This is a genomic window from Pseudomonas sp. SDO5522_S412 (genome assembly GCF_054071215.1).
On the sequence record NZ_JBSVWQ010000011.1, the window covers coordinates 1 to 55,596 of the forward strand.

54 protein-coding genes and 1 pseudogene (1 of these 55 only partly in view) are annotated in these 55,596 nt (G+C 61.5%); 26 read left to right on the top strand and 29 right to left on the bottom strand.

Translation table 11 applies throughout. The annotated features are described in order from the left end of the window. The first annotated feature begins 340 nt into the window (after positions 1-340). The 6 genes from fmdA to ACW9I6_RS04675 are packed head-to-tail and all read left to right on the top strand — an operon-like array spanning position 341 to position 5,930. A complete protein-coding gene (gene fmdA, locus ACW9I6_RS04650) occupies positions 341-1,570 on the top strand; it encodes a formamidase (protein WP_003218608.1) in 1,230 nt (409 codons plus the stop codon). Positions 1,571-1,572: 2 nt separating this feature from the next. Then, positions 1,573-1,920 carry an FmdB family zinc ribbon protein gene (locus ACW9I6_RS04655; RefSeq protein WP_008432727.1) on the top strand — a complete coding sequence of 116 codons (348 nt, stop codon included), beginning with the start codon at positions 1,573-1,575 and terminating at the stop codon, positions 1,918-1,920. A 15-nt stretch (positions 1,921-1,935) separates the two neighbouring features. Continuing rightward, positions 1,936-2,979 (top strand): aliphatic amidase, encoded by a 1,044-nt coding sequence (locus tag ACW9I6_RS04660; protein ID WP_003218599.1) that lies wholly within the window; start codon positions 1,936-1,938, stop codon positions 2,977-2,979. A 3-nt stretch (positions 2,980-2,982) separates the two neighbouring features. Next, positions 2,983-3,939, top strand: coding sequence for an AAA family ATPase (locus ACW9I6_RS04665; RefSeq protein WP_457338944.1), 957 nt, complete (start codon positions 2,983-2,985; stop codon positions 3,937-3,939). Positions 3,940-3,989: 50 nt separating this feature from the next. Beyond that, entirely contained in the window at positions 3,990-4,553 is a 564-nt protein-coding gene (locus ACW9I6_RS04670; protein ID WP_457338945.1) for a DUF2239 family protein, read from the top strand. Between the two features lie 21 nt (positions 4,554-4,574). Beyond that, the gene (locus ACW9I6_RS04675) at positions 4,575-5,930 is read left to right on the top strand and encodes an MATE family efflux transporter (protein WP_003218590.1); all 1,356 of its coding nucleotides are present in this window, start codon (positions 4,575-4,577) and stop codon (positions 5,928-5,930) included. 124 nt (positions 5,931-6,054) lie between these two features. On the opposite strand, the gene ACW9I6_RS04680 is transcribed toward ACW9I6_RS04675, so the two are convergent. From ACW9I6_RS04680 to ACW9I6_RS04690, 3 genes are all read right to left on the bottom strand, one after another. Further along, positions 6,055-6,516: a DUF4440 domain-containing protein gene (locus ACW9I6_RS04680; protein WP_008432732.1), complete on the bottom strand. Its 462-nt coding sequence runs from the start codon at positions 6,514-6,516 to the stop codon at positions 6,055-6,057. 72 nt (positions 6,517-6,588) lie between these two features. Then, positions 6,589-7,560 (bottom strand): GlxA family transcriptional regulator, encoded by a 972-nt coding sequence (locus tag ACW9I6_RS04685; RefSeq protein WP_008432734.1) that lies wholly within the window; start codon positions 7,558-7,560, stop codon positions 6,589-6,591. Positions 7,561-7,725: 165 nt separating this feature from the next. After that, a complete protein-coding gene (locus ACW9I6_RS04690; RefSeq protein WP_177050828.1) occupies positions 7,726-8,505 on the bottom strand; it encodes an AraC family transcriptional regulator in 780 nt (259 codons plus the stop codon). Positions 8,506-8,620: 115 nt separating this feature from the next. Here ACW9I6_RS04690 and ACW9I6_RS04695 point away from each other — a divergent pair, with 115 nt between their 5' ends. Then, complete coding sequence (locus tag ACW9I6_RS04695; protein ID WP_457338946.1) at positions 8,621-9,505, top strand: EamA family transporter; 885 nt, start codon at positions 8,621-8,623, stop codon at positions 9,503-9,505. Here ACW9I6_RS04695 and ACW9I6_RS04700 read toward each other — a convergent pair. Continuing rightward, positions 9,483-10,040, bottom strand: a complete 558-nt coding sequence (locus ACW9I6_RS04700) for a GNAT family N-acetyltransferase (protein ID WP_177041748.1) — start codon at positions 10,038-10,040, stop codon at positions 9,483-9,485. The two genes, ACW9I6_RS04695 and ACW9I6_RS04700, sit on opposite strands and share 23 nt — an antisense overlap. 147 nt (positions 10,041-10,187) lie before the next feature. Here ACW9I6_RS04700 and ACW9I6_RS04705 point away from each other — a divergent pair, with 147 nt between their 5' ends. The 6 genes from ACW9I6_RS04705 (at position 10,188) to ACW9I6_RS04730 (ending at position 16,932) form a co-directional block, all read left to right on the top strand. Next, positions 10,188-10,688, top strand: coding sequence for a sigma-70 family RNA polymerase sigma factor (locus ACW9I6_RS04705; RefSeq protein ID WP_087693078.1), 501 nt, complete (start codon positions 10,188-10,190; stop codon positions 10,686-10,688). A 32-nt stretch (positions 10,689-10,720) separates the two neighbouring features. Then, positions 10,721-11,695, top strand: coding sequence for a FecR family protein (locus ACW9I6_RS04710; RefSeq protein ID WP_457338953.1), 975 nt, complete (start codon positions 10,721-10,723; stop codon positions 11,693-11,695). Positions 11,696-11,791: 96 nt separating this feature from the next. Continuing rightward, complete coding sequence (locus tag ACW9I6_RS04715; protein ID WP_177009178.1) at positions 11,792-14,197, top strand: TonB-dependent siderophore receptor; 2,406 nt, start codon at positions 11,792-11,794, stop codon at positions 14,195-14,197. Positions 14,198-14,419: 222 nt separating this feature from the next. Beyond that, positions 14,420-15,391, top strand: a complete 972-nt coding sequence (locus tag ACW9I6_RS04720; protein WP_219405858.1) for a type III secretion protein — start codon at positions 14,420-14,422, stop codon at positions 15,389-15,391. A gap of 84 nt (positions 15,392-15,475) precedes the next feature. After that, a complete protein-coding gene (locus ACW9I6_RS04725) occupies positions 15,476-15,820 on the top strand; it encodes a hypothetical protein (protein WP_023658960.1) in 345 nt (114 codons plus the stop codon). Between the two features lie 497 nt (positions 15,821-16,317). Then, a complete protein-coding gene (locus ACW9I6_RS04730) occupies positions 16,318-16,932 on the top strand; it encodes a hypothetical protein (protein WP_008432744.1) in 615 nt (204 codons plus the stop codon). A gap of 46 nt (positions 16,933-16,978) precedes the next feature. Here the strand turns inward: ACW9I6_RS04730 and ACW9I6_RS04735 are convergent, their stop codons facing one another. Both ACW9I6_RS04735 and ACW9I6_RS04740 read right to left on the bottom strand, forming a co-directional pair. Next, positions 16,979-18,130 carry an MFS transporter gene (locus ACW9I6_RS04735; protein WP_087693074.1) on the bottom strand — a complete coding sequence of 384 codons (1,152 nt, stop codon included), beginning with the start codon at positions 18,128-18,130 and terminating at the stop codon, positions 16,979-16,981. A 278-nt stretch (positions 18,131-18,408) separates the two neighbouring features. Beyond that, positions 18,409-18,654 carry a hypothetical protein gene (locus ACW9I6_RS04740; RefSeq protein WP_102369456.1) on the bottom strand — a complete coding sequence of 82 codons (246 nt, stop codon included), beginning with the start codon at positions 18,652-18,654 and terminating at the stop codon, positions 18,409-18,411. A gap of 92 nt (positions 18,655-18,746) precedes the next feature. Here ACW9I6_RS04740 and ACW9I6_RS04745 point away from each other — a divergent pair, with 92 nt between their 5' ends. Next, positions 18,747-19,568 (top strand): AraC family transcriptional regulator, encoded by an 822-nt coding sequence (locus tag ACW9I6_RS04745; RefSeq protein ID WP_457338947.1) that lies wholly within the window; start codon positions 18,747-18,749, stop codon positions 19,566-19,568. Here ACW9I6_RS04745 and ACW9I6_RS04750 read toward each other — a convergent pair. The 7 genes from ACW9I6_RS04750 to ACW9I6_RS04780 are packed head-to-tail and all read right to left on the bottom strand — an operon-like array spanning position 19,510 to position 25,706. After that, positions 19,510-20,730 carry a sugar MFS transporter gene (locus ACW9I6_RS04750; protein ID WP_003219513.1) on the bottom strand — a complete coding sequence of 407 codons (1,221 nt, stop codon included), beginning with the start codon at positions 20,728-20,730 and terminating at the stop codon, positions 19,510-19,512. The genes ACW9I6_RS04745 and ACW9I6_RS04750 overlap by 59 nt on opposite strands. A gap of 51 nt (positions 20,731-20,781) precedes the next feature. Further along, positions 20,782-21,129 (bottom strand): L-rhamnose mutarotase, encoded by a 348-nt coding sequence (locus tag ACW9I6_RS04755; protein ID WP_177041749.1) that lies wholly within the window; start codon positions 21,127-21,129, stop codon positions 20,782-20,784. Beyond that, a complete protein-coding gene (locus ACW9I6_RS04760) occupies positions 21,126-21,899 on the bottom strand; it encodes an L-fucose dehydrogenase (protein ID WP_003219518.1) in 774 nt (257 codons plus the stop codon). The genes ACW9I6_RS04755 and ACW9I6_RS04760 overlap by 4 nt, the downstream gene beginning before the upstream one ends. Further along, positions 21,896-22,756 carry an amidohydrolase family protein gene (locus ACW9I6_RS04765; RefSeq protein ID WP_023658957.1) on the bottom strand — a complete coding sequence of 287 codons (861 nt, stop codon included), beginning with the start codon at positions 22,754-22,756 and terminating at the stop codon, positions 21,896-21,898. Before ACW9I6_RS04765 ends, ACW9I6_RS04760 begins: the two co-directional genes overlap by 4 nt. 37 nt (positions 22,757-22,793) lie before the next feature. After that, positions 22,794-24,071: an L-fuconate dehydratase gene (locus tag ACW9I6_RS04770; RefSeq protein ID WP_008432761.1), complete on the bottom strand. Its 1,278-nt coding sequence runs from the start codon at positions 24,069-24,071 to the stop codon at positions 22,794-22,796. A 20-nt stretch (positions 24,072-24,091) separates the two neighbouring features. Then, positions 24,092-24,937: a fumarylacetoacetate hydrolase family protein gene (locus ACW9I6_RS04775; protein ID WP_457338948.1), complete on the bottom strand. Its 846-nt coding sequence runs from the start codon at positions 24,935-24,937 to the stop codon at positions 24,092-24,094. Between the two features lie 28 nt (positions 24,938-24,965). Then, entirely contained in the window at positions 24,966-25,706 is a 741-nt protein-coding gene (locus ACW9I6_RS04780) for an SDR family oxidoreductase (protein ID WP_003219525.1), read from the bottom strand. 234 nt (positions 25,707-25,940) lie between these two features. Here ACW9I6_RS04780 and ACW9I6_RS04785 point away from each other — a divergent pair, with 234 nt between their 5' ends. The 5 genes from ACW9I6_RS04785 (at position 25,941) to ACW9I6_RS04805 (ending at position 33,693) form a co-directional block, all read left to right on the top strand. Next, positions 25,941-26,702 carry a FadR/GntR family transcriptional regulator gene (locus tag ACW9I6_RS04785; RefSeq protein WP_008432767.1) on the top strand — a complete coding sequence of 254 codons (762 nt, stop codon included), beginning with the start codon at positions 25,941-25,943 and terminating at the stop codon, positions 26,700-26,702. After that, positions 26,699-27,688, top strand: coding sequence for a diaminopimelate epimerase (locus ACW9I6_RS04790; RefSeq protein ID WP_008432769.1), 990 nt, complete (start codon positions 26,699-26,701; stop codon positions 27,686-27,688). Before ACW9I6_RS04785 ends, ACW9I6_RS04790 begins: the two co-directional genes overlap by 4 nt. A gap of 311 nt (positions 27,689-27,999) precedes the next feature. Continuing rightward, positions 28,000-30,042, top strand: coding sequence for a type VI secretion system Vgr family protein (locus ACW9I6_RS04795; RefSeq protein WP_457338949.1), 2,043 nt, complete (start codon positions 28,000-28,002; stop codon positions 30,040-30,042). Continuing rightward, entirely contained in the window at positions 30,042-30,884 is an 843-nt protein-coding gene (locus ACW9I6_RS04800) for a DUF4123 domain-containing protein (RefSeq protein ID WP_457338950.1), read from the top strand. Before ACW9I6_RS04795 ends, ACW9I6_RS04800 begins: the two co-directional genes overlap by 1 nt. A 658-nt stretch (positions 30,885-31,542) precedes the next feature. Beyond that, positions 31,543-33,693, top strand: a complete 2,151-nt coding sequence (locus ACW9I6_RS04805) for a lipase family protein (RefSeq protein ID WP_457338951.1) — start codon at positions 31,543-31,545, stop codon at positions 33,691-33,693. A 2-nt stretch (positions 33,694-33,695) separates the two neighbouring features. Here ACW9I6_RS04805 and codA read toward each other — a convergent pair whose 3' ends face one another. The 7 genes from codA to ACW9I6_RS04840 all read right to left on the bottom strand — a co-directional run bounded on the left by codA (position 33,696) and on the right by ACW9I6_RS04840 (position 40,435). Next, complete coding sequence (gene codA, locus ACW9I6_RS04810) at positions 33,696-34,931, bottom strand: cytosine deaminase (RefSeq protein ID WP_003219538.1); 1,236 nt, start codon at positions 34,929-34,931, stop codon at positions 33,696-33,698. A 27-nt stretch (positions 34,932-34,958) separates the two neighbouring features. Further along, positions 34,959-36,176, bottom strand: a complete 1,218-nt coding sequence (locus ACW9I6_RS04815; protein WP_177050810.1) for a PucR family transcriptional regulator — start codon at positions 36,174-36,176, stop codon at positions 34,959-34,961. Next, positions 36,173-37,441 (bottom strand): cytosine permease, encoded by a 1,269-nt coding sequence (gene codB, locus ACW9I6_RS04820; RefSeq protein WP_003219542.1) that lies wholly within the window; start codon positions 37,439-37,441, stop codon positions 36,173-36,175. The genes ACW9I6_RS04815 and codB overlap by 4 nt, the downstream gene beginning before the upstream one ends. 201 nt (positions 37,442-37,642) lie before the next feature. After that, entirely contained in the window at positions 37,643-38,266 is a 624-nt protein-coding gene (locus ACW9I6_RS04825) for an NUDIX hydrolase (protein WP_008432778.1), read from the bottom strand. 10 nt (positions 38,267-38,276) lie between these two features. After that, on the bottom strand, positions 38,277-38,729 hold the full coding sequence (locus ACW9I6_RS04830) for a GNAT family N-acetyltransferase (protein WP_008432780.1): 453 nt from the start codon (positions 38,727-38,729) through the stop codon (positions 38,277-38,279). Positions 38,730-38,818: 89 nt separating this feature from the next. Continuing rightward, complete coding sequence (gene queD / locus ACW9I6_RS04835; RefSeq protein WP_003190259.1) at positions 38,819-39,175, bottom strand: 6-carboxytetrahydropterin synthase QueD; 357 nt, start codon at positions 39,173-39,175, stop codon at positions 38,819-38,821. Positions 39,176-39,355: 180 nt separating this feature from the next. After that, a complete protein-coding gene (locus ACW9I6_RS04840; protein WP_003219547.1) occupies positions 39,356-40,435 on the bottom strand; it encodes a patatin-like phospholipase domain-containing protein in 1,080 nt (359 codons plus the stop codon). A gap of 159 nt (positions 40,436-40,594) precedes the next feature. On the opposite strand from ACW9I6_RS04840, the gene ACW9I6_RS04845 reads away from it, so the two are divergent. From ACW9I6_RS04845 to ACW9I6_RS04860, 4 genes are read left to right on the top strand one after another with little or no spacing between them, the layout of a single operon-like run. Then, the gene (locus tag ACW9I6_RS04845; RefSeq protein WP_003219548.1) at positions 40,595-40,903 is read left to right on the top strand and encodes a PepSY domain-containing protein; all 309 of its coding nucleotides are present in this window, start codon (positions 40,595-40,597) and stop codon (positions 40,901-40,903) included. Continuing rightward, positions 40,903-41,226, top strand: a complete 324-nt coding sequence (locus ACW9I6_RS04850; protein WP_102369441.1) for a PepSY domain-containing protein — start codon at positions 40,903-40,905, stop codon at positions 41,224-41,226. The genes ACW9I6_RS04845 and ACW9I6_RS04850 overlap by 1 nt, the downstream gene beginning before the upstream one ends. Next, positions 41,226-41,894: a response regulator transcription factor gene (locus tag ACW9I6_RS04855; RefSeq protein ID WP_003219550.1), complete on the top strand. Its 669-nt coding sequence runs from the start codon at positions 41,226-41,228 to the stop codon at positions 41,892-41,894. The genes ACW9I6_RS04850 and ACW9I6_RS04855 overlap by 1 nt, the downstream gene beginning before the upstream one ends. After that, the gene (locus ACW9I6_RS04860) at positions 41,891-43,207 is read left to right on the top strand and encodes a sensor histidine kinase (RefSeq protein WP_008432791.1); all 1,317 of its coding nucleotides are present in this window, start codon (positions 41,891-41,893) and stop codon (positions 43,205-43,207) included. The genes ACW9I6_RS04855 and ACW9I6_RS04860 overlap by 4 nt, the downstream gene beginning before the upstream one ends. 89 nt (positions 43,208-43,296) lie before the next feature. On the opposite strand, the gene ACW9I6_RS04865 is transcribed toward ACW9I6_RS04860, so the two are convergent. Next, positions 43,297-45,444, bottom strand: a complete 2,148-nt coding sequence (locus tag ACW9I6_RS04865; RefSeq protein WP_134326935.1) for a methyl-accepting chemotaxis protein — start codon at positions 45,442-45,444, stop codon at positions 43,297-43,299. A gap of 394 nt (positions 45,445-45,838) precedes the next feature. Between ACW9I6_RS04865 and ACW9I6_RS04870 the strand changes: the two genes are divergently transcribed. From ACW9I6_RS04870 to ACW9I6_RS04880, 3 genes and pseudogenes are all read left to right on the top strand, one after another. Next, on the top strand, positions 45,839-47,158 hold the full coding sequence (locus tag ACW9I6_RS04870; RefSeq protein ID WP_161635727.1) for a Na+/H+ antiporter family protein: 1,320 nt from the start codon (positions 45,839-45,841) through the stop codon (positions 47,156-47,158). A gap of 70 nt (positions 47,159-47,228) precedes the next feature. Next, positions 47,229-48,050 (top strand): annotated as a pseudogene (locus ACW9I6_RS04875) (cache domain-containing protein); the annotation flags it as partial. Positions 48,051-48,152: 102 nt separating this feature from the next. Continuing rightward, positions 48,153-48,908, top strand: a complete 756-nt coding sequence (locus tag ACW9I6_RS04880) for a methyl-accepting chemotaxis protein (RefSeq protein WP_371132964.1) — start codon at positions 48,153-48,155, stop codon at positions 48,906-48,908. A 59-nt stretch (positions 48,909-48,967) separates the two neighbouring features. Here ACW9I6_RS04880 and ACW9I6_RS04885 read toward each other — a convergent pair whose 3' ends face one another. The 8 genes from ACW9I6_RS04885 to nuoI all read right to left on the bottom strand — a co-directional run. Further along, complete coding sequence (locus tag ACW9I6_RS04885) at positions 48,968-49,282, bottom strand: helix-turn-helix domain-containing protein (RefSeq protein ID WP_003219555.1); 315 nt, start codon at positions 49,280-49,282, stop codon at positions 48,968-48,970. Then, entirely contained in the window at positions 49,272-49,622 is a 351-nt protein-coding gene (locus ACW9I6_RS04890; protein ID WP_032899042.1) for a toxin, read from the bottom strand. The genes ACW9I6_RS04885 and ACW9I6_RS04890 overlap by 11 nt, the downstream gene beginning before the upstream one ends. Before the next feature lie 238 nt (positions 49,623-49,860). Continuing rightward, a complete protein-coding gene (gene nuoN / locus ACW9I6_RS04895; RefSeq protein ID WP_003219557.1) occupies positions 49,861-51,324 on the bottom strand; it encodes an NADH-quinone oxidoreductase subunit NuoN in 1,464 nt (487 codons plus the stop codon). A gap of 7 nt (positions 51,325-51,331) precedes the next feature. Further along, positions 51,332-52,864 (bottom strand): NADH-quinone oxidoreductase subunit M, encoded by a 1,533-nt coding sequence (nuoM, locus tag ACW9I6_RS04900; RefSeq protein ID WP_003219558.1) that lies wholly within the window; start codon positions 52,862-52,864, stop codon positions 51,332-51,334. Positions 52,865-52,913: 49 nt separating this feature from the next. Continuing rightward, positions 52,914-54,767 carry an NADH-quinone oxidoreductase subunit L gene (gene nuoL / locus ACW9I6_RS04905; RefSeq protein WP_003219559.1) on the bottom strand — a complete coding sequence of 618 codons (1,854 nt, stop codon included), beginning with the start codon at positions 54,765-54,767 and terminating at the stop codon, positions 52,914-52,916. After that, positions 54,764-55,072, bottom strand: coding sequence for an NADH-quinone oxidoreductase subunit NuoK (gene nuoK, locus ACW9I6_RS04910; RefSeq protein WP_003219560.1), 309 nt, complete (start codon positions 55,070-55,072; stop codon positions 54,764-54,766). Before nuoK ends, nuoL begins: the two co-directional genes overlap by 4 nt. Positions 55,073-55,074: 2 nt before the next feature. Beyond that, complete coding sequence (gene nuoJ / locus ACW9I6_RS04915) at positions 55,075-55,578, bottom strand: NADH-quinone oxidoreductase subunit J (protein ID WP_003219561.1); 504 nt, start codon at positions 55,576-55,578, stop codon at positions 55,075-55,077. A gap of 9 nt (positions 55,579-55,587) precedes the next feature. After that, a protein-coding gene (gene nuoI, locus ACW9I6_RS04920) for an NADH-quinone oxidoreductase subunit NuoI (RefSeq protein WP_003174725.1) crosses the window boundary here: on the bottom strand, positions 55,588-55,596 show its 3' end. The gene runs 540 nt beyond the window's last position; 9 of the gene's 549 nt are visible here — the last part of the coding sequence; the start codon falls outside the window, past its right edge — the gene reads right to left on this strand; it ends in the stop codon at positions 55,588-55,590.

Consider the following 55,596-nt stretch of genomic DNA (forward strand, 5'->3'; position numbering starts at 1 on the left):
TGGCCGAACGCAGGCTTTGGAGCGTGGGTAACCCGGCAGGACGCCGGGTTAGCCGTCCTGGGCCAAGGATGGCCCATGACGGCGGCCCACGGTCCAAAGCCGGAGTGAGGGCACACCGAGCCTAAGCGAGGTGCCGAGTGGTGGGGCAAGAGCGTTTTGCTTACTTTTGCGCTTTTCAAAAGTGAGCCGCTGTAAGAGCGGAACCGATATCAGCCATCACCCAAAAAACGGATATGCCCCCCAACCCCAAAGACGCATACGTCATCCAACGTATTCCCCGCCCAACCCCATCCCCGTGAGACTGCTCCCGACAGCCAACCCACCCTCCGGGAGCACCTCGATGACCGACACCCTGATCAAAGTCGACCTCAACCAACCCGTCACCGAAAACGAACAGATCCACAACCGTTGGCACCCGGACATCCCGATGGCTTGCTGGGTCAAACCCGGCGATGACTTCATCCTCGAAACCTACGACTGGACCGCCGGCGCCATCAAGAACAACGACGACGCCAGCGACGTGCGCGACGTCGACCTCTCCACCGTGCATTACCTCTCCGGTCCGGTGGGCGTACACGGCGCCGAACCTGGCGACTTGCTGGTGGTCGACCTGCTCGACATCGGCGCCAAGGCCGACTCCCAGTGGGGCTTCAACGGCTTCTTCTCGCGCCAGAACGGCGGCGGCTTTCTCACCGATCACTTCCCCAGCGCGCAAAAAGCCATCTGGGATTTCAAGGGCATGTTCACCAGCTCCCGGCACATCCCGGGCGTCAATTTTGCGGGCCTGATCCACCCCGGCCTGATCGGCTGCCTGCCCGACCCGGTGATGCTCGCCGACTGGAATCGTCGCGAGCAGGAGCTGATCGACACCAACCCGACCCGCGTCCCACCCCTGGCCAACGCCCCGCTGGCCGCCACCGCGCACATGGGCAAACTCAAGGGCTCGGCCCGTGATGATGCCGCCGCCACCGGTGCCCGCACCGTGCCGCCCCGTGAGCATGGCGGCAACTGCGATATCAAGGATTTGTCCCGCGGCTCGAAGATCTATTTCCCGGTGTACGTCAACGGCGCCGGCCTGTCGGTGGGCGACTTGCACTTCAGCCAGGGCGACGGCGAAATCACCTTTTGCGGCGCCATCGAAATGGCCGGCTGGGTGCACATGAAGGTCGAGCTGATCAAGGGCGGCATGGCCAAATACGGGATCAAGAACCCGGTGTTCAAGCCAAGCCCGATCACCCCGAACTACAAGAACTACCTGATCTTCGAAGGCATCTCCGTCGACGAACAGGGCCAGCAGCATTACCTGGACGTCAATGTCGCTTACCGCCAGGCCTGCCTGAATGCGATCAACTACCTGACCAAGTTCGGCTACTCACCGGCCCAGGGTTATGCGTTGCTCGGCTCGGCGCCGGTGCAGGGGCATATCAGCGGCGTGGTGGACATCCCCAACGCCTGCGCGACGTTGTGGCTGCCGACTGAAATCTTCGAGTTCGACATCAACCCCAATGCCAGCGGCCCGACCCAATTCCTCGACGGCAGCATCGACCTGCCCATCGCTCCGGACCTGTAGCCATGCCGACCTACGAATATGCCTGTGAGTCCTGCGGCACCTTCACGATGCTGCGGCCCATGGCCCAGCGTCACGAACCCAGCCAATGCCCGTATTGCGACGGCCCGGGCGGGCAGTTGCTGCTGTCGGCGCCGGCGCTGACCACGCTGTCGGCCAATCAGCGCAAGGCCATAGCCGGTAACGAGCGCAGCGCCCATGCGCCGCAAACCGTCGGCGAATATCAGGCAGCGCGCAAGCACCCGGCGGGCTGCAGTTGCTGTGGCACCAGCAAGCCGGTGGTGCCGAGCAAGGCCAACCCGCTGGGGCTCAAGACCAGGACCGGGCCACGGCCCTGGATGATCAGTCACTGACCGAGGAGATTTGCAATGCGCCATGGCGACATTTCCAGCAGCCCGGATACGGTCGGCGTTGCTGTCGTGAACTACAAGATGCCGCGCCTGCACAGCAAGGCCGAGGTCATCGATAACGCGAAGAAGATTGCCGAGATTATTGTCGGCATGAAGCAGGGTTTGCCCGGCATGGACCTGGTGGTGTTCCCCGAATACAGCACCATGGGGATCATGTACGACCACGACGAGATGATGGCGACCGCTGCGAGTATTCCCGGCGAGGAGACGGCGATTTTCTCCGCGGCCTGTCGCCAGGCCAATACCTGGGGCGTGTTTTCCCTGACCGGTGAACGCCACGAGGAGCACCCGCACAAGGCGCCGTACAACACGCTGGTGCTGATCAATAACCTCGGCGAGATCGTCCAGCGTTACCGCAAATGCATTCCGTGGTGCCCGATCGAGGGCTGGTACCCGGGCGATCGCACCTACGTGTGCGACGGGCCCAAGGGCATGAAGGTCAGCCTGATCATCTGCGACGACGGCAACTACCCGGAGATCTGGCGTGACTGTGCGATGAAAGGCGCCGAGCTGATCGTGCGCTGCCAGGGCTATATGTACCCGGCCAAGGAGCAGCAGGTGCAGATGTCCAAGAGCATGGCCTGGGCCAATAACTGCTACGTGGCGGTGGCGAATGCGGCGGGGTTCGACGGGGTGTATTCGTACTTCGGGCACTCGGCGATCATCGGCTTCGATGGCCGTACCCTGGGCGAGTGCGGCGAGGAAGAGATGGGCATTCAGTACGCCCAGCTGTCGGTGTCGCAGATCCGCGATGCGCGGGCCAACGACCAGTCGCAGAACCATCTGTTCAAGTTGCTGCACCGTGGCTACACCGGCATGCATGCCTCGGGCGATGGGGACAAGGGCGTGGCGGATTGCCCATTCGAGTTCTATCGCACCTGGGTGCTGGACGCGCAAAAGGCCCAAGAGAATGTCGAGGCCTTCACCCGCAGCACCGTCGGTGTCGCCGAATGCCCGGTGGGGCAGTTGCCCCACGGCGGTAAAGAAAAAACGGCGGGTTGAGGCATGCGGTTTACTTTTGAACCGGCCCAGGTCATGGCCTTGCTGCGCAGCCGTATCGTTGGCCAGGACGCAGCCCTGGCCCAAATGGAAGGGTTGCTCAAGGTGGTCAAGGCCGATATCGGTGAGCGTGAGCGGCCGTTGAGCGTCAACCTGTTCATGGGGCCTACCGGGGTCGGCAAGACGGAAATCGTCCGGCTGCTGGCCCAGGCGTTGCACGGGCGTGCCGACGGGTTCTGCCGTATCGACATGCACACCCTGGCCCAGGAGCATTATGCCGCCGCACTCACCGGTGCACCGCCGGGTTATGTCGGCAGCAAGGAGGGCATCAGCCTGTTCAACAGCGAACTGATCCAGGGTAGCTACAGCCGCCCTGGTATCGTGCTGTTCGACGAGTTGGAGAAAGCCAGCCAGGAGGTGGTGCGCAGCCTGCTGGGCATCCTTGAAAACGGCCAGCTGACGCTGGCGGGCGGCACTCGTACGCTGGACTTTCGCAACAGCCTGATCTTCATGACCAGCAATATCGGCGCCCAGCAGGCGCGTCGGCACCGGCAACGCTTTGCCCCGTTGCGCTGGTGGGGGCGCGGTGAAGCGGGGGTGTTGGAGGACGCCTTGCACCGCCACTTCGAGCCGGAATTTCTCAATCGCATCGATCGTATCCTGATGTTCGAGCCCATCGACCATCAGTGGCTTGAGGCGCTGCTCAAGGTGGAACTCGGCAAACTCAATCAACGCCTGGCGGCGCAGCACCGATCATTGGTGCTGGATGAATCGGCACGTGCCTGGCTGTGCCGCGACCATGACTTACGGTTCGGCGCCCGCGCCTTGGGCCGCCGATTGCGGGTGGAGCTGGAGCCGGCGATTGCCGAATGCGTATTGCGCGACCCGGGTGTGGGCCCCATGGGCGCGACTGTCGACAGTGATCGTTTGGTGGTTTCGCAACAAGCGGCTTGCAACAAATAAATTCCAAGCTAATATAACCCGGGTAAAACAATATATTCCGGGTAAAAGTCATGAGCGCATTACACTGCACCGCTTTCCTTGGCCACCAACGCGTGGCCGCCGGCTCTTATGCCGACGTCGCCAAAAACCTGAAAAACCTCGACCTGTCGACGGGCAGCTTGCTGGTGTTTGATGACGCCAGCGGCGTTCAAGTCGACTATCCCTGGCCCGCCGGTTACGCACCGCAGCAACCGACCGTCGCGGTGACGGAGGCCGACGTGCCGGCGTCACCTGCTGTAGGCCGTCCGAAGCTGGGGGTGGTCGCCCGTGAAGTGACCTTGCTGCCGAGGCACTGGGAGTGGCTCGGACAACAACGCGGCGGCGCCTCGGCGGCCTTGCGCCGGTTGGTGGACGAAGCGCGCAACGCCCATGCCGAGCACGATGAGCGGCGCCAGGCGAAGGAGTCCAGCTATCGTTTCATGAGCGCCATCGGCGGCGACCTGCCAGGTTTTGAAGAAGCCTCGCGGGCGTTGTTTGCCCAGGACGGCGCGGAATTTTCCAACAAGATCGCGCACTGGCCGGTGGATGTGAAGTTGTACCTGGCCTGGTTGTCACGCAACGCTTTCCCTGCCTAATTGCATTGAGATCCGAACCTCATGGAAGTCACCCAGCAACGACCGTTGTGGCAGATCTACCTGATCTTTCTGGCACCCATGGTGCTGTCCAATTTCCTCCAGAGCTTTTCCGGCACGCTGAACGGGATCTATGTCGGGCAGATGCTCGGCACCCAGGCGTTGGCGGCGGTGTCGGGGATGTTCCCCATCGTGTTTTTCTTTATCGCCCTGGTGATCGGCCTGGGGGCGGGCGCTTCGGTGCTGATCGGCCAGGCGTGGGGCGCGCAGGAAACCTCGATGGTCAAGTCGATCACCGGCGCCACCCTGACCCTCGGCGCCCTGATCGGGGTGATCGCGGCGGTGCTGGGCAGCGTGTTTGCGCGCCCGGCAATGCAGGCCCTGGGCACACCGGTGGATGTGCTGGATGACGCGGTGGGTTATGCGCAGATGATGATGCTGATCATGCCGCTGTTGCTGGTGTTCATCCTGTTCACCCAACTGCTGCGGGGCGTGAGTGACACGGTGTCGCCCTTATTGGCGCTGATGGTGTCGACCACCGTGGGCCTGGTGCTGACCCCTGCGCTGATCAAGGGCTGGCTGGGCCTGCCGCCGATGGGTATCCAGAGCGCGGTGGTGGCGGGGTTGGTGGGGAATGCCCTGGCGATGACGTTCCTGGTGCTGCGCCTGCGCCATAAAAACCACGTGATGGCGCCGGATCGCCAGTTGATGGCGGCGCTGCGGCTGGATCGGGTGATCCTGGGCAAGGTCCTGCGTATCGGGTTGCCCACTGGGTTGCAGATGGTGGTGCTGTCGTTGTCGGAGCTGGTGATTCTGGCGCTGGTCAACAGCCATGGTTCCCAGGCGACGGCGGCGTATGGGGCGGTGACGCAGATCGTCAACTATGTGCAGTTTCCGGCGTTGTCGATTGCGATCACGGCGTCGATTCTGGGGGCGCAGGCGATCGGGGCGGGGCGCCTGGAGCGGATCGGGCCGATCCTGCGTACGGGGATTTTGATCAACCTGTGCCTGACGGGTGGGTTGATAGTGCTGGGGTATGTGTTGTCGCACTGGCTGTTGGGGTTGTTCATTACCGACGTGGATGCGCGGGTCAAGGCCGAGCACCTGCTGCATATCATGCTCTGGAGCATCCTGGTGTTCGGTTTCCAGGCCGTGGTGGGCGGGATCATGCGGGCCAGCGGGGTGGTGCTGGTGCCGGTGGGGATCTCGATCGTTTGCGTGTTGGGGGTGGAGTTGCCGGTGGCGTATCTGCTGAATGCGCGGTTTGGGCTGGAAGGGGTGTGGATGGCGTTTCCGGTGACGTATCTGGCGATGTTGGGGTTGCAGACGGCGTATTACCGGTTGGTTTGGCGGCATAAGCAGATCAAGCGGTTGGTGTGAGTGTGTGGGGTGGCGCGGGTACCTATTCGTCATATAGGTACCGGCCATCCAGGACTATCAGATTGATGACGCAACGCTAAGACGCGTAAGCGTTTGCGCCAAGGTCTCGTTTTCGGACATCGGCTTATTTGAAGTTGGTATCGGCGATCGGCATGATGCTCGCTACACGCCAGCCATCCTTGCCCATGACCAGCGTCTGGCTGATCAGGAAGGTGCTGTCGGTAGGTGTTTCACCGGCGTGGCTACGGGTGAAGGTGATCGGCACCATCAGTTGCGCAACGTTATCGGCCACCAGCACCACGCTGAAGTGGCTCATGTCGGGCTTAAGTTGCCAGGCGCCCTGGTAGTACACCTTGAGCTTGCTGACCACCGCATCCGGCCCCCAGTTTTCGCCACCTCGGGCGTACCAGAGCATTTTTGGCGAGTCCCAGAGCATTGCCTTGATCTGGGTGAGGTCGTGGGCGTTTTGAGCGGCGACAAACCGGGTGAAGAAGGCGCGAGCGTCATCCTCTTTGGCTGCGGCGAAGCTTGTGGTGGCGCTAAGCAGGCTGAGCAAGGCGCCGAAGGCCAGGGCATAAGGTTTCATGGAGTTCCTCGGGAATCGGGTTGAGTGACCTGAGGTTTAGCCTAGGCTCGGGCAGGGCGAAGCAAAGGCCATTTAACCCTCGTTTCTGGACATTCCCGATGCCGCCGTTTCCGACCGGCTTCTTGCCGTGCGCCGCATCACCTGCGGCGGTTTGCCGAATTCGCGGATAAATGCCCTTCGCATGCGTTCGCTGTCGCCAAAGCCGGTCTGGCGGGCAATGCCTTCGATAGGATGACGGCCGTCCTGGATCAGCACCAAGGCTGTTTCGATCCGCAGCTTTTCAATGGCTTTGGCTGGGGATACGCCGGTCTGTGCTCGAAACGCCCTGCTGAATTGGCGCAGGCTTAAATGGGCTGCTTCGGCCAGTTCGTCGAGGCTCAGGCTGCGATGCAGGTTATTGCGCGCATAGGCTATGGCAGTCTGGATACGGTCGGTCTTCTGTTCCATGTCCAGCAGTGCCGAGGACTGTGGCTGCCCCCCGGCACGGCGGTTTTGCAGGATGAAGGTTTTCGATACCGCCCGCGCTACCGTCGCGCCAAGATCGGCTTCGACCATCGCCAGGGCTTGGTCGATGCCAGCGGTCATGCCGGCGCTTGTCCATAGCGAACCGTCGACGATAAACAAACGCTCCTCTTCCAGCCGCACCTTGGGGTAGCGTTTGCGGAATTCTGCCGCGAAAAACCAGTGGGTGGTCGCTCGCATACCGTCAAGCAAACCGGCTTGGGCCAGGAAGAAGGTTCCGGAGCAGGTGGCGGCCAGGCGTCGGCTATTTCTGGCAGCCTGACGCAGGTAATCCAGCAAGCCGGGCGTGAATTCGCGGTCATTGCCGCCACCGATGATCACCGTGTCGAATGCAGTCTTGCCGAAGGCTTCAGTCTGCACCACCACGCCGAGTGAACTGCGTACCGGCCCGCCGTGCTCCGAGATCAGACGTACGTCGTAATGGGTTTTACCCAATGCATTATTGGCACTCTCGAAAACTGACAGTGCAGAGAAACTCATGACGCCGAAACCGGAAAAGGTGATGAAACCAATGCGTTGCATGAGGCGCTCCAAAACCGTCTGATCTGTCAATCAAGGTGACAGACAGATTACCTGAAGCGGATTTTTTCCCGTAGTACCGCGTCGGTAAAGTCATTGACGCCGTTACCGCAGCAACGGGTAAATACCCCGGACCAATCCATCCACAAATCCCCCCACCGGTCTCAATCAGCGTCGCAACTCGTTGCTGAAATAACGACTCGGCACCTCACCCAACACACGCTTGAACACCGTCGCAAACGCACTCGGGCTGCTATACCCCAAATCCAGCGCCACCCTGGTCACCGGTTCCCCATTGCCCAGCCGCACAATCCCCGCCAGCAGGCAGGCTTGCTGGCGCCACTGCAGGTAACTGATACCCGTGGCTTGACGAAACTGCCGGGTAAACGTCCGGCGGCTCATCCCCGCGCCGAAGGCCATGGCATCAATGCTGACCTCCAACGAAGGCCCAGCCAGAAACTCTTCGCAGGCCTTCGCCAATCGAGGCTCGGCCGGCAACGGCGCACACAGCGGCAGCACCGGCATCCGGGCGATCTCGTGCAGCAGCAAGCCCATCAAATAGCTGTCGCGGCCACCCATCGCGTAACGCGCAGGTACCTCGACGGCCTTCTCCAGCAACTGCCCAAGCAGCGGCGACACATCCAGCACCTGGCACTGTTGCGGCAACTCCAGCCGCCGCGCCGCCTGCGGGCGAATGTAGGTGTTGAGCATCGTCACCGGCCCGCGCATCAGCATGGCGTGGGACACATGCGGCGGCACCCAGATCGCGCGGCGGGGCGGCACCACCCAGTTACCGATGGCACTGTAGACGGTAATGACACCCTGGCTGGCATAGGCCAACTGGCCTCGCGGGTGCGCGTGGGCGGGGAACAGCTCGCCGTCGGCATAGTCGATGGCGGTCACGACCACGTCGCGCGGGGTGTTTTCGTAGGGATGAATATCGGGCATGGCCTGATTCTAGCCTTTGTTGGCCCACAATCGCAGGCGGGCCATCGCGGTTTACGAAAAAATCTATCTGATGCACGGCCTCCTGTCGTGCCACCGAGTCAATGGACCCGTCACGATGAAGCAAAAACACCTGTTACTGGCCGTCCTGGTGACGGCTGTGTGGGGACTCAATTTCCCCATTACCAAACTCGGCCTGGCCGAGATCAACCCGCTGTTGCTGACGGCCCTGCGGTTCACCCTGGCGGCGTTGCCCTGGGTGTTTCTGGTGCGCCGGCCCCAGGTCGCGGTGAAGTGGCTGGCGGCCTATGGCTTGATATTCGGCGTGGCGATGTGGGCCTTGATCAACCTCGGGATCGCCATGGGCGTGCCGCCCGGCAGCGCGTCGTTGCTGATCCAGTTCAGCGCATTTTTCACCATGGGCTGGGGCGTGCTGCTGTTTCGTGAAGGCCTGTCCGTGCCGCAATTGATCAGCGTGGCGCTGGCGGCCATGGGCCTGGTGGGCATGCTGTTGAGTGTGCAGGGCACGGCCACGATGCTGGGGTTTGCCTTGGTGCTGTTCAGCGCGTTGGCCTGGAGCATCGGCAATATCATCATCAAGGTCTCCGGGGTGCGGGAGATCTTTGCCTTCGTGGTCTGGGCCAGCCTGTTTGCGCCGTTGCCGCTGGTGCTGTTGACGTGGCTGCTGGATGGCTCGCAAGCCTTTATCGCTTTGCCTGCTCAACTGAACGGCGTGGCGTTGTTCTCGCTGGCGTTTCAGGTGTATGGCGCGACGCACTTTTGTTACTGGGGCTGGAACCTGCTGTTGCGCGAGTACCCGGTTTCCCGGGTGGCGCCCCTGTCACTGCTGATCCCGGTGTTCGGCATCGTCAGCTCAATGCTGATCCTGGGTGAGCGCCCCGGGGTTTCGCAGTGGCAGGCCATGGGCTTGATCCTCTTGGCCCTGATCGTCGGCCTGAAGAAGGGGCGCCCGTTGTGGGTCAGGCAGGACGGTCACGCTTGAGCAGGCCATACAGCGCGCTGTCCGAGATCTCGTCGCCGACCACCCAGCGCTCGCGCAGCAAGCCTTCGCGGACGAAACCCAGGCGCTCAAGCAGCTTCGCGGAGCCCAGGTTGCGTGGGTCAATGTCGGCTTCAAGGCGGCGCAGCCCGGCGGTGTTGAACCCATGGTCGATCACCGCGCGGGCGGCTTCGCTCATGTAGCCCTTGCCCCAATGCTGGCGGCCCAGGGTAAAGCCGATTTCAGCGCGGCGGCATTGCTCGTCGACATTGAACAGGTCGCAACTGCCGATCACCTCGCCGGTGGTCAGCAACTCCACCATGCACACCAGGTCTTCACCGGCAATCGAGGCTTCCATCAGTTGGCCGAAGCGTTCAACGGCCTGCTCGGCGCGGGTCATGGTGGGAAAGGAAAAGTAGCGCATGGCTTCGGGATCGGACCAGATGGCAAACAGCGCGCGCCAATCATCCTGATGGGGAGGGCGCAGGCCCAGGCGCTCGGTGGTGAGGAGAAAGGGGGCGAAAAAGGGCAGGGTCATAAGGTGCTCGTCCGTGAAAGTCACGGGCGAATGCTGCCGGGATTGGGCGGGTTGTACAAGGGTCAAGGAAAGAGGACGACGGCAAGCAATTGCCCTGCTTAATAGGAAGCATTACTATTCACGTCCAGCCTCCCCAGTGCTTCCTTGATGACTCCTCAGCCGCCCCGCAGAACAGGCTTTTTCGAGCACTACGAAGAGTTGATCGGGACCTGGACGCGCCGCCTGAGAAACCGTCAGCAGGCCGAAGACCTGGCCCACGACACTTTTGTGCGGGTGCTTGAGTCCAACGCCACCAAGGTTGAGCAACCTCGCGCCTATCTGCATCAAACGGCGCGCAATATCGCCGTTGACGCCTATCGCCGCGAGGACCGGCGGGAGGCGATGGCCCTGGAAGCCTTTGATCAGAGTTCGCCCCACAGTGGCGACCCGGAGCATTTCATGCACGCGATCCAGCTGGCGGATTCCATCGAGCGAGCCCTGGCCGAGCTGCCGCTCAATTGCCGCAAGATTTTCATCTGGCAGAAAATCGAGGGCCTGACCCAGCAGGAAATCGCCGAACGCCTGGGCCTGTCTAAAAACATGGTGGAAAAGTATATGATCCGCACCCTGCGGCATCTACGTGACCGCCTGGATGCGATGGCACCATGACCAATGCCCGCTTTGAAACAGGATCTTCCATGATGGATACCCGTGAGTGTGCCTGCGGCAGTGCGACGGCCCGCGACGAGGCGGCGCAATGGTTTGTGCGTGTGCAGGACAGCCCATTGAGCGCAGAAGAACGCGAGCGTTTTGATGCCTGGCGTGCAGAGCATGCCGAGCACCAGTACGAATTTGATGTGCTGCAAGGTTTGTGGAGTGCCACCGACCTGGTGCCCAAGGCGCGCTTGCAGGCGTTGTGCGATGCCCCGCAGCCGCGTGCGAAGCGCCGGCCCGTGCTGCGTTATGCAGTGGCTGCAAGTGTGCTGGCGGTGGCCCTGGGCCTGGGGTTGTTCAGTGGCCTGGATCATCCAGCGACGTATAACGCCGAGTACCGCACCGCACTGGGGGAGCGCCGGCAGGTGGCGTTGCCCGACGGCTCGCTGATGGACTTGAACAGCCGCAGCGTGGTGGCCGTGCACTATGTAAAAGGCCAGCGCGGCATCGAGCTCAAGCAGGGCGAGGCCATGTTCAGCGTCGAGCACGACACCAGCCGGCCCTTCGTGGTGGACGCCGGGGCAGGGCAGGTGACGGTCACCGGTACGCGTTTCGACGTGCGCCGCGATGACGACCAGACCCGCGTGGTGGTCGAGGCCGGTACGGTCAAAGTGCAAGGGCGCTCATCCGATGACATCGTGATGCTCACGGCCGGTCGGGGCACCCATGTGGATACCCGGGGCCAAGTGGCGGCTTCCTACGCCGTCAACCCTGAAGAGCTCACGGCCTGGCGCACCGGCAAACTGGTGTTCAACAACGCCACTCTCGGCGAAGTGGCCCGAGAGGTCTCACGTTACCGCGAGCAACCTTTGCGGGTCAGCGCGCCCGCGGTGAGCAACCTGCGCTTGACCAGCGTGTTCAAATCCACCGACACCGACGCCTTGCTCAAGGCCTTGCCGCACATTCTTCCGGTGGCCTTGCGCACCTTGCCGGACGGTAGCCAGGAAATAATTTCGCGATAGATTCAGGTTTTTTTCGAGTTCTTCGTCTTCTTGTGCAACTGCAACTGGTTTGCATTAACAGCCGCACTCTCTTGCGATCACAGGACTACGTTCGACGTGAAAAAACTCGCCATGAAAAACAATAAATCATCCCGCTGGGCACCCCTCGCCCTGGCGCTGGCCGTCAGCGCCGCACTGCCGGCGGCCTATGCTGACGATGGCATTCATATCCAGGCCCAGTCCCTGGGTTCGGCCTTGAGCCAATTGGGTCAGCAGACGTCGCTGCAAGTGTTCTTCAGCCCCGACATGGTGGCCGGCAAACAAGCCCCGGCCGTCGACGGCAACCTGTCGCCCGAACAAGCGCTGCGCCAGTTGCTGCAGGGCAGCGGCCTGGATTACCAGATCGATGCGGGCTCCGTGACCCTGCGCCCGCTGGGCAAGGGCACCGGCGAAGCCGGTTCGCCGCTGGAGTTGGGTGCCACCGACATCAAGGTGGTTGGCGACTGGCTCGGCGACGCGAATGCCCAAGTGGTGCAGAACCACCCGGGGGCGCGCACCGTGGTGCGCCGTGAAGCCATGGTGGAGCAGGGCGCGATGAACGTCGGTGACGTGCTGCGGCGCATTCCCGGGGTGCAGGTACAGGAGGCCAACGGCACCGGTGGCAGTGATATTTCCCTCAACGTCGGGGTACGCGGCCTGACCTCGCGTCTGTCGCCACGCTCCACGGTATTGATCGACGGCGTACCGGCAGCGTTTGCACCCTACGGCCAGCCGCAGTTGTCGATGGCGCCGATTTCCTCCGGCAACCTCGACAGCATCGACGTGGTGCGTGGCGCAGGCTCCGTACGTTATGGACCACAGAACGTCGGCGGCGTGATCAACTTCGTCACCCGGGCCATCCCGGAAAAATTCTCCGGCGAAGTCGGCACCACCCTGGAAACCGCGGCCCACGGCGGCTGGAAACACATTGAAAACGCCTTCATCGGCGGCACCGCCGACAACGGTATCGGTGCTGCGTTGCTGTATTCCGGGACCAAGGGCGATGGTTACCGCGACCGCAATAACTCCAACGACATCGACGACGTGATCTTCAAGACCCACTGGGCGCCGACCGATCAAGACGATTTCTCGCTGAATTTCCACTACTACGACGCCAGCGCCGACATGCCCGGCGGCCTGACCCAGAAGCAGTACGACGCCAACCCGTATCAATCGGTACGTGACTGGGACAACTTCAATGGCCGGCGCAAGGATATGTCCTTCAAGTACATCCGGCAGATCGACGACCGCACCCAGGCTGAAGTGCTGACCTACTATTCCGACAGTTTCCGCGGCAGCAACATCGCCAACCGCGACCTGAAGACCCTGGGTTCCTACCCGCGCACCTACTACACCTTCGGCATCGAGCCGCGTGTGTCCCATGTATTTGACCTGGGGCCGAGCACCCAGGAAGTCAGCGTCGGTTATCGCTACCTCAAGGAAGGCATGCACGAGCAGGCCACCAGCCTGGCGCTGGTCAACAACGTGCCGACGCCCGTGGGCCAGAGTGACGGCCACGTGTACCAGGACCGTACCGGTGGCACCGAGGCCAACTCGTTCTATATCGACAACAAGATTGATATCGGCAAATGGACCGTCACCCCGGGCATTCGCTTTGAGCAGATTCGCACCGAATGGCACGACCGTCCGGTGGTAGGCCTCAATGGCGCCACGGTTCAGGAGAAGCGCCGCGAGATCCACAACAACGAACCGCTGCCGGCCCTGAGCGTGATGTACCACGTCTCCGATGCCTGGAAGCTGTTCGCCAACTACGAAACCTCCTTCGGCAGCCTGCAATACTTCCAGCTGGGCCAGGGCGGTAACGGCGACCAGACCGCGAACGGCCTTAACCCGGAAAAAGCCAAGACCTACGAAATCGGTACCCGCTACAACGACAGCGTCTGGGGCGGCGAAGTGACGTTGTTCTACATCGACTTCTCGGACGAGTTGCAATACGTCAGCAACGATGTGGGCTGGACCAACCTCGGCGCTACCAAGCACGAGGGCATCGAAGCGTCGGCCCATTACGACCTGTCGAACCTCGACCCGCGCCTAGACGGCCTGACCGCCAACGCCGGCTTCACCTACACCAGGGCCACCTCCGAAGGCGACGTTGCCTTCAAGGGCCGCGACTTGCCGCTGTACTCCCGTGAAGTGGCCACCCTGGGGCTGCGTTACGACATCAACCACTGGACCCACAACCTGGACGTCTATGCCCAGTCCGGCCAGCGTGCGCCGGGCACCGGTACCACCTACATCACCCAGCCGACTGCTGATGGCCAGTACGGGGATATTCCCGGCTACGTCTCGGTCAACGTGCGCAGCGGTTATGACTTCGGTGCGCAACTGTCGAACCTGAAGCTGGGCGTCGGGGTAAAAAACGTGTTCAACCAGGAACACTACACCCGCTCCAGCGACAACAACTCCGGGATCTACCTGGGTGAACCGCGCACGTTCTTCGTGCAGGCCAGCGTCGGCTTCTGATGCGTGCCTGATCCCAGGTATCGACAGTGACGAGGGGGCGCAAGCCCCCTCGCCATAGCCCTTCTTCCTACTCTTTTTCTAACGATTTTCTGCGTCCGCAGGAACTGAATCCGACAGGTCTACCACACAAGGAGGTGCCCACTTTCCATGGGATACCTTGTATCGCCGAGGTGTCTTTGAGCCGGGAGTGAATCGTGTCAATACGCCGAACTGGAGATGCCTATGTCGGTAACCTTATCCAACTCAACTGTTGCCAACCCCTCTGATAACGCCGCGCAGCCGCATACTGATGCCGCCACATCGACGCAGTCACGCTCACGCTCCGGGCAGGGGTCGATCCACATCAGCTTCAACGTGCCACAGAATGGGATCGGCCCGGGATATTCGAATTGGACGACGACGCAGAGCACGATGGATCCCCATGGTGCCGCCAACAACTCATTCCGGGCGTCCTATGCAAACTCGTTCCTGGGCGGGCTGATCGGACAGCTTCAGGACTTTCTGCACAAGCTGTTCAATCCGTTCCGGCCTCACCCCGGTTATGGTCGTCCTGACCCTTCCATTCCACTCAGGCCTCTTCCCGGACACTGCCGTCCGACCCCCTGCAAGCCTGACCCGGGATACGGTCGCCCGGACCCACACTATTCGAGGCAAACCCCCGATCAACTGGGGAACCTCCTCAAGAAAAAATTTGATGCGTTCACGGTGCCGGGCCAGCCCTTCATCACAAAACAAAGCCTGGAGGAGATGGCGGGCAGACGGTTGACCAACGACCAGGACCGTAATGAGAACATTCTGTTGGCCCGGGAACTGCTGCGACGCCCAGACGTAATACAAGCCTTTGACCGAGCCGGCAGGACCGGTGATCTGGATGGTCGAATCTCCCGGCGGGACCTCAACGCCGTGCTCGACTCCGGCAACGCCTTGAAGTACAAGACCGACAAACAGCTCGCCGAACAGATGTTGAAGGACTTCGACGCCCTGAAGGGTATCTGGAGCCGCTCCATCAGTATCAAAGATTTGAAAAAATTGGCCGCATCGTCGTCGAGCGACCCAAAGCAACAGCGGCTCATCGAGTTGGCCAAGGAAGTCACTCAGCGCTCAAGCCTGTTAACGCTGATGGACTCTCTTGACCGGTATGACGGCAAGATCGGCAGAGCCGCCCTGCGCCACCTCTCTCTGAACCTGTTTTAGCTCGATCACGCCGCGACCCTCTCGCGGCGTGATGACCCGCCTTGATCAATCCGCTGCTTTCAAACTCTCAGCCAGGGCTCAGACATGGCTACACCTTCGTGTGGATCGCACAATCCTGGCTATCAGCCAGCCTGTCTTGCGCCGACGGGCAGCGATACCCTGCAACCGCCCCCCGTTGCCGCACCGGGCAAACGGTGCGAAGAGGGCGCCGAAGCCCGGCGAGTGAAGAACTTCACCGGGCAGCACACGTTCCAGGCGCCGGCGGCTGACGACTTCATCAAAGGCATGTTGCCGCACGGGCAGTTGCCTGCCTCCCACGCGCCTGGGTTACGCCCGTTGCGCGCGGTGATGGGCGCTATGGTCGCAGCGATCAAAGACCTTTGGCAGGAGACAAAACCGACCTCGCCAGGGTCTCGAAAAGCCGACTGATTCTTCGGTTTTTACATGTTGTCATTGGAACGCTGCTCTATCTCGGAACCATTGCCACCGGCACACCACACACCTTTGGCCTGTTTTCACCTGAGCGATACGGCGATTGCCGGGATGATGACCAGGTCAATGTGGAACCGGAAAATGGTGGAGATGAATCATGACAATCAACGGCGGGTCGGTCTGCCAGCACCTCGGTGCTACACCCTGTATTGCCCCGGCACTGGACGGCGGTACACGGGCAATTCACGCCGCTTCAAGTGAACCCGGTGAGGCTGCGCGAAAGCACAGCCATCAATCCGGCGGGGCGCCTGTCCGCTCATCAGGCTATCGGCCTCCTTTGCGGGGGGAGAGTCACTGCAGGAGTCTGCTGCAACACCTGGGGCTTCAGAACGAAGTGGCCAGCCGCCTCCGCGGGCCCAATCCCTACATTCGTTTGCCGGACAGCGATTTGGTGAGCGCGGCGAACGCCCAATTTGCCATGCTGAAAAAACTCCATGAGAACTGACGGACTGAAGCTGTCTTCACTGCAACGAATCGCCAGTAAAAAGCTCGGTGCCAGCCGAGAGGCCGACAGCGCTATCCTGCTTGCCAAGGCGATCATCCAGCGTCCGCGCCTGATCGATGCGATCCTCGACCAGGACGGCTACATCACCCGCGAAAGCCTGGCACAGGCCGAGAACGTCGTGTTCGGCAACAGCGATCCCAGTGCCTTCAGCCCGGACCCTTTCCACACAAAAAACAATGCCGATCTCGTCCGTCTGTTCAAGGAAATGTTCACCGAGTTACGGGACCGGTCGCGGGACCGCATGGGGTTTTTCGAGCAGATCTGCTACGTCAACATCGAGGTGCTGGCGATGATGAGCAAAGACCCGGATGAGCTCGACAGCCATGGCCAAGTTGTACTGGACCCGGCCACGGGGCTACCGAAGAAGAAATACGACGAACAGCAGGTGTATATGGCGAAAAACCTTGTGGACCGGCCGGGCTTGTTGCGGTCGCTGGAAAACACCGCCGACAGCGGTCGGCGAATTTTCGGCAGCCATCACCAGGCGGGCTGGCTCAGCAACAAAACCCTTGATCGCTGGCTGGAACTCCAGAAAGCCAAATGATCCCGGGTTGACGCCTCAATATACGAGGCGTGATGGGGCTGGGTGGTCAGACCCGCAGTATTTTCCCGCTGATCGCCACACCGATCAGCAGTACGGCAATCAGCACAAAGGCAGTGCTCAAGCTGCTGCCATGGGCGATGAAGCCGATCACCGCAGGGCCGGCGAGAATGCCGGTGTAGCCCAGGGTGGTGATGGCGGGCACGGCAATGTGTTCCGGCATGACGGTCTGCTTGCCGACGGCGGTGTACAGCACCGGTACGATGTTCGAACACCCGGCACCGACCAATGCATACCCCAGCAGGGCAGTTTCCCACGCAGGGAATAGCGTCGCCAACAGCATGCCGCCGGCGGCGAGCGCGCCGCCGAATACAATCACCCGGGTTGCGCCCAGGCGGCGAACTATCCTGTCGCCGGTAAGGCGCCCGACCGTCATGGTCAAGGCAAAGGCTGCGTAGCCAAGGCCCGCATAGGCCTCGTCAAGGCCGCGTTCGGCACTCAGGAACACCGCGCTCCAGTCCAGCACGGCGCCTTCGGCAAGAAACACGATGCAGCACAGGCAGCCGATAAACAGCACCACGCCGTGGGGCACGGCAAAGGCCGGCCCGGAGCTTTCACTGCCGTAAGGCAGCAGGTGTGGCCCGGCCTTGAGCAAGGCCACTACGATGACGACGATCACGGCGAGGGTGGCCTGCAACGGCGACCAGCCCAACCCCAGCAGCCCGCTGACACCTGCCGCCCCGACGATCCCGCCCAGGCTGAACAGCCCGTGGAAGCCCGACATCATGGTCTTGCCGCTGGCTCGTTCGACCATCACCGCTTGCAGGTTGACCGTTGAGTCCACCGTGCCCAGGCCGGCACCAAACACAAACAGCGCGGCCATCAGCAAGGGAATCGAGGTGACGGTGGCCAGCATCGGCAGGCCCAGGCAGATCAGGAGGGTGCCGCCGGTGGCCACTCGCCGGATACCGTAGCGCGACGCCAGGGCCCCGGCGACCGGCATCGCGATCATCGAGCCCACCCCCAGGCACAACAGCAAAAGGCCGAGGGTGCCCTCATTGAGTTGGGCGCGGGCCTTGGCATAAGGCACCAGTGGTGCCCAGGCGGCGATGCCGAAGCCGGCGATGAAAAACGCGATGCGGGTCGACATTTGTTCCAGCCGCCCGGGTACCACGGGCGCTGGGGTGCTGATGGCGGTCATGAAAAATCCTTGGTTTTGCGTTCAACGAACGATGTGCAGCGCAACATCCTTGCACATCAGGCCGTATCGAGCGAGCCGGGTTCCCTTGGCATGCCTGAACACAGGGCCAAACATTTTTTCCAGGATCATGGAACGCGACGGGCCTTTCCAACCACTATCAGTTCGTAGGACAAGTAACCACTTGAGGTGCGAGGTGGCCTGGAAGGTGCGTAATCCCCGCGAGAACTGGTGAACCCCGGGCTTCCAGCGACGGATTACCACCTTCCAGGCCGATCCTCTCACTTCAGCAGCCGCGCCAGTTTCGCATCCCGCACCTGCAACACTTCAAACAAGCCCAGGGCCTGCAGGGCGGGGAGGGCTTGCAGGATGTCCTGTTCGGCCAGCAAGCGCTGCTCGTCCGGGGTGGCCGGATCGCACCAGGTTCTGGCGTTGGCGAGGAATGCGCCCACCGTGCCTTTGCGCACGGTCACGCCATTGAATTGGCCTTGGTCGAGATGGTCGGGAAGCACGTCTTCTGCACGCATGGCGGAGCCCTCAATGAATGAATCCGCAGTCTGGGCGTGCGCAAATGGCTACACTGCCTTATCCAGGTCATTCAATACGGTAAAGCTGCCATATGCCGTCAACACTCGTTTCAGCCCAGCTCGCCAATGCGATCGGCGGTCCGTTGCTGGTGGCGACGTTGCGCAGCAGTCCGGTAGCACGCACCACGGCCCTTCATCAGCATGCCCGCGGGCAATTGCTCGGAGCCCAGCGCGGGTTGTTGTCGGTGCAGGCGGCGCACCAGCATTGGGTAGTACCGGCCACCCACGCGGTGTGGATTGCCCCCGATTGTTCCCACGCCTTGCGTTCCCACGGGCCGTTTGATGGCTGGAGCGTGTATGTCGAACCCCAGGCGTGCGCAGGGCTGCCCCGACAGACGTGCGTTATCGCCACGTCGGCCTTGTTGCTGGAAGCCGTCAGGCGCGCGGCAACCTGGAGCCAGTTGCTGCTCGAGCCGCCTCAGTCACGGATCGCCCAGGTGATCCTTGATGAAATCGCCGGGTTGCCCCAGGAGCCATTCGGCTTGCCGCTGCCCCGGGACCCGCGCCTGTTGCGCATCGCCCAGGCGCTGGCCGACAGTCCCGACGACAACCGCCTGCTGGAACACTGGGCGCAGTGGGCCGGTGTCTCGCCGCGTACCCTGGCCCGGCGGTTTGTTGCCGAGACCGGGTTCACCTTCAGCCAGTGGCGCCAGCGCGCACGGTTGTTGCGCGCCCTGGAGTTGCTGGCGGCGCATGCACCCGTGACCCGGGTTGCGCTGGACCTGGGTTATGAAAACGTCAGTGCCTTTATTGCGATGTTCCGGCGTACGTTCGGGACGACGCCGGGGCGGTACTTCACGGATGGCGCAAGCGACTACGGGCATACACCGCCACAATCACGAAACACCCCATAGGCAACAGGTAAGCCAGCGCCACTGTGCTGTTGTCCGCCACCTTGCCCATCAAGTAGGGCATCAGGGCGCCGCCGACGATCGCCATGATCATGAACGAACTGCCGCGCTTGGTGTGCGGCCCGAGGTTCTTCACGCCCATGGCGAACAGCGTCGGGAACATGATCGACATGAAGAAGAACACCGCGATCAGCGCGATCACCGAGATACCTTCCAGGCCGATCACCACCAGGCCGCACAACGCGATATTGATCAGCGCATAAATCAGCAGCAGCTTCTGCGCGCTGACCCGGCCCATCAGCCAGGTACTGAAAAAGCGCCCGAACATGAAGGCCAGCATTGCGATCGACAGCAGGTAGGCGGCTTGCTGATTGCCCATCTGTGCCCAATGCTCGGTGACGTAGTTGATGAAAAATGCGCCGACTCCGACCTGGGCCGCCACATAGAAAAACTGCGTGATCACCCCACCGACGAACTCCCGGTGCTGCCACAGACCCTTGCCGGCCGTCGGTTGCAGTGCCTGTTCCTGTGCGCGCAAATCCGGCAGCGGCGTGCGGGCGATCAGCAGCGCCACCAGCAGTACCAGAACCGCGATCACCACGTAGGTGGTCTGCAACGAACTCATGTCCGAGGCCGGTGTGCTGCCGGCGCTGAAGAACATCGCGCCGCCAATCAGCGGGCCGAAGAACTGGCCAAGGCCATTGAATGATTGCGCCAGGTTCAACCGCCGCTCGGCGCCCTGTGGTTCGCCCAGCACGGTGGCATAGGGGTTGGCAGCGGTCTCCAGGCAGCCCAGGCCGCAGGCGATGACAAACAGCGCGAACAGGAAAAACGGAAAGCTCGCCGCCGCGGCCGCCGGCATGAACAGCAGCGCGCCCGCCGCATACAGGCACAGGCCCAGCAGGATCCCGGCCTTGTAGCCGTGGCGGTCCATCAACAACCCGGCCGGCAAGGCGATCAGGAAGTACGCGCCGAAATAGGCGCTTTGCAACAGCCCGGACTGGGCCTTGCTGACGTGCAGGACTTCCTGGAAGTGCTTGTTCAGTACGTCGAGCAAACCGTAGGACAAGCCCCAGAGGAAAAACAGACTGGTCACCAGCATCAGCGCCCAGCGATAGGTCGGCACGGCACGGGTGCCTGGCAGGTGTGTATCTTTGCTTAACATGACGCTTCTCCTGTTGTTTTTATGGGATCAAGGCGTGCGATGCAGCGGGTATCAGGGTTGGTCGGTAAGGCGGAAAATCTGCTCCAGGGGCTGCCATTTGCCGCCGGGGTCAGTCCACGGCGTGGGGGCCTGGAAGCGCCACATCAGGGTTTCCCAGGCTTGCACGTCGGGGTTGGCGCGTGCAGCGTGGTCCAGCCCTTCGAAGCTGAACCCGGCCGCGGTGTCCATGACCATGAACAGCCGCGTGCCCAGGCGCCAGATCTGCATTTCCAGGATTTGCTGGCTGCGCAGATGCTCTGCCACGGCAGGCCAGATGCGTCGATGCAGCTGCTGGTACTCGGCGATCAATGCCGCATCGTCGATCAGGTCCAGCGCCAGGCAGTAACGTTGGCCGCTCATGTCAGCGCCCGGTCGAGGTGGGTGTAGCCTCCATCCACCACCAGCCACTGTCCGGTGGTGTGGGAGGCGCGGGGTGAGAGCAGGAACAGCACGCTGTCGGCAATTTCCTCGGGAGTGGTCATCCGTTTGCCCAAGGGGATTTTTTCGACGATGGCGGCGAGCTTGGCCTCGGGGTTGTCGAAGCCGTCGATCCAGCGTTGATACAGCGGCGTCAGCACCTCGGCGGGCACCACGGCATTGACCCGGATGCCGAACTCCAGCAAGGAGGCGGCCCATTCCCGGGTCAGTGACAGCTGCGCACCTTTTGCGGCGGTATAACCGCTGGTACCGCCCTGGCCGGTGAGGGCCGTCTTGGAGCTGATATTCACGATTGCCCCGCGGCTGGCCTTGAGGGCATCGAGGCACAAGTGGGTCATCAAGTAGTAATGAATCAGGTTCTTTTCCAGGGATTCGACGAACGCTGCACGGCCCGCATCCAGGCCCACGCCGTCGTTGACCCCGGCGTTGTTCACCAGGCCGTCGATGCGTCCGAAACGTCGCAACACTTCGTTGACGGCTGCGCGGCAGGCGTCCTCATCGCGCAACTCGACACGGATGAAGTGGCTTTGACCGTGCTGCTCAAGCTCGGCCGCGAAGGCCGGCGACAACGGTTGATGGCCGAAAATTACCGGGATTGCGCCTTCGGCAATCAATCCCAGGGAAATGGCGGCGCCAATCCCCGAGCCGCCGCCGGTGACGATGATCACGCGGTCCTGCAAATGCAGATTCATGGGCAGTTTCCTTCAAGGTGATAGACCCGCTGGGCCGTGCCGCCCCAGATGGCCTGCTGTTCATCGGGCGACAGTGGGCCGAGGGTTTGTTGCAGCAATTGGCAGGTGCCCTGGTATTCCCCGGCCAGCAGGCACACCGGCCAGTCCGAGCCGAACATCAGGCGCTCGGCGCCGAACAATTCCAGCGCCAGTTCGATGTAGGGGCGCAGGGCTCGGGCGTTGCGTTGCTCGGGCCCGGCTTCGGTGAGCAGGCCCGACAGCTTGCAACTGACATGGGGCAGGGCGGCCAGTGGCGCCAGGTGTTCGGCCCAACCGACGGGGCCGTTGGCGATGTCCGGTTTGCCCAGGTGGTCCAGCACCAGATGATGCCGGTCGTGGCGCTGGCACAGGGCTGTCGCGGCGTCGAGGTCGGCGCAGCGGATCAGCACCTCGTAGACGTAGCCTTGTTGCTGCAGGTGCTGCAGGCCACGGGAGAACCTGGCGTCGGCCATAAAGCTGGCAGGCGTAGGCTCATCCTGAATCTGATGCCGAAAGCCCTTGAGTCCCGGTGCGTCGCGCCACTGTTCCAGGTGCTGTTCCAGGCGTGGGTCGCACAGGTCGACCCAGCCGACGACGCCGAGTATCCATGGGTGCTGCCGCGCCATTTCCAGCAGCGCGTCGGTTTCCTGCTCACCGGCGCGGGCTTGCACGGCAATGCAGCCATCCAGGTCGGCAGCGTCGAGCAACGGCCGCAAGTCCTGTGGGAGAAAGTCCCGCCGCAGGTCAGCCTCAGCCGTACCGATCCACGGATAATCAGCGGCCCGGTAGCGCCAGAAATGCTGGTGCGCATCGAGCCTCAAAGGTGATGGGGACGACATTGTTATTGTGCTCCGTCCATTCAAGTTGCGGTTCAGCTCACGGCCGGTGGCGGTATTGCTCCCGGGACGCGGCTTTCATCTGGATCGAAAAGCCCGGCGCCTTCGGCGGCAGATAGGCCGCACCGCGCACCACGCAAGGTTCCTCGAAATGCTCGTGCAAGTGGTCGACATACTCGATCACCCGGCCTTCGTGGGTGCCGGCGATGCACAGGTAGTCGATCATCGACAGGTGCTGCACGTACTCGCAAAGCCCGACACCGCCGGCATGCGGGCACACGGGCAGGCCATATTTGGCCGCCATCAGCATCACCGCCAGCACCTCGTTCACCCCACCCAGGCGGCAGGCGTCAATCTGCACCACGTCGATGGCTTCGCGCATGATCAATTGCTTGAAGATGATCCGGTTCTGGCACATCTCGCCGGTGGCGACCTTGACCGGCGCCACGCCCAGGCGAATCTTGCGATGGCCTTCGATATCGTCGGGGCTGGTGGGTTCCTCGATGAACCACGGCTTGGCAAACGCCAATTCGCGCACCCAATCGATGGCGGTGTCGACTTCCCACACCTGGTTGGCGTCAATCATCAATTGGCGGTCCGGGCCCAATACTTCGCGGGCGATGCGTACGCGCCGCAGGTCATCCTGCAAGTCGTGGCCGACCTTGAGCTTGACGTGGTTGAAGCCGGCATCTACCGCTTCCTGGCACAGCCTGCGCAGCTTTTCGTCGCCGTAACCGAGCCAGCCGGCGGAGGTGGTGTAGCAGGGGTAGCCGTTGGCTTGCAGGTCGGCCAGGCGTTCAGCCTTGCCTTCGGCGCGTTGGCGCAGCAAGGCCAGGGCTTCGCTGGAGGTGATGCAGTCGGTGATGTAGCGGAAATCGATGCAGCGCACCAGCTGTTCCGGGCTCATGTCGGCGACCAGGCGCCACAGGGGTTTTCCTTCGGCCTTGGCCCACAAGTCCCACGCGGCATTGACGATCGCGCCGGTGGCCAGGTGGATTGCGCCCTTGTCCGGGCCGATCCAGCGCAACTGGCTGTCACTGGTGACATGCCGCCAGAAGCGGCCCATGTCTTCGGCGATCCATTCCAGGGTCAAGCCCACCAGCAGCGGCTGCATGGCCTGGATCGCCGCGCAGCAAATCTCGTTGCCACGGCCGATGGTGAAGGTCAGGCCATGGCCTTCAAGGGCCGGGTTGTCGGTCTGCAAAATCACATAGGCGGCCGAGTAGTCCGGGTCCGGGTTCATGGCGTCGGAACCGTCCAGGGACTGGGACGTAGGAAAGCGGATATCTTCGACGCGAATCGCGGTAATGGTAGTCATGAGCGGCTCCTAGTCTCTTGTCAGGCGTCGACCGTGGTCTGGTTCTGTTCGCCGAGGCCTTCGATACCCAGGCGGATTTTTTGCCCGGGCTTGAGGTAGACCGGCGTGGGCTTGATCCCCAGGCCGACACCGGGCGGGGTGCCGGTGGAAATCACATCCCCCGGTTGCAGGCTCATGAACTGGCTGAGGTAGCTGATCAGTTTGGGGATCTGGAAAATCATCGTGCGGGTGTTGCCGTTCTGGTAGCGGTGGCCGTCGACTTCCAGCCAGATCGACAGTTGGTGCGGGTCGGCGATCTCATCGCGGCTGACCAGCCAGGGGCCGAGCGGGCCGAAGGTGTCGCAGCCCTTGCCCTTGTCCCAGGTGCCGCCGCGTTCCAGCTGGAACTCGCGCTCGGAGACATCGTTGATCACGCAGTAGCCGGCCACGTGCTGCATGGCCTGGCTTTCCTCGATGTAGCGGCCACCCTGGCCGATCACCACGCCCAACTCCACTTCCCAGTCGGTCTTGGTGGAGTGGCGGGGGATTTCGATGGTGTCGTTGGGGCCGACGATGGCGCTGGTCCACTTGTTGAAGATGATCGGTTCGTCAGGGATGGGGGCGCCGGTTTCGGCAGCGTGATCGGCGTAGTTCAGGCCGATGCAGATGAATTTTCTTACCTGGCCGACACAGGCGCCCAAACGCGGATTGCCCGGTACCAGGGGCAGGCTCGCGGGGTCGAGTTCTTGCAGGCGAGCGAGGTTGTGCGGGAGCAGGGCGTCACCGGCGATATCACTGATGTGGGCGGACAGGTCACGCAGACGACCATCAGCGTCCAGCAGGGCCGGGCGTTCCTGACCTTTTTCACCATAGCGCAGCAATTTCATGAGCAATCCTCTTATTGGAAGTGGGCGGTCAGTTGCTCCAGCCGCCGTCAATGATCTGGGTGGTGCCGGTGGTAAACGCGCTGGCATCGGAGCCAAGGTACAGCGCCAGCTGGGCAATTTCCTGGGGCGTGCCCAGGCGTCCCATCGGCTGGCGCGCGGTGAAGGCGGCGTACACCTCGTCCTGTTGACGGCCTTCATGGCGGGCTTGTTCGACGATGCGTTGCTGCAGCGAAGGCGACTCCACGGTGCCCGGGCAGATAGCGTTGCAGCGGATGCGCTGGGTGACAAAGTCGGCCGCGACGGATTTGGTCAGGCCGATGACGGCCGCCTTGCTGGCGCAATAGGCAAAGCGGTTGGGCACGCCCTTGAGGCTGGAGGCCACCGACGACATGTTGATGATCGAGCCGCCGCCCGCCGCCAGCATCCCCGGCAGAAACGCGCGGATCATGCGGTACATGGCGGTGACGTTCAGGTCCAGGGCAAACGTCCAGTCGCTTTCCGGGCATTCGAGGATATTGCCGGCATGCACCACGCCTGCGCAGTTGAACAGCACGTCCAGAGGGCCGATCTCGGCGGCAAGGCGTTGGATGGCGCTGGCGTCGGTGACATCCAGCACCACCGTTTGCGCACCCGGCAAGCCGGCGAGCGCCTGTTGATTGATGTCGGCTGCAATCACTTCGGCCCCTGCCGCCAGATAGGCTTCGACGCTGGCGCGGCCAATGCCCTGGGCGGCGGCGGTGATCAGCACGCGTTTACCGGTGAGGTCCATGACAGACTCCCTTGATTATTGTTATTGGCTCAATGGTCAGGCCATTGAGGGCGTGAAACACCTGCATCTGCGGCATAGCGAACCCTGGTGGGTTTGCTATGATCAGCACACTGGAAACGATCCAATGGTCAGGCCATTGATCCAATTTTTAGCATGGGTCATCCCGGTCAACAAGCGGCTTTTTCGCGGGTTGATCGCTTTGACCGTGCTGTGCATGAATCGAGCTGAGCCTAGATGCCATTTCAAGTGATTGATAACCAACGTCTTTATCGACAGATTGCCGACCAGTTGCGAGCGTTGATCGACAGCGGAGAATTTCCGCCGGGCAGTCGACTTCCCGCTGAGCGTGAACTCGCCAAACTGCTGGGCGTGAGTCGCGCTTCCGTGCGTGAGGCGATGATTGCCCTGGAGGTGATCGGCCTGGTAGACGTGCGGGTGGGCAACGGCGTGCTGGTGTGTGAACCCGTGCAACCGACAGTCAGCCAGGAACCGGTGATGGCCCAGGCCACCCGGGATCAATGGAAAGAGTTCGATCCGGAACTCAACCTGCACGTCGACTTCAATGCCGAGATTCCACCGTTTTCCCTGCTCCAGGCCCGTCGCCTGATTGAGCCGGAAGCCGCCGCCCTGGCCGCCAAACATGCCACCGACGAAGAGCTGGCGGGGATCCGCGAGGCCTTCGAGCGTAATGTGCAGGACAACCGCGACGGCTCCCATACCCATCCGGGCGATCGCCTGTTTCACATTCGCATCGCCCAGGCCTCGGGCAATCCGGCGTATGCGTTGATGATTGCGCATTTGCTGGGGCATCGTTACGGCAGCATGTTCCAGCGGTTGCAGGCGCATTACACCTCGGACGACATGCCCCATCGCTCGGAAGACGAGCACCGCAAGATCCTCGATGCACTGGAATTGCGAGACGTGGAGGGTGCGCGACAGGCGATGCGCAAGCACCTGGAAGAGGTGGTACGGATTTTCATGCGGACAGCGCAATGAGCGTTTTCTATGACGCCCGCGGCAATATCTACGGCGTAGTGAGCCCGGAGCATTTACGCAGCAAGGGTATCGACGTGCCGGACCGTGCCGACTTGGCCGCTGGCACCCGAGGTGTTTGGGCATTGGCGGCGATTGCCGCCGAGTGCGGTTGGGATGAGTTGCCGCGCCCGGCAGAGGCCAAGGCGCATCGCTGTGACGGCTTGTTGGTGGGGCCGTTCCAGGCCGCGCCGCCTTTTGACCTGTTGATCGTCAACACCGACGGTTCCCTGGCCGAACGCAGTGGCAATGGCCTGACGATCTTCGCCCAGTCGTTGACCGACCAGGGATTGATGGCGCAAGGCTGTGAGTTGCGGGTGCATCACGACAAGACAGACGCACTGTCGCCGGTGGTTACGCGGGTTGAGCCGGCGGAGTACGAACAGGTGCAGGGCTTTTGGCTGACGCTGGGGCGTCCCGAGTTCGGGCCTTTGGCGGTAGGGGCTGTTGGTGTGGGCGCGGTCTCGCTTGAGGGAACTGAGGTGAGCCATGTTTCGCCACTGGCTGCGCTCAACCCCGAGTGGAATCACAGCCAGTTTGTGCGTGTGGGCAACCCGCATTGTGTGACGCTGGTACAGGACGCGTCAGCGTTGCCGGACAACGCCCAGTTGCATCGATCAGCCTGGTTCGATCCGCTGAGGGCGATTGCTTTCGCATCACCTGCCGGGGCCGGCCAACCTTGTATTTCCGGGGTCAACCTGCAATGGGTCGCCCGGGATTCAGGCAATCGCGTGATCGCGCGGGTGTTTGAGCGTGGTGAGGGGCCCACGGCGTCCTCCGGGACCAGCGCCAGTGCGGTGGCATGCGCCGCCTGGTCTGTAGGATGGGTGACGGCGGGTCAGGTGGCGGTGGTGATGCCGGGCGGTACCGCACCCGTACGGTTGCAAGCAGAGCCGGGTGAGTTGCTGAGCGTTAGCCTGTTCGGGACTGCGCGGCTGCAGGAAGTTTGAAAAAGGCAGTGGCGGGCTTAATCATCTTTGTCAGCTGTTTCTCTATAAATAAGCAGCTCTGGTGAATGGTGGTGTAAGAGTATTCTCGTTAGTCAGTACTGGCTGTTTAACTGCATTTCTGTATTTATAAAAGACCCTTCCAATATCAATGTACGAATCTTCTTTTTTATTTTGAGGCGGCCGAATTTCGCCTGAAATCGCTAGTATTCCTGGGGTTCAGGCACTTTTTATCGGCTTCGAATTGAGTGGCTTTATCTGCGTTTTACGGGAGAAGTTATTTCAGCTCGACAATGAATGGCGGGTAACAACGGATGTTCAATACGCTTGTTTCGTCACGTTTCAAACTGGTCGTTGCAGGAATGAACCAGGCATTTCAGGTGCTGGCTTTTAAAGGCAGCGAAACGATTGACCAGCCTTTTTTTATTGAAGTGCAGTGGGTCAGTGAAAACCCCAGCCTGGATCTGGAGAAGTTGCTTCACCAACCGGCCTATCTGGATTTTGGCGAGCCCGGTGAAGGCCTGCACGGGCAAATCTACAGCATTGGCCGGGAAGGCCCGGGGCAGCGGCTGACCCGCTACCACCTCACCCTTGCGCCGCGCGTGGCGTACCTGGCTCATCGTTGCGACCAGCGGATTTTCCAGCAGCGCAGCGTGCCGCAAATTATCGCGGCAGTGCTTGAGCAGCACGGCATCCTTGCTGATGCCTATACCTTCGAACTGGGGCCGGTGGTTTACCCACCGCGTACGTTCTGTGTGCAATACGCGGAAACCGACCTGCACTTTATCCAGCGGCTGTGCGAGGAAGAGGGCATTCACTACCACTTTCGCCACAGTGCAGACGCCCATGTACTGGTGTTGGGTGATGACCAGACGGTGTTTCATCGTTTGCCGGCGCAACGCTACTGCCCGGCCGGAGGCCCGGCTGCCGAAACGCTGGTGATCCAGCGTTTCGATGTGCGCCTGGCCACGCGCAGTGCTCAGGTTGTTCGGCGTGACTACGACTTCGAACATCCGTCGCTGCGCTTGCAGGAGCAGGCCGGATCTTTCCCGGCACTTGAAGACTATCAATACCCTGCGGGATTCACGGGGCATCTGCGAGGTTCGCAGTTGGCCCGGCGTGGCCTGGAACGTCATCAACGCGACCGTCATCGGGCCCTGGGCCGCAGTGACCAGCCGGCTTTGCGCAGCGGGCATTTCCTGGAACTGCGCGGCCATCCGGACCGCACCTGTAATGACTTGTGGCTGATCACCGGCGTACGTCACGAAGGCTATCAACCGCAGGTGCTGGAGGAGGCGGTGGTGGATGTCGAGGCATTCCACGGCTACCGCAATCGATTTACCGCAACGCCCTGGCGCGCCGCTTACCGCCCGCCGCTCAAGCACGTCAAACCGCGTATCAGCGGCAGCCAGACCGCAACCGTCACCGGGCCCGAGGGTGAAGACGTGCATTGCGACGCTCACGGCCGGGTGAAAATTCGCTTTCATTGGGACCGCCTGGACCAGCACGACGACAAGAGCAGCTGCTGGGTGCGTGTGGCGTCCGGATGGGCGGGTGACAGCTATGGCGCGGTGATGATCCCGCGTGTGGGCATGGAGGTACTGGTGACGTTCCTGGAAGGTGATCCAGACCGGCCAGTGATCAATGGTTGCCTGCCCAATACCTTGCAGCCTGTTGCCTATCCGTTGCCCCAACACAAGACCCGCAGTGTGCTACGCAGCCGCAGTTCGCCGGGCGGGGCGGGGGCCAACGAGCTGCACCTTGAGGACCGCAGCGGCCAGGAACTCATCTACCTGCGCGCCCAACGCGATCTGGAGCAGCAGGTCGGCCACGACAGTCGGCTGGAGGTGGTGGGCGAACGTCGGGAAACCATCCACGGCTTGAGTGCCACCACCCTGGGAGGCGAGGAACACCGCAGCATCGCCGGCGACCGCAAGGTTCGGCTTGGGGCTGATGATCACTTGCACGTGCAGGGCAACAGCCAGACCCTTGTCGGCCAGACCCTGGTGATCGAAGCGGGGCAACAGGTCCATCTGAAGGCGGGGGCCAATCTGGTTATCGATGCCGGTGCGCAGTTGAGCTTCAAGGCCGGTGGTGAGCATTTGCTGATTCAGGCCGGCGGGATTTTCAGCAGTCGGCCGATCACGTTGGGCGGTGCGCCTGCCGTGATTCGCACAGCCAACCCAGTTGGACCGGGTGACGTGGCTGCTTCGCCCGCATTTGCAGCGGATGGGCCGAAGGTTTCGGTTATCCAAGGCGCAGTCATGGAGCTGGCCAGAAGACTGGATGCGGACTTCTGTCCAGTGTGCGAGCGCTGCCGTGAAGGCCTGTGCGAATCCACGGGGAGGGCGGCTTGATGGAGATCGCGCCTGGCCAGTGGATGGCTGAACAGCAGCAGGCAGGGCGCCGGCTGTGCCTGGTTCTACAGGGTGAAAGCGATGCGCGTGGGGTACTGCTGGCGACACGCACGGTCGCTGAGTATCGCTGCCTCTTTGGTGAAACCGTCGCATCGGAAATGGCAGCGGATGGGCCGATGCTCCTGTTGCTCGACCATGTCAGCGAGCCCGCATTGGTGGGTTTGCTGCAAAACCCCCAGCGTAATTGGGGCTGGTTGGGCAGCCTGCCTGGTGATGATTTATCGGGTGTTACCCGGCACTGGCGCGACAGGTTGGTGGTGGGAGCGGCGGGCAGTCAGGCGCTGTACCGCTTCCACGATAACCGCACCTTGGCGCGGGCCTTGGTTCACCTGCCTGCTCGGGACTGGCCTGTTTTTCTCGGGCCGCTGATCGGCGTGTGTTACTGGCAGGGTGAGCGTTGGAGTTGTGTCGATAACCCGGCTCCGGGGGCGTATCCGGTACCCGATCCTGCGCCGTGGCTGGAGGTGCCGAATCCCCAGGCGGGAGTGATTCTGCAAGCCAATATCCTGCGTTACCTGCTGGCCGAGTACAGCGAGGCGTTGAGCGCACTGGTTGAATTTCAAGACCCGAGAATCTGGTTGGCGCAGGTGCTGGAGCAAGCGCGGGCCTGGCAATGGGACAGGCCGGAACAGCTGGAGTTTTTGGTCGTGCGGCGGTTGTTGGAAGCCACTGGGGACGTGCTTATTCGATGGCAGCCGATGCGTGGGGAAGTGGCGGAGGATCATTTTCAGCGGGTGGTTGGGGAGTGGCGTCGGGTGGAGCGGGAGCAGCAGGATGCGTAGGGGATTTATGTCGGGCGTGTGGCGAGGGGTATTCGTTTGCAGTGTGCTGGGTGTTTCCGGTTGTGTGATGAAGCCTGCTGATAGTTTCACTTTGGAGGTCGATTTGCCGGCGAATTACAGACTCAGAGGCGATGCAACTTACGTCCCCGGAACAGGTGAGACTTGCACTTTACGATGGCGTCCAGGTGATCTGCCAGAGATCAAGATATTCGACGCTCTTGAGAAGTCGGTGGCGAATCGGGCGAGCTTTGAGTTGCCTCTGACGGAGACGGTGAACGGGTGTCCGTTAGTGCTGCGTTACATGACGTTTGATGTCTATGCGAAGTCGGCTGAGCACTTGTCGGACAGTGGGGGGGATTTTGCGTTTATCGGTGTGCATGATTGGGTTGAACCCCATATGTCTCGAATGCCGGGGCCAGGTACCTTGGAGGTGCCGGGGGCCTGTCAGTGGTTACTCAGGCCGGCAGGGCCAACGCAGGCGACTGATAACGTATTTCAATGCAACCTGGTAGATGCAAGAGGACTGCCGCCAACGACTGCAACGGGTGGCCGTGTGCAGCGTGATGAGCTGAACGGTAAAACGGTGAGGCTCGTGTTTGGGGAAATCTGATGGGGAGCGTACTTATCTTTAACTTTTACTGAATAAGGATATTCAGCGATGGCGCTTACAGAATGGAAACAACCCTTTTTCAGCGGGAAAATGCCGGCTTGTGCAGTGCGTGGATGTTGGCTGAGTTTTTGTCTGGTGGATGAATCAGGTGACGGAAACGCTTATGGGGGTCTTGCGTACAAGGTTTTTGACAGCACAGGTCAACAATATGCAGGTCGTTTGGATGGAAACGGTTTCGCAAAGTTGGACAACCCATATCGAGGGCCTGTGGTTCTGATCTTCGATGCGCCATATGAAATGAGCGGGGATTACTACGCAACGTTGCAAACGCGTGGTTGTTATCCACTGCCTATCACCGAGCTTCAGGTACGAGCCGAACAGACGCGGTTTTCACGTGTAGACGGGGAGCGCGTCGAGCGAAACCCGGCAGGGCGGGAAACAGGCAAATTCTATCAAGTCGAGGTCAGTGACTTGGTCTTGCACACTGCTCATTTGCCTCCCTTGGCGCCCAGAACCCATCGACCACCGCGGCATGCGCTCCGCATGCTGGCTGAACTTGGGTTTGGCCCCCCTCAGCCCAAGCTGACAGGGCTGGTTTTATTTCCTGACCTGCACACTGTGCTGGAGGTAAGGCCGCTGCGTGCGTTACGCCCGTTGTTGTCGATTGAAGACCAGTTCTGTGCCTTGAACCTTTATCAGTTGGCGCTTATGGCTACCTTGAGTTATTGCGATTTTGGGCAGGAACCATCGACTCCGCCGATGGACCAGGTCAGCTTTCCCATAGAGCCCAGTGTGGGCAATTTTTTTTCCGAACAACTGTCGGGCTATCAGGAGGCTTGGAAGTTCGATTCCGACCAGGTGGAATACTTTTATCCCGTGTATGAAGACGTGCCGTACTCGCAACGATTCGAGGTGTTGCCTTTTGATCCTGAGTTGTATGAGCAAAATCGATCGGGGCAAGGAGAGTCCCCGGCCCACCCAGCGAAGCTGCATTTTTTTGATGACGAGGAGAATGGCACTGATACTCAGGCGTTTATCAGCCATCACGACCATGTGATCCTGATCGCAGTGCGGGGCACTGCAAGCCGTTCCGATGGGCTGAGGGATGCCAATGCTCACCAGGTCGCTTTTGTCGAGGGTGTTGGTAAGGTTCATGAGGGCTTTTATGGCGCGTATCGGGCGATGCGTGATTTTGCGCTGCATTACCTCGACCGGTTCTACATAGGCCAGCGCATCATAATTTGTGGCCATAGTCTCGGCGGCGCCATAGCACTGCTGCTGGCAGAGTCTCTTAGGCGAATTCCAGGTTACGACCGCAACATCCTTCTTTACACCTATGGCGCTCCCCGCGCTGCCGACTCTGAGTTCACTGACGGTGCTTCATCTTTGGTGCATCACCGCATCGTCAATCATAACGACCCGGTACCCAGCGTCCCGGCACCCTGGATGAACACAACTGCCAAACTCTGGATTCCCGGGCTTGTTACCCTGTTCAGCAATCCTGCACCTGCTGGCCTGCTGTTCGCACTTGGGTTGGTGCGGGTGGGCGGGAACGCCTATCAGCATCACGGCTCCCAGCAGCATTTCATGCCGATTGCCTTGCCCGACGGCACACAGTCTTCAATATTGTGGAACCCCGGGTGTGAGTCGATCGAAGAAGCTGCATGCAATCGCGCGATTCAACTCAGCGGTGATATGCCGGACCGGGCCAACCTGATCAAGCAGCTAGTCCAATACAAGCAGCACTTTATGACCGCAAGCTACATCCCGGCAGCCTGGGCGACGTTACGCCGCTGGCAGCAAACCGTGGACGCCGACGGAACACTGGTGACTGCGAGTGAATTTGAGCTGATCGAAAAAGCGCTGATCAGCATGCGGCAACAACTGCGGGAGAAAAAACGAGAACTGGACCGCTATCGACCGACCAATCAGCGTGGTTATGAAGATATCCAGGCCTTGAGCATCGAAGCTGATCGTCTGCAAAGTAGTCGCGACCGCCTGGCAACCCTCCGCTGGCGCCGCCTCCAGGCCCGCGACGTCTACGGCAGCCACGCTTCATCCCCAACCCTGCAATCCAGCCTGAAACGCTGGTTCGCTCACCCGCAAAATCGCGTACTCACCCAAGTGGCGAGCATCCCGCCACAATCGGATGATGGCTGGGGAAAGCCACAAACCCTCGATATAGATTCAATCGTATGAGCCTACAAAAACTCCACCTGCGCCGGCCGGCGTTTCATCAACACTTTGCCCGCTCGAATCGAATACAACGGCAAGCCCTGGCTGCGAATCACTTCATAGTCGCTGTCTGCAGACAGGATCAACAGGTTCGCCGGGCGTCCCGGTTCCAGGCCATAACGATCCCCCAGGGCCATCGCCCGGGCGCTGTTGTCGGTGACCAGGTCGAGGGCACTTTGCAGGTTGCGGTAGCCAAGCATGTGGCAGATATGCAACCCGGCTTCCAGCACCCGCAAAATGTTGCCGTTACCCAAGGGATACCAAGGGTCGACGATGGAGTCCTGGCCGAAGCAGACGTTCATGCCAGCCTCCAGCAGTTCGTTGACCCGGGTCACGCCGCGGCGTTTGGGGAAGGTGTCGAAGCGGCCCTGCAAGTGGATGCTTTCGGTAGGGCAGGAGACAAAGCTGATGCCCGAATGCCCCAGCAGGCGGAAGAGTTTGGCGCAGTAAGCATTGTCGTAGGAGCCCATGGCCGTGGTGTGGCTGGCGGTCACGCGGGCGCCCATGTCACGGCTGCGGGCTTCTTCGGCCAGCACTTCAAGAAAGCGCGAGTGTGGGTCGTCGGTTTCGTCGCAATGCACATCGACCAGGCAACCGGTGCGTTCGGCCAGGTCCATCAGGAACTTCACCGAACTCACCCCTTGGTCACGGGTGTATTCAAAGTGCGGGATGCCGCCGATCACGTCGGCGCCCAGGCGAATGGCCTCTTCCATCAGCTCGCGGCCATTGCGGTAGGACTCGATGCCTTCCTGGGGGAACGCGACGATTTGCAGGTCGATCAGGTGGCCGCTTTCCTCGCGTACTTCAAGCATGGCCTTGAGCGCGGTGAGGTCCGGGTCGGTGACGTCGACATGGGTGCGCACATGCTGGATGCCATGGGCGGCCAGGGTCTGGATGGTTTTTTTGGAGCGGGTCTTGGTGTCTTCCAGGGTGATGGTGGCCTTGCGCTCGCCCCAGCACTCGATGCCTTCAAACAGGGTGCCGCTCATGTTCCAGCGCGGCTCGCCGGCGGTCAGGGTGGCATCGAGGTGAATGTGCGGCTCGACGAAAGGCGGGACCACCAGGTTGCCGGCGGCGTCCAGGTCGTCGGGGCCTGCCAGGGGGGCCGCGCCTTGTTGGGTGATGCTGGCGATCCGGCCGTGTTCCAGGTGCAGATCATGCAGGCCTTCACGGTTGCGCAGGCGGGCGTTGATGATGTGCATGGGCAAGTTCCTCTTGGCAAAAAACAGTCAGGCAGACAGCCGCCAGATCATCAGCGCGATGCCGATGTCCAGGCGGTCATAAGCATTGTCCAGCGTCAGCCCGCACAGGGCTTCGATACGCTGGACGCGGTGCGTCAGGGTGTTGCGGTGAACCGCCAGCCGTTGGGCTGCGGCCACAAGGTTACCATTCTCGTGGAACCAGGCCTCCAGGGTCGGCATCAGGCTTGGGCCATGGTGCAGGTCGTGGCGCAGCAGCGGCCCCAGGCGTTCGTTGAGGAATTGATCGAGCAGGGCGCGATCACGTACGCCACTGAGCAGCTTGAGTACGCCCAACTCATCGTAGACACACAGCCCGGCGCGTTCACTGAACCGTCGCGCAGCGGCCAATGCCTGGCGCGCCTCATCCAGGGCCTGGGCCAGGCGCGCGGGTGGGTGCGCGGCAGCACTCAGGCCGATAAACAGTTTCAACGGCGCCAGGCGCAGATTCAGTGCCTTCAACCAACCCGCCAACAACTGACGGTTGGCCAATGCCGCACCCGCGTCTATCGCAGGCAGCAGCAACGTCCATTGTCCGGCACGCCCCAGCACGGGCAGGCGCGACGGATGCTGCGCAGAAAACTGGCGCAGACGGCGGGTAATCGCATCGTGTTGTCGGGCAAGCTGCGCCTCGACCACTGGCGCCTCACCCTGGGCAAACAGCGCGTCGCTGCCGTCCAGTTGCAACTGGACGAGTTGCCAATGGCCGGCCAGCGGCATGTCCAACTGCGCAGCGCGGTGCAGCAGCAAATCCAGGGATTGGTAATCACCGGCCAGCAGGCGCTCCAGCACATCGTGTCGCGAGCGCCCCAACTGCTGCGACTGGATCAACGCCGAACCGATGGCCTGGGTCACCAGTACCATCTTCAACGAGTAAGGCTGTTCGATCAGCGGCATGCCCGCCGCTTGCGCCGCTTCCAGCAAACGCTGGGGAATCGCCTGGATATAGTCCGGCCCCGTGAGGATCACCAGGCCGGCGACCTGGCGCTGACAGGCTTCGTCCAGCAGCACCAACAGATTGGCCTCGTCCCGTGGATGATTGATACCGGTGACGAACACCAGTTCGCCCCCCAGCACCCATTCGGCGATCCCGCTGTTTTCTGCGACATAGGGCCAGCGCACCGTGTTCTCCAGGCCGGCTTCCCCGGCCCGCAGGCACATCGATTCAAGGCCGGGCAAGGCCAGCACATCGGCGATTGTCAGGCTCATGCCTGGACGTCAGCCAAAGGTGCCCGCACCCGCAATACGCTGGTCAGCACGATGTAGGTCAGGGACGCCGCCACGATCCCCACCAATGGCGCCACCCAGGGTGAATGAAAGGCCAGCACCGTACCCACGGCATAGGCGATCAGCCCTGGCCAGTTGAAGGCCGGCAGGCGTGTATCGGCCAGGCGCGGATAGTGGCCGCGGTAGCGATAGAAGAAATCCGCCATGATCACCCCGCCAATCGGTGGGATCACCGTGCCCAGCAGGATCAGGTAGGGCACCAGCATGTCGTACATGCCCAGCAACGCCAGCAGGGTGCCGATTACCGCACCGGCCAGGGTCACCGTTTTGCGGCGCTTGGTGCGCAGCAGGTTGCAGCCGGCGACGGCGAAGTTGTAGATGGTGTTGTCCTGGGTGCTCCAGATATTCAGCAACAGCATCGCCATGGCCGCCATGGCGAAGCCTTGCAGCAGCAACACTTCGACCACGTCGGGCTGCTGGTAGACGATGGCGCCATAGGCACCGATCAACACCATCAAGCCGTTGCCGATAAAGAAGCCGATCAGGCTGGCCAGCACCGCGACCCTGGCCGAGCGTGAGAACCGCGTCCAGTTGGTAGCCTGGGTCGCGCCGCTGACAAAGGTGCCGAACACCAGCGTGATAGCCGTGGACATGTCCAGCTCACCGGTCGGCACCACCGCCAGCAGTCCATCGAGCCCGCCGACCTTGACGGTGGCGACCCACATCGACAGAAACAACAAAATACCCATGGCCGGCACGGCGATGTAGGACAGAATCTCCAACCCGCGATAGCCCACGTAGGCCGTCGCGCAGAACACCATGCCAAACAGCACCATCAGCCCGAGTACGCTGCCCTGGCTCAACTCGAAATACTTGCCCAGTACTACGGCTGCGGTGGCGGTGCCCCAGGCGTACCAGCCGATCTGGGTAAAACCGAGAATTAAGTCGCTGAGTTTGCTGCCCACTTCACCGAAGCAGAAGCGCCCCATCAGCACCGAGTTCAAACCGCTCTTGAACGCGATGTAACCCAGGCCTGCGGCGTAGATACCCAACAGCAGGTTACCCAGGGCCACGACGCCGAGCATCTGGGTAAAGCTGAAGGCCACCCCCAGCTTGCCGCCGGCGAACATGGTCGCGGTAAAAAAGGTAAAGCCCAGCAGCACCATGGCGGTGGAGGCCAGGCCTTTGCGGGCATGCATGGGCACCTCGCTGAGAGGGTAGTCATTGCCCGGTTCGTTCTGCGTCATGTGCCGTTCTCCCTGAATGAGTGACGCAGGCCTATTGCACCCGTCGTGCCAAGTGCGAGGCAGTGACGGGCGCACGGTCAGGACTGTGCAGGTTGCACAGTATTTATAGCCAAACAGGGGAAACACGCAGGCGGGATTGGTCTTTCTGCCCACTCAGGCGCGAAAGCGGTGCAGGGTGATACAAATTGGATCACCCGTTATTCAATCGAACAGGGTGTGAGTGGTCTGCCCGCGATGAAAGGCAAACGCGGCCTCAAGGTCGCTTTCAATGGTGCGGCCACGGGACAGCGGCGGCAGATCGTCCAGGCTGAAGAAGCCAACTTCGGTGGTTTCGAAACCGGCCGCCGGCGCCAGTTGATCAACCCGTTCGCACAGAAAGTAGAGTTTGTAGAAGTCCCGGATATCCGGCCGGTACAAGCCTTTGGCCTTGTGGGTGACGCTGTACAGCGCCTTGGCCGTGACCGTCAGCCCGGCCTCTTCGCGAATTTCCTTGACGATGTTTTCAGCCGCTGACAAACCAATATCCGCATAACCGCCGGGCAATGCCCAGCAGCCATCCGTGAGCTCGCGGACCAACAGGATCCGGTCACCGTCAATCACTGCGCCCCGCACATCAATCATGGGCGTCGAATAACGTTTGGCAAAATCCGGCACCAGCCCGGTGATGCGCTCCAGCGGTACTTCGCCCAATTGCGCCAGCATGCTGTGGGCAATCTGGGCGATTTCCTCGAGGCGCTCGCGCTCGAAGTCATCGGTGCAGAAGTGCAGCCCCGTGGAGGCCAATGCTTGCAGGCGCTTGGCCTGGGCCAGCCAGGTGTTTTCCATGGGAGCTCCTTCAGTGCGAGGCGGTGAGGTCTTTTTGCATGTAGACCCGACGCAGGCCGTTTTCCTCGGCCCGGTGGGTTTCCACATAGCCTTTGCGGGTGTACAGCGCGATGTTTTCGGTCATCGCTTCATTGGTGTAGAGACGGATGGAGCCATGCCTGGCCTGGCGTTCCGCGAAGCCCAGCAACAGGCGCCCGTAACCCAAGCCCTGGGCGCCGGGGTCGACGGCCAGGTTATCCAGCAGCAGGTACTCATCGTGATGAATCAGTACGACAAAGCCGCGGACCTGGCCCGCACTCTCCAGCACATGCACCCGTTCGGCAGCGACCTGCTGGCGATAGTCATCCAGCATCGGGCCTGGCTTGCGCCCGATTCGCTGGATGTAAGGGGAGTAGGCGGCGTGGACGATCGCTTCAATAGCGGCGATATCGTCGCCGGTAGCGGGGCGGATATGGGTTGGCATCGCAGCGCTTCCTGTACAAGAGGCCACGACTGTAAGGGAGTCTCCGGCATAAAAAAACCACCGCAAGGGTGGTTTTTTACATCGCCGGCTTATTCGCCGCGATAGATGCAGCCGCTGGTGCAGGTCTCATGGATGCGAATCGCGCTGAGTTCCGGCAACAGCGGTTTCAGTTCATTCCAGATCCACTTGGCCAGCACTTCGCTGGTGGGGTTTTCGAGGCCCGGGATGTCGTTGAGGTAGTTGTGGTCGAGGCGTTCGTAGAGCGGCTTGAAAATCGCCTTGATCTCCGAGAAGTCACGGATCCAGCCGGTGTGCGGGTCGAGGTCGCCGCTGAGGTGGATCGCCACCTTGAACGAATGGCCATGCAGGCGCCCGCATTTGTGGCCTTCCGGAACGTGGGGCAGGCGGTGGGCGGACTCGAAGGTAAACTCTTTGAAGATTTCCACAGGGTTTTTCAGCTCGGTGAGGTGTCTGGCAGGCGGCGAGTTTAACAGTTTGTGGCGGCCGCGCGCATACCGCGTAGCAGCTGTCGAGCCATGGCGAGGCTGCGTTTGCGATTTTTCTGACAAACCGAGGTGCTGCCGACGCAGCCTCGCTTGGGCTCGACAGCTGCTACGGAGAGGGCGCTAGAGAGCCAGCAGGCGTTCGCCCAATTGGCCATTGTCGGCCAGTTGCAGAAACTCATCCCCCAGCCGCTGGCTTTCGCTCATTGCGGTTTGCCAGTACTTGTTGCGGCCCGGGTCATCCCCCATGAAGCGCTTGAAGTCACTGCGGTCCGGCAGTTTGCCGTGGGGCAGTCGCGCCAGGTATTCCTTCGACGGCGCCAGCAGCAGGACATCCTGCAAACCCTGTTGATTGGCGCGGCGCCACGGCAAGCCTTTGTCGAACCAGCCGGGAATGACCCGGTCGGTGAAGTGCGGGTACAGCACGATGTCATCGCCGTGGTAGGGCAGGTCGAGGTGATAGTCCAGCAGGCCGCCATCGCGGTAAGTGCCTTGGCCTGCACCCGGCAGGTCGCGTACGCCTTGCATCACCATGGGGATCGAGCCCGACGCCAGCAAGGCCTGGCGCAGGTTGCCCAGTTCCAGATCAAGGAAGCGCGACGGGAAATCCTTGAGCGCATGCAGCGGTGGCGCCTGGCGTGGGTCGTGGACGATCAGCCGTTCGAAGTGCCGGGACAACCGCGCGCGGCCCCTCAGGTTGTCGGCGATCACCGAGGACAACCCCAAACCAAGCCGACCGCGATGATCGTCGGCGAGCAGGCCATGGCTTTTGACCACCATGATGTTCAGCCGGTAGTGCGGGTTGTCGAGCACGCGGGCATCGCGGCCGGCCAGCAAGTCATCGAGCATGCGCACGCAGCTCTGGCTGACTTCGGCCATGGTCACGCCTTTGGCAAAGCTTTGTGCGTTGTACAGCCGGCCCAGGTCGAGCAGGCCTTGCACCGGGTCGGGCAGGCACGCACTGGCAAACCGCCAGGAGCCTATCGAGGCGCCGATCAGCGCACGCTCGCGGGGCGCCCGGGGCAGCCAGTCACCAAACAGCGCCAGGTCCAGACCCTGGATGCCCAGCGCCTTGGGCCCGCCGGCAGCGCCGGGAAGGATGCCGACGTCCGCAGGCGCAAGCCCCTGCTCACGAATGCGTGCAAAAGCGCGTTTACCGGCCTTGAGGGTCAAGGCGGGGAACTTCATATGGATAGCAGTCATACCGGTCTCATTTACCGCGAGCAGGGCAGTATAGAAAATCTTGCCCGGTTGCAGGCAAAGGTCTCGCAGAGAATTGCCATGGTGGCAATTCAGTTTCAGTTAAGTTGGATCCAGTACCGTGAGTCCCGTAGGCAAAATATCCCGAAACGGAGACTCACCATGAAAACCCTCACAGCCTTGATCGCCAGCAGTATCATCGCCCTCACCGCAGGCGTCGCCCAGGCTCGCGACCTGGGGCCGGACGAAGCACTGAAGTTGCGCGACGCTGGTACCATTGTGTCTTTCGAGAAGCTCAACGCCACGGCGTTGGCCAAACATCCCGGCGCCACCGTGCATGAAACCGAGCTTGAAGAGGAATACGGCAAATACCTTTATCAGGTTGAACTGCGCGACGCCCAGGGCGTCGAGTGGGACCTGGAATTGGATGCCGTCACCGGCGCCGTCCTCAAGGATCATCAGGATACGTAATGAAGGTAAATCTACGCACCAGCGTTCAAGTGGCGCTGGTGCTCCTGGCATTTTGCTCAGGCCTGGCCGCTCGGGACCTGGGCCAGGATGAAGCGCTGCGCCTGCGCCAGAAGGGCGTGATCGCGCCGCTTGAGCATCTGCTGGGCCCGGCTTTCGAGCGCTACCCGGGCGCCAAGCTGCTGGACGCCGAGCTTGAAGAGCACAAGGATCGCCCTGTGCGCTATATCTATGAAATCGAACTATTGACGGTGGAAGGCGTGGTGCGCGAGATCGAACTCGATGCCAACACCGGTCAACTGCTCAAAGACAAGGAAGACGACTGATGCGCCTGCTGCTGGTGGAAGACCACGTACCCCTGGCCGATGAGTTGATGGCCGGGCTCAATCGCCAGGGCTATGCCGTCGACTGGCTGGCGGACGGGCGCGATGCGGTGTATCAGGGGCGCAGCGAACCCTACGACCTGATCATCCTTGACCTCGGCCTGCCGGGTTTGCCCGGGCTTGAGGTGTTGACACAATGGCGTGCCGCCGGCCTGGCCACGCCGGTGCTGATCCTCACTGCCCGCGACTCCTGGGCCGAGCGCATCGAAGGGCTCAAGGCCGGGGCCGACGACTACCTCAGCAAACCGTTCCATCCCGAAGAGCTGCACCTGCGTATCCAGGCCTTGCTGCGTCGTTCCCATGGCCACGCCAATCAGCCCACCTTGCAGGCTGCCGGCTTGCACCTGGATGAGGGTCGCCAGTGTGTGATGCGTGATGGCGAGGAGATCCAGCTGACCGCGGCCGAGTTTCGGCTGCTGCGTTACTTCATGCTGCACCCCGAGCAAATCCTTTCAAAAAGTCACCTGGCCGAACATTTGTACGATGGCGAGACCGAGCGTGACTCCAATGTGTTGGAGGTCCACGTCAACCACCTGCGCCGCAAGTTGGGCCGCAGCGTGATCGAGACCCGGCGCGGCCAGGGTTACCGGTTTGGTGCCAGCCCGGCATGAAGTCGATCCAGCGGCGCCTGAGCCTGGGGCTGATCAGTGTGATGGTGATCGTCGGCCTGGTGCTGGCGCAGACCAGCCTGTGGCTGTTCGAAATGGGCCTGCAACGTTACCTGGAGTCCGGCTTGCGCAACGATAGCGAGAACCTGCTGGTGGCGCTGGTGCGCGGGCCGGCGGGGGTGCAACTGGATGAGCAGCGGTTGTCTCCTGCGTACCAGCGTCCGTTTTCCGGGCACTATTTCCGTATCGATTTTGCCGACACCCATTGGCGTTCCCGCTCGCTGTGGGACCAGGAACTGCCGCAGTTGCCCCACGCCGGGCTCAAGGGCAACCTGCAGTTGGGGCCGGAAGGCCAGCAGTTGCTGGTACTGCGTTCGGACTACAAACGGTTTGGCCAGTCGATTTCCATCAGCGTGGCCCAGGACTACACACCCGTCAGAGAAAGCTTTCGGCTGATGCGTCAGATCGGCTTGGTGCTGGGGCTGGCGGCGCTGTTGCTGATCCTGATTCTGCAACGGGTCACCGTGCGCCGCGCCTTGCGCCCGCTGGAGACCGCGCGCAACCAGATCGCCCAACTGCAGCAGGGCCAGCGCTCGCAACTGGATACCCAGGTGCCGGTGGAGCTGGAGCCGCTGGTGGCGCAGATCAACCATCTGCTGGCCCACACCGAAGACAGCCTCAAGCGCTCGCGCAATGCCCTGGGCAATCTCGGCCATGCCTTGAAAACCCCGTTGGCGGTGTTGCTGAGCGTGGCATCCAGCGAACAGCTCAAGGACCATCCGCAACTGAGCAAGCTGCTGCGGGAACAGTTGGAGCAGGTGCAGCAACGGCTTAATCGTGAACTCAATCGTGCCCGCCTGGCCGGAGAGACACTGCCGGGTGCCTTGTTCGATTGCGACGGCGAATTACCGGGGTTGCTCGCGACCCTGAACATGATCCATGGCGAACACCTGGATTTGAGTTACCGCGTGCCGCCCGGTTTGCAATTGCCGTGGGACCGCGAAGACCTGCTGGAACTGTTGGGCAACCTGCTGGACAACGCGTGCAAATGGGCGGATGCGGAGATTGTGTTGAGCATCGGCGAAACCCCGGAAGGCTTTCGGTTGGCTGTCGAAGATGACGGGCCGGGGATTCCCGAGAGCCAGCGTGATCAGGTGTTCAGCCGAGGCACGCGGTTGGATGAGCAGACTGACGGGCATGGTCTGGGGCTGGGGATCGTGCGGGATATTGTCGAGGTGTGGGGCGGGGTGCTTCTGTTGCAGGAGAGCGAGCTGGGCGGGTTAAAGGTCATCATCGACCTGCCACGCCGCCATTGAAAACAAACCGTAGCAGCTGTCGAGCCTCGCCAAGGCTCGACAGCTGCTACGGGATACTCGGGCTGATTGCCGGAGTATCCCGCAACTCATCAAACCCTGAACTGATCCATCAGGCCCTGCTGCTGATTCGCCAGGCTGTTCAACGCCTGGCTGACCCGCGCCGATTCATTCGCCTGTTCGGACAACGACTCCGTCACATCCCGAATCGTCGCCACGTTGTTGTTGATCTCCTCGGCCACCGCACTTTGCTCTTCGGCGGCGCTGGCGATCTGCAGGTTCATGTCGCTGATTACCGTTACCGCATCGCCGATCTGGCGCAAGGCGGTCACGGCCTGGCCCACTTGTTCGACGCTGCCCTGGGCCTGGCGATGGCTGTTGCTCATGGAACCGACCACTTCCTGGGTACCGCTTTGCAGTTGCTCGATCACCAGGCGGGTTTCTTCCACCGACTCCTGGGTACGTCGCGCCAGGTTGCGCACTTCATCGGCGACCACCGCAAAACCACGACCGGCTTCACCCGCACGGGCGGCCTCGATAGCGGCGTTCAGTGCCAGCAGGTTGGTCTGCTCGGCGATTGCACGAATCACTTCCAGTACCGAACCGATCTTCTCGCTGTTGGCCGCCAGTCCTTCAACCTGGGCCATCGCGGTGCTCATATCCGCCGCCAGGTGGCCGATGCTGGTGGTGGTGCGGTCGATCACGGTCAAACCTTCACGCGTCGCCTGATCGGCATCGCGGGCAGCCTGGGCGGCTTGCGCGGCACTGCGGGCGACGTCCTGGGCGGTGGCGCTCATCTCGTGGGAGGCGGTGGCCACCTGGTCGACCTGACGGTATTGCTGCTCCATGCCGGCACTGGTTTCAGTGGCGATGGCGGCCGACTGGTCGGCGGTGCCACGGGCGTCCTGCACTGAGCGTTTGACCTGGGCAATGATCGGCTGCAGCTTGTCGAGGAAGCGGTTGAACCAGCCGGCCAATTCGCCGAGTTCGTCGTGTTTGTCGTAGGCCAGGCGGCGGGTCAGGTCACCTTCGCCACTGGCAATGTCTTCCAGCATGCGTGCCACGCCGAGGATCGGCCGGGTCACGCTGCGGGCCATCAGCCACACCAGCAACAGGCCGACGATTGCTGCCAGCAGGCCCAGGCTCAGTTCCAGCAGAGTGCCCTTGGCGTTATCGGCGTCCAGTTTGGACTTCAGGGCTTCAGCCGGAGCCACCAGGACTTTTTCCGGAACATCCAGCAACACGCCCCACGGCTTGCCATCGGGGATCGGCTGGAACGGCGCGAGCACCTTGAGTTGGTGGTCGGTGCGCACGCTGCGGGTCTGGGTGCTGGTGGAAAGCGAACTGATCAATTGCGCGCCGTTGGCGGTGTCGACGGCATCCAGGCGCTGGCTGAGTTTGCCGGCGTCCGGGCTGTAGCCAGCCAGCAGGCCCACCGGGCTGATGATGCTGACGCTGGTCTGGCCGTCGTAGAGTTTCTGGCTGGCGCCCTGGCTGACGGCTTGCAGGCTGTTGAGGTTGATGTCCACCGACAGCGAGGCGATGACTTTGCCGTTGACCATCAGCGGGAAGACGATGCTGGTCATCAGCACCTTTTGCCCATCGATCACATAGAAGTACGGCTCGATCACGCAGGGCTTGAGTGTGGTGCGCGGGCAGGTGAACCAGGCGTTGGCTTTTTCGCCGCTGGGTCCGACGCTGGTGTCGGACATGTCGCTTTCGGGCAGCGACATTGAAGTCAGCTTGCCCGCAGTCGGCTGGGACCAGTACAGCGCAAAGCGGCCCTTGTCGTTGCTGCCCAGCTCTTGCTGGTTGGCGAACAATTCGTCCTTGCCATCCAGTGCGTTGGCCTCGAATACCAGGGACAGGCCCAGCAGGTCAGGGTTGGCCTGCAGCGCGGCCTTGACCTGCCGGGTCAGGTCTTCGCGCAGGTCGAAGGCATCCAGGAAGCGTTTCTCGGCCTGTTCGCGCAGGAACAACACCTGCCGGGAAAAACCGTGGCCGTATTGATAGGCGTCCATGAACTGCTGGCGAATGCCCAAGGCCTGGACCTCACCCTGGGCTTCGATGCGCGCCTGGGCGGCTTCGTCGAGCATTTCCATACTGGAAGCCTTGACCAGGTCGGAGCTCTGCGCCATGCGGTACAGCGAGAGACCTACCAGCAAGGTCACGATGCCCAGCAGGCAAAGACCGGCCAGCAGGGTAATTTTCCATTGAATGGACAGCTGTCTGAGCGACATGGAGCCTTCCTTAACCTTTCGATACGACAGAGACGATCTGCCTGTATCGGCCGCTCGGAAATTTTCTTTATTCAAACGATCAATTTAAAGCTGTTTGTGTGGCGAGGGGGCTTGTCCCCCGTTGGGCTGCGTAGCGGCCCCAAAAAAAGCGGGAGCGCTGCGCACTCCAACGGGGGACAAGCCCCCTCGCCACAGGACAAGCCCCCTCGCCACAGACAAATCCCCTAACCACTGACAAACCTTCTCCCCACTTTTTTGACAAGGCAGGCCGGGTGCTGCAAAGTGCGCGCCCTCTAATAAAACTCCCTTAAAACCTGGTTTGCGGCAGCCGTTCCCGACAGCAGCCCGGGCAGGTGCGTGCTTTTTTCATGTTTTCTGTCTTGAGGTAACGATGATTAATGCAGTAATCGCCGCGGTCGGCACCATGCTGGTGCTCAGCTTGTCCCGCGTGCATGTGGTGATCGCGATCATTGTCGGCGCCCTGGTGGGTGGCCTGACCGGCGGCCTGGGTATCGACGCGACGCTCAAGGCGTTCAACAGCGGCCTGGGTGGCGGTGCGACGGTGGCGTTGTCCTACGCGCTGCTCGGCGCGTTCGCCGTGGCGATTGCCAAATCCGGCCTGGCTCATGCGCTGGCCGATAAAGCCCTGCTGCTGGTGGATCGCCAGGAAGCCACGGGCGGCAGTCACGTCAAATGGCTGCTGATCGGTCTGCTCTGGGTGGTGGCCATCGCCTCGCAGAACATCCTGCCGATCCACATCGCGTTTATCCCGCTGCTGGTACCGCCGCTTTTATACGTGCTGACCAAACTGCAGCTGGACCGCCGTCTCATCGCCTGCGTCATGACCTTCGGCCTGATCACGCCCTACATGTTTCTGCCGGTGGGCTTCGGCAACATCTTCCTGAATCAGATCCTGCTGGCCAACGTGGCCAAGAGCGGTGTCGACATCAGCCAGGTCAACGTCACCCATGCCATGGGCCTACCGGCGCTGGGCATGGTGGTCGGTTTGCTGGTGGCGGTGTTTGTCAGCTACCGCAAGAAGCGTGTGTACGACCTGGAGAAGATCGAGCGAGTCGAGCAGGTGGCGGTGCACTACAACCCGCTGACCCTGCTGGTGGCCGGCCTGGCGATTGCGGCGGCGTTCATTATCCAGCTGTGGCTGGACTCGATGATCATTGGCGCCCTGGCCGGGTTCCTGATCTTTTCGGTGTCGGGCATCGTGCGCTGGCGCGACACCGATGACCTGTTCACCGAAGGCATGAAGATGATGGCGATGATCGGCTTCATCATGATCGCCTCGTCAGGCTTTGCCGAAGTGCTCAAGGCCACCGGTGAAGTGCAGACACTCGTGCAAGCCTCCGCGGCGTTTATCGGCCATAGCCGCGGTGTGGGCGCGCTGCTGATGCTGCTGGTGGGCTTGCTGGTGACCATGGGCATCGGCTCGTCGTTTTCCACGGTGCCGATCCTGGCGGCGATCTTTGTGCCGCTGTGCGTGCAGCTGGGCTTCAGCCCGCTGGCGATCGTGTGCATCGTCGGCACGGCCGGGGCATTGGGTGATGCCGGTTCGCCTGCGTCGGACTCCACCCTGGGCCCGACTTCCGGTTTGAACATCGATGGCCAGCACCACCATATCTGGGACACCGTGGTGCCGACCTTCCTGCACTACAACATTCCGCTGCTGGCGTTTGGCTGGTTTGCCGCGATGACGCTCTGACGGGATTGTCCTACAGATTTATTGTAACTAGCCGTTAACCTCTTGAGTTGTCCCTCAAGAGAGAAGAGCCATGCGTCTGAGTCTAAAGGCCAAAGTACTGTCCCTTGCTGTCCTGCCCGTGTTGTTGTTTGCCGTGATCATCAGCCTGACCACGGTCTGGATCCTCCGGGAGCAGGCCCGTAACGAGGTTGAAGAAACCCGTCAGAACCTGCTCAACGACGCCAAGACCACCTTGCGCGGTTACGTCGAGGTGGCCATGACCACCATCAAGCCGCTGTACGACGCTGCCGCCCAAGGCGATACGGCCGCACGGGCGCAAGTGGTCAAGCTGCTGTCCAACATCAGCTATGGCAAGGACGGTTATTTCTTCGGCTACGACTCCGAGACCATTCGCCTGTTCAAGGGCAACAGCCCGGACGGCGTCGGCAAAAGCTTCAAGGACAACCGCGACCCGAACGGCGTCTACGTCAACCGCGACCTGGTGAAAGTCGGCAAGGACGGCACCCACTACCTGCAATACAGCTCGACGCAGCCCGGCCAGACCGAGCTGGTGCCCAAGCTTGGCTACACCGAATACTTGCCCAAGTGGGACATGGTGATCGGTACCTCGGTGAACCTGGATGGCATCGACGCCCAGGTTGCCGAGGTTCAGGCCAAGGTGGAGAAACGCATGGAAGGCGTGGTGCTGAGCATCATCGGCATTGCCGTGGTGGTGCTGTTGGTGATTGCCGCCGTGGGCATGCTGGTGGCCAATACCATCCTGCGGCCGTTGCACCTGATGAAGATCAACCTCGACGACATCGCCGCCGGTGAGGGTGACCTGACCCGCCGCCTGGCCATCACCAGCCAGGACGAGCTTGGCGAACTGGCAGGCTCTTTCAACCGCTTTGTCGACAAGATCCACAGCCTGGTACGCCAGATCACCGAGATGACCTCCCAGCTTACCGGCCTGGTGAGCCAGGTCGCCGAGCAAGCCAACCGCTCGGAAAAGGCCATGGAGCGCCAGCGTCACGAGACCGACCAGGTGGCTACCGCGATCAACGAAATGTCCTCCGCGGCCCATGAAGTGGCGCGCAGTGCCCAAGGCGCAGCCGTCGCTGCGCAGCAAACCGACGCCGAAGGCCAGGCCGCGAAAAAAGTCGTGGATGGCAGCATCGCGCAGATTCACGCGCTGGTGAACGACATCCGCAGCAGCGGCGTGTCCCTGGACAGCTTGCAGCAGGATGTGTCGTCGATTGTCAGCGTGCTTGGCGTGATCCGCTCGATTGCCGAGCAGACCAACTTGCTCGCCCTCAACGCCGCCATTGAAGCCGCGCGGGCAGGGGAGGCAGGCCGTGGGTTTGCCGTGGTCGCCGACGAAGTACGGGCGCTGGCCAGCCGCACCCAGCAAAGCACCCAGGAAATCCAGGGCATGATCGACCGCCTGCAAAAAGGCACCGAGGCCGCCGTGGAATCCATGCGCCGCTCCAGCGATGCCGGCGACGGCACGTCCGCCCAGGCCAACGAAGCCGGAGCGTCCCTGGACACCATGGCGCAACTGATCGGCACCATCAACTCGATGAACGCGCAGATCGCCAGCGCGGCGGAAGAACAAACCGCCGTGGCCGAAGAGATCAACCGCAGCGTGCATCAGATCGCGGTGGCGGTTGACAGCGTGGCCGATGAAACCCAACAGGGTGCCGAGACCTCTCGCAGCCTGGCGGACCTGGGGCAGCGGTTGGGTCAGTTGGTGGGGCAGTTCAGGATTTGATTGCAGGCTTGAGCCATCGGCAACGTCCCGTTGCCGACGGGCTTGGCTGGATTGATCGATCAGGTCAACAGCGCCAAACGTTCCACCGTCTCCGGAAACTTCGACACCAGCCGAATCAAGGTTGCCGCCTGAGCATTGGGTGTGGCCCGGCCTTGCTCCCAATTTTCCAGGGTCCGGGTGTTGGTGCGCAGGTACATCGCAAACACCGAGCGCGACAGATTGAGTTGTTGACGCACAGCGACTACTTCGTCGGCAGTGAGCGGTGCCAGCTTGCTCAACTGCACCTTGTGGCTGCGCAGCGTTACCTTGCCTTCTCGTTCATCTGCCAGCGCGTCGAAGCCTTCGACCAGTTCGGAAAAGATGTCACGTTTCATAAGATTTTCTCGCTTTGATTTCCCTGTCCAGCAGGTGTTTGAGCGCCGTTTTGTGTTGAGCGCTCAGGTCGTCCTGTTCGTGTTTGCCATAAAGGGTGAACAGCCAGAACTGCGTACCGCCCGACCACCAGTAATAGATGACTCGCAGGCCACCCCGTTTGCCCTTGTTGCGTCGCTCGTCGACAAAGCGCACCTTGCGTAACCCGCCGGTTCCCTCTATCACGTTGCCCGCTTGCGGGTTTCTCATCAACTCTTGTTGAAAGCCGTGAAATAACTCATCACTCAGATAATCCCTGCGGTGCCGCTCAAAGGCTGGCAATTCGATAAATAGAGCATCCATGTTCTGTACGTAGCCTGCGTATAGTTTGGTGGCCCATCTGCGGTGGGTCAAGTGACCCTGCTGTGGGATGTTTCCTAAAACGCAACCACGATACGAGCGACCCAGGCAGGGTGATGCCGGAAGGGGAGGCATCTCGACGAGGAAAATTCCCTTTGTGTGTCAGACAACAAATTAATACGCCAGAAACGCAAAACGGCGCCCGAAGGCGCCGTTTTGCTTGCTGCGTTTAACTAAGCGATCAACCCGCCATCACCGCATGCTGCACCAGGGTGAGCAACGGTTGTGGGTACACACCCAGGAAGAACGCCAGCAGGGCGATTGCCAGCAGCATCACGCCGCCTGCTTTCTGTTCCCAGTGCAACTCGGCGTCCACACGGCGCAGGTTTGGCTCGATCAGGTACAAGGTCACCATCACGCGCAGGTAGTAGAAAACGCCGATGGCGCTGCCCAGTACCAGGGAAGCAACCAACCACCATTCGTGCGCTTCAACACCGGTGGCCACGATGTAGAACTTGCCGATGAAGCCCGCAGTCAGCGGGATACCCGCCAGGGACAGCATCATCACGGTCAGTACGGCGGTCAGGTACGGACGGCGCCAGAACAGGCCGCGGTATTCGTACAGGGCGTCGGCGTCGCGGCCTTTGTAAGGCGAGGACATCAGCGTGATCACACCGAATGCACCCAGGCTTGTGATCACGTAGGTGACCAGGTACACGCCGATGGCTTCCATCGCCAGGCCCTTGCTCGCCACCAGGGCGATCAGCAGGTAACCGAAGTGCGCGATGGACGAATAACCCAGCAGACGCTTGAGGTTGTTCTGGGTCAGCGCCAGCAGGTTACCGAACAGGATCGAGGCGATGGCGATGATGGTCAGCACGTTGCTGAGTACACCGGTGTTGGCCGCAGGAGAGATCTGGAACAGACGCACCATCACGGCAAACACGGCGACTTTCGACGCGGTAGCCAGGAAAGCAGCCACCGGCGCCGGGGCGCCTTCGTACACGTCCGGGGTCCACAGGTGGAACGGCACCAGCGACAGCTTGAACGCCAGGCCGATCAGCATCATGGCCAGGCCCAGTTGGGCAATTGGCGCAGGGCTGCCGGAGGCTGCCAGGGCGTGACCGATACCGCTGAAGCTCAGGCTGCCGGCTTCTGCGTAGAGCAGGGCCATACCGAACAACAGGAATGCCGAACCGGCAGCCGACAGCACCATGTACTTGATGCCGGCTTCCAGGGAGCGCTTGTTGAAGAAGGCATACGCCACCAGGCCGTAGACCGGGATCGACAGCAGTTCCAGGCCGATGAACAAGCCGGCCAGGTGCTGCGCGCTGACCAGCACGATACCACCGGCCGCAGCCAGCAGGATCAGCAGGTACAGCTCTTCGCGGTTGCCCGGGTAGCCGGTGCCGCCTTCGCCGAGGTAGGCGTGGGCGAGCGTGACGCAGGCCAGGGTGGCAACCAGGATCAGCGCGATATACAGCAGCGCGAAGTCATCGACCATCATCAGCGGGGTCACGGCCAGTGGCGCGACCTTGAGTGCCGGGATAATCGACAGCAGGGCCAGGTTCAAGCCCGCACAGGACAGCAGGAACGTTTGCGAGTGATTGCGGCGCCAGGCGATCGCCAGCATCACCACCACGATGGTGAGGCTGGTGATCAGCAGCGGCGCAAGCGCGATAAAGTGTTGGATCGTGAATTCCATAGCGCTCTTACCGGGCCGAAGCGAGTTGAGAGAAGGCGGTGCCGAACCACTGCTGCACGCCATGCATCGTTGCGGCAGAAGTATCCAGGAACGGTTGCGGGTACACGCCGATAAACACCAGCAGTACCGCAAGGCCGAGCACCATGATCAGTTCGCGACCGTCCATGCCGTGCAACACGGTGTCGGACTTGGCCGGACCGAAGTATGCGCGGTGGATCATGATCAGCGAGTAGACCGAACCGAACACCAGGCCAGACGTAGCGATCGCACTGACCCACGGCGTATGCACGAAGGCACCCATCAGGATCAGGAACTCGCCGATGAAGTTGCCGGTACCCGGCAAGCCCAGGGATGCGGCGGCGAAGAACAGGCTGATGGCCGGCAGGTAGGCGATACGTGACCACACGCCACCCATCTCGCGCATGTCACGAGTGTGCAGGCGCTCGTACAGTTGGCCGCTGAGGATAAACAGTGCCGCAGCCGACACACCGTGAGCCAGCATCTGGATCACTGCGCCTTGCAGCGCCAGTTGGCTGCCGGAGTAGATGCCGATCAGTACGAAGCCCATGTGGGAAACGGACGAGAAGGCAATCAGACGCTTGATGTCGGTTTGGGCGAAGGCCAGGAACGCACCGTAGAAGATCCCGATCAGACCAAGGGTCATGGCGATCGGCGCGAACTCGGCCGAGGCATTCGGGAACAGCGGCAGGGCGAAACGCAGCAGGCCGTAGGCCGCCGTCTTCAAGAGGATACCGGCCAGGTCGACGGAACCCGCAGTCGGCGCCTGGGCGTGAGCGTCAGGCAACCAGGAGTGGAACGGCACCACCGGCAGCTTCACCGCGAACGCGATGAAGAAGCCCAGCATCAGGATGTACTCGGTGGTCAGGGACATCTTGGTTTTCAACAGGTCGGCGTAGTTGAACGTGATCACGCCCGTGCTGTTGAAGTTGACCAGTACCAGGCCCAGGATCGCCACCAACATGATCAGGCCGGAAGCCTGGGTGAAGATGAAGAACTTGGTCGCCGCGTAGATCCGGGTTTTCTTGCCGTCCGAAGAACTGTGACCCCAGAGCGCGATGAGGAAGTACATCGGCACCAGCATCATTTCCCAGAAGAAGAAGAACATGAACAGGTCGAGGGCGAGGAACACGCCGACAACGCCGCCCAGGATCCACATCAGGTTCAGGTGGAAGAAGCCCACGTGACGCTGGATCTCTTTCCAGGAGCAGAGTACCGAGAGGATACCCAGCAGGCCGGTCAGCAGGATCATCAACAGCGACAGGCCGTCGAGGGCCAGGTGCACGTTGATGCCGAAGCGCTGGATCCACACGTGCTTGAATTCAAGCGCGAAGGTGGGATCGACACCCGGTGCCGGAGCAAATGAATAGTCACCGTGGGCCCACAGCCAGAGGCCGAGCGCGAGTTCCAGGGACATGGTCAGCAACGCAATCCAGCGGGGGAGGGTGGCGCCGAAGCGTTCACCCATCCAGCAGAGCAGGCCGCCGATAAAGGGGATCAGGATTAGCCAGGGCAGAATCATGACGGGCTCGTTTCCTTTCGCAAGTTCGCAAAGTTCGCAATGTGCATAGTCAGACCGCGACCACGATGATGGCGCCGATTACCAGGACGGCACCGGCCGCCATGGAAGCTGCATACCAGCGCAATTGGCCGGTCTCGCTGCGGCTCAGGGCGGTGTGACCGGCCTTGGCGGCACGCGGGATCAAACCGATGGTCTGGTCGAGCGGGTCTTTGCGCAGTACGTGGCTGATCGCAAGGTACGGCTTGACGAACAGTTTGTCGTAGATCCAGTCGAAGCCCCAGGCAGCGAACCACCAGGCCGAAAGGAAGCGGCCAATGCCACTGTTGGCGATGGCGGTGACGAAGCGGCGCTTGCCGAGGAACAGCAGGGCCGCCAGCAGGATACCCGCGATGGCGATGGCGCCCGAGGCGATTTCCAGGCTGTGCTTGGCTGCACCACCGGCATGGCCGGCGCTTTCCGGCAGAACACCGGCCAGTGGCGGGGTGATCATGGCGCCGACGAAGGTCGACAGGATGATCAGCACCGACAGTGGCAGCCAGTGGGAAATGCCATGGCCTGCGTGGGCTTCAGTCTTGGCTTCACCGTGGAACGTGATGAAGATCAGGCGGAAGGTGTACAGCGAGGTCATGAACGCACCTACCAGGCCGGCGTACAGCAGGCCGTGGTTACCGCTGGCAAAGGCTTCCCAGAGGATTTCGTCTTTCGAGTAGAAACCTGCGGTCACCAGTGGCAGGGCCGACAAGGCCGCGCCGCCGACGATGAAGCTGGCGTAGGCCAACGGCAGTTTCTTCCACAGGCCGCCCATCTTGAAGATGTTCTGCTCGTGGTGGCAGGCAACGATCACCGCACCGGAAGCAAGGAACAGCAGGGCCTTGAAGAAGGCGTGGGTCATCAGGTGGAAGATCGCGCCGTCCCAGGCGCCAACGCCCAGGGCCAGGAACATGTAGCCGATCTGGCTCATGGTCGAGTAGGCGAGGATACGCTTGATGTCGGTCTGAACCAGGGCAGCAAAACCTGCCAGTACCAGGGTCACGCCACCCACCAGGCCCACCAGATGCAGAATCTCCGGTGCCAGGGTGAACAGGCCGTGGGTACGGGCAATCAGGTAGACACCGGCGGTTACCATGGTCGCGGCGTGGATCAGTGCCGAAACCGGGGTAGGACCGGCCATCGCATCCGCCAGCCAGGTTTGCAGCGGCAGTTGCGCGGATTTACCGACAGCGCCACCCAGCAGCATCAGGGTCGCCAGGGTGATCCAGAAGTCGCCGACCTGGAATTTCTGCGGTGCCAGCACCAGCAGTTCCTGGATGTTCAGCGTGCCCACCTGTTGGAACAGGATGAACAGGCCGATGGCCATGAACACGTCACCGATCCGGGTCACGATAAAGGCTTTGAGTGCGGCGTTACCGTTGTTGCGGTTGCTGTAGTAGAAACCGATCAACAGGTACGAGCACAGGCCCACGCCTTCCCAGCCGAAGTACAGGAACAACAGGTTATCGCCCAGCACCAGGAACAGCATGCTGGCGATAAACAGGTTGGTGTAGGCGAAGAAGCGCGAGTAACCGGCTTCACCGCGCATGTACCAGGACGCGAACAGGTGGATCAGGAAGCCCACACCCACCACCACGCCGAGCATGGTGATCGACAAGCCGTCGACGTAGAGGGCGAAGTTGGGCTTGAAGCCCTCCACCGACATCCACTGCCACAACACCAGGGTGTAGTGACCGCCTTCAGGCGGTGCGACGTTGAATTGCCAGATGACGTAGGCGGCGACAATCGCCGACAGGCCAATGGAACCCACACCGACCAGGGCCGAGAGGTTTTCCGACCAGCGTCCACGGGAGAACGACAGCAGCAGGAAACCGATCAGGGGAAATACGAAAGTCAGAAAGATCATGTTCATCCGCGCATCTCACTGGCAGCGTCGATATCAAGCGTGTGGAAGCGACGATACAGTTGCAGCAGGATCGCCAGGCCAATACTGGCCTCGGCGGCTGCCAGGCTGATCACCAGGATGAACATCACTTGTCCATCCGGCTGGCCCCAACGGCTACCGGCCACGATGAACGCGAGTGCCGCGGCGTTCATCATGATTTCCAGGCTCATCAACACGAACAGAATGTTGCGGCGAACCATCAGGCCGACCAGGCCAAGGCAGAACAGGATGCCGGCGACCGCCAGACCATGCTCCAAAGGGATAGCAGGCATCGTCATTGCTCCTTGGCTTCGTTGCGGCCCAAGTGGAAGGCGGTGATGGCTGCAGCGAGCAGCAGCATCGAAGCCAGTTCGACCACCAGCAGGTACGGGCCGAACAGGCTGATGCCCACGGCTTTCGCGTCTACGGTGGTGTGGCCGATGGCCTGGCCGCTCTGGTGAGCGAACAGCACATACAGCAGTTCACCCAGCAGCAGGGCTGCCAGGATCACCGGGCCGAGCCAGATGCCGGGCTTGAGCCAGACGCGTTCCTGGGCGACAGACGCCGGCCCCAGGTTGAGCATCATCACCACAAACACGAACAGCACCATGATGGCGCCGGCGTAGGCGATCACTTCCAGCACACCGGCGAACGGTGCGCCGAGGCTGAAGAAGGTCATGGCCACGGCGATCAGCGAAATGATCAGGTAGAGCAGGGCGTGCACAGGGTTAGTGTTGGTGATCACGCGAAGCGTGGACACCACTGCAATACCCGATGCGAAATAGAAAGCGAATTCCATCTTTCTTCCTTAAGGCAG

What these genes read in the sequence shown, in the direction of transcription:
- ACW9I6_RS04750 (WP_003219513.1), bottom strand. Translation starts at nt 20,730, where the DNA reads ATGTTAAGCAAAGATACACACCTGCCAGGCACCCGTGCCGTGCCGACC.
- ACW9I6_RS04850 (WP_102369441.1), top strand. Translation starts at nt 40,903, where the DNA reads ATGAAGGTAAATCTACGCACCAGCGTTCAAGTGGCGCTGGTGCTCCTG.
- ACW9I6_RS04860 (WP_008432791.1), top strand. Translation starts at nt 41,891, where the DNA reads ATGAAGTCGATCCAGCGGCGCCTGAGCCTGGGGCTGATCAGTGTGATG.
- ACW9I6_RS04745 (WP_457338947.1), top strand. Translation starts at nt 18,747, where the DNA reads ATGCCGTCAACACTCGTTTCAGCCCAGCTCGCCAATGCGATCGGCGGT.
- ACW9I6_RS04710 (WP_457338953.1), top strand. Translation starts at nt 10,721, where the DNA reads ATGGATACCCGTGAGTGTGCCTGCGGCAGTGCGACGGCCCGCGACGAG.
- ACW9I6_RS04795 (WP_457338949.1), top strand. Translation starts at nt 28,000, where the DNA reads ATGTTCAATACGCTTGTTTCGTCACGTTTCAAACTGGTCGTTGCAGGA.
- ACW9I6_RS04885 (WP_003219555.1), bottom strand. Translation starts at nt 49,282, where the DNA reads ATGAAACGTGACATCTTTTCCGAACTGGTCGAAGGCTTCGACGCGCTG.
- ACW9I6_RS04815 (WP_177050810.1), bottom strand. Translation starts at nt 36,176, where the DNA reads ATGAGCCTGACAATCGCCGATGTGCTGGCCTTGCCCGGCCTTGAATCG.
- ACW9I6_RS04685 (WP_008432734.1), bottom strand. Translation starts at nt 7,560, where the DNA reads ATGCAACGCATTGGTTTCATCACCTTTTCCGGTTTCGGCGTCATGAGT.
- ACW9I6_RS04800 (WP_457338950.1), top strand. Translation starts at nt 30,042, where the DNA reads ATGGAGATCGCGCCTGGCCAGTGGATGGCTGAACAGCAGCAGGCAGGG.
- ACW9I6_RS04775 (WP_457338948.1), bottom strand. Translation starts at nt 24,937, where the DNA reads ATGAAATTGCTGCGCTATGGTGAAAAAGGTCAGGAACGCCCGGCCCTG.
- ACW9I6_RS04785 (WP_008432767.1), top strand. Translation starts at nt 25,941, where the DNA reads ATGCCATTTCAAGTGATTGATAACCAACGTCTTTATCGACAGATTGCC.
- ACW9I6_RS04780 (WP_003219525.1), bottom strand. Translation starts at nt 25,706, where the DNA reads ATGGACCTCACCGGTAAACGCGTGCTGATCACCGCCGCCGCCCAGGGC.
- ACW9I6_RS04755 (WP_177041749.1), bottom strand. Translation starts at nt 21,129, where the DNA reads ATGAGCGGCCAACGTTACTGCCTGGCGCTGGACCTGATCGACGATGCG.
- ACW9I6_RS04830 (WP_008432780.1), bottom strand. Translation starts at nt 38,729, where the DNA reads ATGCCAACCCATATCCGCCCCGCTACCGGCGACGATATCGCCGCTATT.
- ACW9I6_RS04720 (WP_219405858.1), top strand. Translation starts at nt 14,420, where the DNA reads ATGTCGGTAACCTTATCCAACTCAACTGTTGCCAACCCCTCTGATAAC.
- ACW9I6_RS04675 (WP_003218590.1), top strand. Translation starts at nt 4,575, where the DNA reads ATGGAAGTCACCCAGCAACGACCGTTGTGGCAGATCTACCTGATCTTT.
- ACW9I6_RS04680 (WP_008432732.1), bottom strand. Translation starts at nt 6,516, where the DNA reads ATGAAACCTTATGCCCTGGCCTTCGGCGCCTTGCTCAGCCTGCTTAGC.
- ACW9I6_RS04760 (WP_003219518.1), bottom strand. Translation starts at nt 21,899, where the DNA reads ATGAATCTGCATTTGCAGGACCGCGTGATCATCGTCACCGGCGGCGGC.
- ACW9I6_RS04730 (WP_008432744.1), top strand. Translation starts at nt 16,318, where the DNA reads ATGAGAACTGACGGACTGAAGCTGTCTTCACTGCAACGAATCGCCAGT.
- ACW9I6_RS04770 (WP_008432761.1), bottom strand. Translation starts at nt 24,071, where the DNA reads ATGACTACCATTACCGCGATTCGCGTCGAAGATATCCGCTTTCCTACG.
- ACW9I6_RS04855 (WP_003219550.1), top strand. Translation starts at nt 41,226, where the DNA reads ATGCGCCTGCTGCTGGTGGAAGACCACGTACCCCTGGCCGATGAGTTG.
- ACW9I6_RS04700 (WP_177041748.1), bottom strand. Translation starts at nt 10,040, where the DNA reads ATGACCCTGCCCTTTTTCGCCCCCTTTCTCCTCACCACCGAGCGCCTG.
- nuoN (WP_003219557.1), bottom strand. Translation starts at nt 51,324, where the DNA reads ATGGAATTCACGATCCAACACTTTATCGCGCTTGCGCCGCTGCTGATC.
- nuoL (WP_003219559.1), bottom strand. Translation starts at nt 54,767, where the DNA reads ATGAACATGATCTTTCTGACTTTCGTATTTCCCCTGATCGGTTTCCTG.
- nuoM (WP_003219558.1), bottom strand. Translation starts at nt 52,864, where the DNA reads ATGATTCTGCCCTGGCTAATCCTGATCCCCTTTATCGGCGGCCTGCTC.
- fmdA (WP_003218608.1), top strand. Translation starts at nt 341, where the DNA reads ATGACCGACACCCTGATCAAAGTCGACCTCAACCAACCCGTCACCGAA.
- ACW9I6_RS04890 (WP_032899042.1), bottom strand. Translation starts at nt 49,622, where the DNA reads ATGGATGCTCTATTTATCGAATTGCCAGCCTTTGAGCGGCACCGCAGG.
- ACW9I6_RS04845 (WP_003219548.1), top strand. Translation starts at nt 40,595, where the DNA reads ATGAAAACCCTCACAGCCTTGATCGCCAGCAGTATCATCGCCCTCACC.
- nuoK (WP_003219560.1), bottom strand. Translation starts at nt 55,072, where the DNA reads ATGCCTGCTATCCCTTTGGAGCATGGTCTGGCGGTCGCCGGCATCCTG.
- ACW9I6_RS04840 (WP_003219547.1), bottom strand. Translation starts at nt 40,435, where the DNA reads ATGACTGCTATCCATATGAAGTTCCCCGCCTTGACCCTCAAGGCCGGT.
- ACW9I6_RS04865 (WP_134326935.1), bottom strand. Translation starts at nt 45,444, where the DNA reads ATGTCGCTCAGACAGCTGTCCATTCAATGGAAAATTACCCTGCTGGCC.
- ACW9I6_RS04665 (WP_457338944.1), top strand. Translation starts at nt 2,983, where the DNA reads ATGCGGTTTACTTTTGAACCGGCCCAGGTCATGGCCTTGCTGCGCAGC.
- ACW9I6_RS04725 (WP_023658960.1), top strand. Translation starts at nt 15,476, where the DNA reads ATGGCTACACCTTCGTGTGGATCGCACAATCCTGGCTATCAGCCAGCC.
- ACW9I6_RS04690 (WP_177050828.1), bottom strand. Translation starts at nt 8,505, where the DNA reads ATGCCCGATATTCATCCCTACGAAAACACCCCGCGCGACGTGGTCGTG.
- ACW9I6_RS04695 (WP_457338946.1), top strand. Translation starts at nt 8,621, where the DNA reads ATGAAGCAAAAACACCTGTTACTGGCCGTCCTGGTGACGGCTGTGTGG.
- ACW9I6_RS04655 (WP_008432727.1), top strand. Translation starts at nt 1,573, where the DNA reads ATGCCGACCTACGAATATGCCTGTGAGTCCTGCGGCACCTTCACGATG.
- ACW9I6_RS04735 (WP_087693074.1), bottom strand. Translation starts at nt 18,130, where the DNA reads ATGACCGCCATCAGCACCCCAGCGCCCGTGGTACCCGGGCGGCTGGAA.
- codA (WP_003219538.1), bottom strand. Translation starts at nt 34,931, where the DNA reads ATGCACATCATCAACGCCCGCCTGCGCAACCGTGAAGGCCTGCATGAT.
- ACW9I6_RS04825 (WP_008432778.1), bottom strand. Translation starts at nt 38,266, where the DNA reads ATGGAAAACACCTGGCTGGCCCAGGCCAAGCGCCTGCAAGCATTGGCC.
- nuoJ (WP_003219561.1), bottom strand. Translation starts at nt 55,578, where the DNA reads ATGGAATTCGCTTTCTATTTCGCATCGGGTATTGCAGTGGTGTCCACG.
- ACW9I6_RS04740 (WP_102369456.1), bottom strand. Translation starts at nt 18,654, where the DNA reads ATGCGTGCAGAAGACGTGCTTCCCGACCATCTCGACCAAGGCCAATTC.
- ACW9I6_RS04660 (WP_003218599.1), top strand. Translation starts at nt 1,936, where the DNA reads ATGCGCCATGGCGACATTTCCAGCAGCCCGGATACGGTCGGCGTTGCT.
- ACW9I6_RS04805 (WP_457338951.1), top strand. Translation starts at nt 31,543, where the DNA reads ATGGCGCTTACAGAATGGAAACAACCCTTTTTCAGCGGGAAAATGCCG.
- ACW9I6_RS04705 (WP_087693078.1), top strand. Translation starts at nt 10,188, where the DNA reads ATGACTCCTCAGCCGCCCCGCAGAACAGGCTTTTTCGAGCACTACGAA.
- ACW9I6_RS04790 (WP_008432769.1), top strand. Translation starts at nt 26,699, where the DNA reads ATGAGCGTTTTCTATGACGCCCGCGGCAATATCTACGGCGTAGTGAGC.
- ACW9I6_RS04765 (WP_023658957.1), bottom strand. Translation starts at nt 22,756, where the DNA reads ATGTCGTCCCCATCACCTTTGAGGCTCGATGCGCACCAGCATTTCTGG.
- ACW9I6_RS04670 (WP_457338945.1), top strand. Translation starts at nt 3,990, where the DNA reads ATGAGCGCATTACACTGCACCGCTTTCCTTGGCCACCAACGCGTGGCC.
- codB (WP_003219542.1), bottom strand. Translation starts at nt 37,441, where the DNA reads ATGACGCAGAACGAACCGGGCAATGACTACCCTCTCAGCGAGGTGCCC.
- ACW9I6_RS04880 (WP_371132964.1), top strand. Translation starts at nt 48,153, where the DNA reads ATGGAGCGCCAGCGTCACGAGACCGACCAGGTGGCTACCGCGATCAAC.